This window comes from Kocuria sp. HSID16901 (assembly GCF_003989425.1).
Taxonomy (GTDB): Bacteria; Actinomycetota; Actinomycetes; order Actinomycetales; family Micrococcaceae; genus Rothia; species Rothia massiliensis.
This window is the reverse complement of sequence record NZ_RBLM01000001.1, coordinates 1-57671: the sequence shown is the minus strand read 5'-3', so window position 1 is coordinate 57671 and position 57671 is coordinate 1. Positions and strand designations below refer to the sequence as shown.

The following is a 57671-nucleotide window of genomic DNA, read 5'->3' as shown; positions in this document are numbered from 1 at the left end:
GTTCTGGCCGCCGACTTGGACCGCAACTGGGAGGTGCTCGCCGAAGCCATTCAAATGGTGATGCGTGCGGAATCCATTGCTGGCGTCGAGGGCATGGACAATCCCTACGAGCGCCTCAAGGAATTGACCCGCGGGCACCGCGTGGATCAGCAGCGGCTCATTGAGTTCGTTTCCGGGCTAGGCCTCTCCCCCGAGGCCGAAGAGCGGCTGACGAGTCTCACGCCGGCGAGCTACAACGGCATCGCCTCCCAGCTAGTCGACCACTTGCGGTAAATCACCACCGAGAATAATGACGCAGGGCATCGGCCACACCCGTGGTCGATGCCCTGCGTCGATATGTTTGCCCGCCAGAACGAGGCGGGCGCCCCTTGAGACGACGAGACCCTTAAGATTCCTTCTCGGAGGATTCCTCGGCTTGATCTCGCTCTGCCTCAGCGGCTTTCCCCGCGGGGAGATCCCCGGCTAGGGCTTGAGCTTTCTTCTCTTCCTTCGGATCCTCAAATTTGGGAGCACGGCCGTCTAATTGGACGCTGTCCGGGAAGGTCTTCGGGGCCTCACCAAAGGCCTCCTTGGTGGATTTGATGACCTGGCGGCCCAAGGCCAAGTTTGCTCCGCCGCCCACGACGGCGCCGATGCCGAAGGGCAGGGCACGTCCGAGCATGGCGCCGGACTGACGCGTCAGGAACCTCTTGATGAACATGTTGCGGATGGTTCGGGAGACGCTGAAGGTCTTGCCGTCCTCCTTGCCAAGCATCAGCCCCCACTTATTGCTGACGCCGGCGGCTCGACCCGACTGGCCCATGATCTGCTTCATGAGCACGGCGCCGTCTTCGCCGAGCATGAGGGCCATGACCATCGTGCGGGCCTTTTCGGGTTCGTCCACGTGCACACCGTAGAGCTCAGCCATCGACTGCGCGTAGATGGCGGTGCGCTCCAAATAGCCGCCGACGGCGACGAACGACAAGCCCACGGAGGTAACCGTTCCGATGCCCGGGATGAAAGCGGATGCACCGATGGCGCCGCCACCCAGGGTGACGTCTCGAAGATACAGACGCTCCAATCGATGAGCGATCTGCTCCGGAGTCTCGTCCGGATGCTTCTTGCGGATTTTCTTGAGGGCAGTGACCACCAAGGGACGCTGGGCGCGGAGCACGGAGTCCAGCGCTTTATTCAAGGCAGGCTTGGGCTGCCCGTTATCGTCGAAGGCGTTCTTCATTGCGGAATCAAAGGGGAGCTTCGGTGCCATGCCTTCATCTAACCACGGGTGACCTGGATTCTTGAGGCACTTAGCCGAGAGCGCACCGCAGCCGCGGAAGGGAAAATCAGCGATGCATCTCTCGAAGCCGTCCAACAAATTCTTGGGTCTGCGCGGGGTCGAGGACGGCTCCCGGATGGGGGCCTGCGGCTCGCCAACTCTCGGCCCGCGCGGAGGCGTCCAGCATTCCAGGTCCCGCCGCGAGGATCAGATTTCCTTCCCTCCGACCGCTGGTCATCGAGCTATCCGTCAAGACCCACGCGCCGGACTGCGCACCCAACCTCGGATCCCGCCACGTGGCCTCCGCGAGGGCCTCGGCCTGACGCGCAAAGAACGCGAGCCCGGGGTCGTCCCCAACATTCACGAGCACCACGCCGCGTTCAGAAAGCAACGGGAGAATTTCGGCGTAGAACTCCTGGCAGGCCAGGTGCTCGGGCGAATCTCGGCCGGAAAAGATGTCCAGGACTACGACGTCGAACCCTTCACCCTCCGCGAGCCCGGCGATTCGAGCGAGGTCGGGCAGGGCAGCTCGGGCGTCGTCGGTGACTCGGGCCAGCCGGGTTCCTTCCGGCAACGGCAACTCACGGGTGACCAGGCTCAGGAGTTCGCGTTCAATCTCCACGGCGACCTGCCGGGAACCCGGGCGTGTGGCTTGAATGTATCGAGGGAGGGTCAGGCCGCCCGCACCCAGGTGGGCAGCGGTGATCTGTTCCCCTTCAGGAGCAACGGTGTCCACCACGTTGGCGATGCGGCGCAGATACTCGTAGACGATGCGCTCGGGATGGTTCAGGTCCACGTGCGACTGCTCGACCCCGCCGATCTCGAGAACATACCCGCGTTCGCTGAAGCCGTCCGGGAGAATCATCGCCCCGAGCCCAGACCACGAGAGTTGGACGCTTCGCGCTCTATCCTGGCCCGTCATACGGTGAATTCTTCTTCCTCGTGGCGATAGTGGCTCTGCGGTTCAAGCTGAATCGTCGAGTGGGCGATGGAGACGTCAAAGTGCTCGGAAATGCAATTCTGAATCTCGCACAGAAGCTGCGCGCTGTGCCCGTCGTCGAAGCAACCGTCCTGAACCACCACGTGCGCCGTCAGAACGGGCAGATCCGTGGAGATCCGGCTCGCATGAAGGTCATGCACCGTCACGACGTGGGGATGACGCTCGATGTGCCGTTTAACCTCGGCAATGTCCAGGCCCGGCGGCACCGATTCGAGGAGCATGCTCACGGACTCTCGGAGAATCACGAGGGCTCGAGGAATGATCATTAGGCCAATCACGATGGCGACGACGGCGTCGGCCTGCATCCACCCGGTCAGAGCGATGATGGTCGCGGCCACCAGTACAGCGACGGATCCCAGGGCGTCGTTGATGACTTCCAAGAAGGCGGCCTTCATATTGAGGGATTTCTCCCCACCAAACAGCACCACGATGGCCGCGATATTCCCCAGGAGACCCAGCGCACCGAAGACGATCAGTTCCAGGTCGGCGACGGGTTGCGGTGTCACGAACCTTTGGATGGCTTCGACGATGACCACGATGCCGACGACGATCAACACGGTCGCCTGCACCGCGGCCGCCAATACTTCCACGCGTTTCCAACCCCACGTGCGGTGGTCGGTGGCGGGCCGCTCCATGAGGACCGCGGCCCACAGGGCCATGCCGAGCCCCGCGGCGTCCGTCAACACGTGGACCGTGTCGAAAAGCAGAGCCAATGAGCCCGTCACGGCGGCACCGATCAGTTGCACCACGAAGAGCGACAGCGAGATGCCGAAGGCAATCGACAGCCGCTTTCTGCCCGCGCCGGGGCCGTGATGGTGGTCGTGCGCATGTCCCATGGAACACCGTCCTAACACATAAGCTATTACTTATATATTAGCGTGCCCGGTGGTTCTCCGGAACCCCCAGTCAAGCCGGTTATTTCACACCGAATTGCTGGAATTCGCCCGTAGGTTCCGGGTCTTCGCGCTCGATCGAGCTGACCTCGCCTGCCGTATCACCGGAGTTCAAGGCCTCCCAGAGCGCGTCGATGCCGGATCGGGCACCTTCGGCCACGATCCACACGCGGCCGTCTGACAGGTTTTCTGCGAACCCCACGAGCGCGTTCTTTCGTGCCACGCCTCGGGTCCACCACCGAAAACCTACGCCCTGGACGCGGCCCGAGACCCACACTTCGAGCCGGGCCTCGGGCATCGCCCCGGTCGCGCCGCCGTCGCGATCATTCGAGCGGCCGCGCAGAGAATCCATCCATCCCATGACCGCCCCTTAGGCCAGCTGGTCGGTCACGGAGTCGTCACGCAAAGCTTCCGAGATGGGAGTGTCACCATCTGTGAAGGGGAACGCCTTGCGGATCGTGCCGTCGTCTTCGACGACCGCGGCCAGCACGCGTGCGACATTGGCTCGCGAGGCCTTGACGCCCTGGGGATCCGTGGTGATCGAGATGGCACCCGTGGGCTCATCCAAGGACAACGCCGTGGGGCCCACCAGGGTCCAGTCGAGGGAGGATTCGCGCAGGTGCTGATCCGCCTCGGCCTTGGACTGGGCGTACGAGTAGAAGTCGTCGTCTTCGGGCACGCCGTGGTCGAAGGAGGCTCCGAGGTAGGAAACCATGATGTAGCGCTGGACGCCGGCCTTCTCGGCACCGTCCATAGAACGGATCGCCGCGTCGCGGTCGACCTTCCAGGTGCGCTCGGGATCACCGCCGCCGACGCCCGCCGACCAAATCACGGCGTCGAAGTTGTGATCGCGGAACAACTCACCCATCTGCTCGGTCGAAAGGTCCATGACGTCCTTGACGAGCGCCTGTGCACCCGTGCTTTCGACGTCGCTGGTCTGGTCCGGATTACGAATGATCGAGGTGACCTGATGGCCCGCTTTCACGAGCAAAGGTGCCGTCAGCATCGCGATCTTGCCGTGTCCACCGATAATGCCAATGTGTGCCATGTTCGTCTCCTTCGTCATGAGATCTGCGGTCTGTGGCTATAACCATGGCACCGCTCGTTTTATGCCGAAACCCCTACACGCAATTCAGGTCACACAAGTTGGTGAGGACGGCACTCCGTCTGCTACAGTGACATTCGCGCAAAGACGCGGTCACGACAGTGTGCCGCACCAAGCGCAGGCCTCCTTAGCTCAGTCGGTAGAGCGTTTCCTTCGTAACGAAAAGGTCGCCGGTTCGATTCCGGCAGGGGGCTCCAACTACGCACGAGACCCCGGAACACTCACGTTCCGGGGTCTCGTGCGTTGTGGGGAACGGAACTTTTCCCGGCACGCCGCAGATTTGCCACAATAGGGAGAAGAAACCTAGTACCGCTGGGACAGAACACCAGGACTACACAGAGCTGAGGTTGACCGTGACCACCACCTACCACCGCAACGAACGAGCAGCGAACCTTCCTGCACGTCTTTCCCGCTCATGGCTCCTCACCTCGGCATCCAACGAGGACTCCTTCGAGCCAAATTACGAGTCCGAAGCCGACTCGATCATCCTGGACATGGAGGACGCCGTCCCCGCCGAACGCAAGGAAGAGGCTCGGGAACGCGTCGTCTCCGCCCTCAATGACGGCATGCGCGCGTGGGTCCGGATCAACGACATCACCACGGACTACTGGGAAGGCGACCTCGCGGCCCTCTCCAAGGCGAAGGGCCTCCGCGGCATCGTGTTGGCCAAGACGGAACATCCCCACCACGTCACTCGCACCGCGATGATGTCTCGGGCCGGCACGCCCGTCATCGCGCTCATTGAGTCCGCCATCGGAATCGTCAATGCCGTGGACATCGCCCGAGCGCCCGGAACTTTCCGTTTGGCCTTCGGCATGGGTGACTACCGCAAGGACACCGGCATCAGCGACGATCCGATGGCCCTGGCGTACGCACGGTCGGCGCTCGTGGTTGCCTCCCGCGTCGGCGAGCTCCCCGGACCGATCGACGGCCCCGCCAATGGCGTGGACGAGAAGGGACTGATGGACGCCTGCCGCACCACCGCGTCGATGGGCATGACCGGCAAGCTCACCCTCAATCCCGATCAAACCGAAACCATCAACCGCGGCCTCGCCCCCAGCGAAGAGGAAATCTCGTGGGCCCGCGAGATGCTCGAACGCGAAGAAGGTGGAGCGGTACCCAAGGATGGCTCCTACCTCCCCCGCTTGGCGCGTGCACGCAAGGTCTCCGAACTCGCGCAGACTTACGGAATGTGGGGACGCTAACCACGGAGCCACGGCGCGGCGTCGCGCGACGCCGTTGTCAAACGCACGAGGGGCGGGTCGGAATGTCCGACCCGCCCCTCGTGCGTTTATGGGTTCATCCGCACGGAACCCGTCCGGGCACCGTTTAGGAGAGCTTGCCGTCCCTCATGGTGACGACTTCATCCATGTGGTCCAGCAATTCCGTCTCGTGAGTGACCATCACGGTCGCGACGTTGAATTCTCGCGTCACCTCACGGAGCAGCTCGACGACCTCCAGCGAGCGCTCGTGGTCGAGGGCCGAGGTGGGCTCATCCGCGAGCAGCAGCACCGGATCCCCCATCAGCGCCCGAGCGATATTCACGCGTTGCCGCTGCCCACCGGAGAGCTGATGCGGACGGCGGTCGCCTTGTCCCTCCAGGCCCACGCGGGCCAACAGTTCGTCGGCGGCGTCGTGGCGCTTCTTGAGCTCACGACCCCGAATCCCGCGAATGTGGTCCGCCACCAGAAGCTGCTCCCGAGCGGTCAGGGAAGGAATCAGGTTCGGTTGCTGGAAGACGACGCCGATCTCCTCGCGCCGCAATCCGGCCCGATCCTTCTCCGAGGCGCCGACCGCTTCGTGACCGTTGATGCGCACGGACCCGCTCGTCGGTGAGACCAAGGCACCGGCCACCGCCAGCAAGGAGGACTTACCGGACCCGGACTCGCCCACCAGCGCGGTCATCGTCCCGCGCTCGGCACGGAAACTCACGTGGTCGAGGGCCGTGACGGTCCGCGGAGTTCCATCTGCGGTCGTTCCATCCGGATATTCCAGGGTCACGTCGGACATTTCGAGGGCGGAGCCGTCGCCACGGACTGCGGAGCGGCCTGCTACGTGTTCTGCGGTGTGCGTCGACATGTTTAGTTGCCTCCTAAGGCGATCAGCGGATCAATTTTGGCGACCTTGCGCACCGCAAGGAGCGAACCGAGCATTCCGAGGACCCAGATCCCGGCTGCGGGTAGAAGGGTGTTGGCGGCATTGAGCTGGAACGGCACTCCGTTCTGGGCGAGCCAGCCCAATCCGGCTCCCAGTCCGAGGCCAACCAGGGCACCGACCGCGAGGACGATAGCGGCCTGTCCCACGGCGTCCCGGATGAGGTACTTGCCACCGGCTCCTAGAGCCCGCAGGATCGCGATGTCCCGGGTTCGTTGGATGGTCCACACGGTCAAGAAGGAGACCGTCACCAGGGCGGAGATTCCGTAAAGGAAAGCCTGCATGGTCAGGAGCGAGCTGTGCTCCGATGAATAGGCGGGCAAACCTGAGAAGGAATCCTTGACCTTCGAGACGACCGTCTTGGACTCGTCTGCGGCGTTCTTCCAGCCGTCCTGATCCAGGTTGCCGTTGACCGCGAGAGCGGTTCCCACCACGGCGTCGTCGCCCGAGGACTGCACGTGGGCCACCTGCTGCCAGCCGGCGGTATTCATCCACGCCACGGGGCTGTGGCTGTAGTACTCGTCGGGCACCACACCTGACACCGTGAAGTCCTGCCCAGAAATGCTGACCTTCTTGCCGACGGAAGCACCTTGGTCGTCGGCGATGGACTGAGAAACGACGACGTCGTGATCGCCCACATCGGTGGTCCCGTCCACCGCCGCGCCCACCGCGTTCTTGACGATGTCCCCATTCGGAACACCCAAGACCGCGGCGCCGGCGCTACCGTCGGCCGCCAGCTGCGTCTGGGTAAAGCCGACCGGTGTCGCTTGGGAAACGCCGTCGGTGGAGGACCAGTCGTGAACCTGCTTTTCGGTGATTTGCGAGGCGGAGTAGTCGACCTTTGGATCCTCGGCGGCTCCGCTCGAGTTCCCGGCCACCGGCGCACCGAACGCGAAGCGATCCGGTCCCAAGGCCGTGAGGGCCGAAGTATTTTGTGAGGCGAGGCCGCCGGTCAGACCCGTGAGCATGACCAAAAGCAACGTGATCAGGCCGACGACCGAGCCGATCAGCGCAAACCTCCCCTTGGCGTAGAAGACGTCTCTGATTCCGACGAACATCGTGTTTCCTTCCGAGTGGATTTCGTTGGTACCCACTCTTCCGGCCCGGCCTCGCGCGCACATCGAGAGGAAGGGTGAACCTGCGATCAACCGTTCGGTTGATGCCCCCAGCACGACGCACGGCTACAGTACTGACGTGAGCACTTCGTCATCCGAGAGGCCCCGCACTGGGCAGAACCGCGTCCTGCAGTTCCTCCGTGTCGCCTTGCACGTCATGTTCGCTTTCTTGCTGATCTTCGGCCTGGCACGGTACATCTGGGGGTCCTCGGACACGCCCGACGCCGCCCCGGTCACCTGCGCCGTCGCCGCCTCAATGCTGCTGGGCGCCGTCTACCTGGTGGGGACCGTCTGGGAAAACCGGTACGCCCGGGCGTTGAGGGCGGGCCGACGCCAACCGCAAGACACCCCGCGCCGCTTCGCCCCCTGGTGGCTCGCGTGCGTGGCCCTTCTATGGCTCGCCCTATTGCTGATTTCGGGAAACTTCGTGTGGGTCGCATTCCCGCTCATGTTCCTGTTCTTGCACTTACTCAAGCCGTGGCAGGGCGTCGCCGCCGTCGTCGTGTTGTGGTTGCTCGCATCCCTTGTGCCGATCGCTCAGCTCATCCGGGCCGGCGCGGCCGACCGCATCAACGTCGGCAGTCTTCTGGGACCGTTCCTCGGCGCGGTTCTGGCGATCATCATCTTCACGGCGTACCGGGCCCTTCACGACGAAGCGTTGCACCATCGGCACGTTGCTGAGGCCCTTCGTCTGGCTCAGGCCGAATTGGCCGACAAGGAGCACCAGGCCGGCCGGCTCGAGGAGCGGGAGCGGCTCGCGCGGGAAATTCACGACACGGTAGCCCAAGGGCTTTCCTCCATCGTGCTGATGTCCCGAGCCACGTCCACATCGCTTGCCGCGCAGCGCACCGAAGAAGCCGCCGCCCGTCTGGACGCCATCGGCCAGACGGCCGCCGAAAGTCTCGAAGAGGCACGCCGGTTCGTTCGCGACCTCTCCTCCCCAGAACTCAATGAATCGGTGGTCGCGGCGCTGGGCACCATTTGTCAACGCACCGAGGAACGCGCCGCTGCCTCTGGAAAGGCGCTGCGGTGTGATCTGAGAATCGAGGGCGGCGATACCGATTCCCTGCCAGAACCCGTCAGTTCGGCGTTAGTCCGAGCGGCCCAAGGCAGCTTGGCCAATGTGCTCGAACACGCCCACGCAAGCATCGCCGTCGTGACCCTCGCGGTGTGGGACGCCGAGGTGACCCTGGACGTTTTCGACGACGGCCGCGGATTCAACCCCGAACGCGTGGCTCCGAACGAGTCCTCCCGCGGCTACGGAATCCACGGTTTACGACGCCGCCTGGAAACGTTGGGCGGAAGTCTCAGCATCGATTCATCACCCGGCGACGGCACCGTCCTCGGAGTCCGCATCCCCCTGACCTCGGCACATGCGCCGACCCCAACGACAGGAGAAGCATGAGCTCAACCGTCAAGGTCCTTCTCGTGGACGATCATCCCGTGGTTCGTGCGGGGCTTCGCGCCCTGTTGAACGGCTTCGAGGAGGTCGCCGTCGTCGCCGAGGCTGGCGACGGCGAGACAGCGTTGCGAGAAGAAGAGCGGCTCCGCGGCACGGAGGACGCCGTGGACCTGGTCGTCATGGACATTCAGATGCCGACCATGGATGGCATCACCGCGACGTCGAAGTTCAAGGAGCGCTCCGGGCCTCCCGTGCTAATCCTCACGACCTACGACACCCAGGCGGATATCGTGGCCGCGGTGCGCGCCGGGGCCCTGGGCTACCTGCTCAAAGACGCCCCGGAAGAAACCCTGAGGGAAGCCGTGGTGAACACCGCCGCGGGCAAGACGACGCTCGCTCCCGAGGTCAGCGCCGCCCTCATGGCCACGATGCACGATCCGGCCCGTTCGCTCTCCGAGCGTGAGACCGAGATCCTTCGGCTGCTGGCCACCGGGAAAAGCAACCGGGAGCTTGCCAAGCAGCTCTTCATCTCGGAGGCCACCGTCAAGACGCACTTGGTGCACATCTATGGAAAGCTCGGCGTCGAAAACCGCACCTCGGCCATCGCCAAAGCGCGAGAAAGCAAGCTGATTTAGGGGCTGAATTATCCTTGGGTTCCGTCCGCCGAACGCTGTTCGTGGAGGGCTTTGCGACGTTCGTATTCCCGCTTCAACCGTTGCCGCGGATCGGACTGCGCGCTCCCCTGGGCGGGACCCACGAAGATGAGCATGGTCCTGACCAATCGATTCTGAATTCGGAATCCCCAGGAGAAGGAATCTTTTCTGTCTTCGCGGCTCATGGCAACCTTTCAATGCTTTGTGCACAAAATGATTGTGCACAAAGCATTGTACACAACGTATTCTTAAGCTCCAGCCCAGTTTTGGGCCACGACGGGCCTACGATGGGTCCGCAGCACGACTCCAAAGGATGAGGGGACACACGATGCACGGGCAAGATCTCCCGGAAGAAGACCCCTTAGCTTTAGAAAGCCAGGTGTGCTTCGCCCTCACCTTGGCCTCGCGGAGCGTGATCGCGGCCTACCGTCCCGTGCTCGAACCGATGAACCTCACGCACCCGCAGTATTTGGTCATGCTTGCCTTGTGGGAACACTCCACGCTCTCCATCAAGGAACTCGGAAGACATCTCAGCATCGACTCGGGAACCCTCTCCCCGCTGCTGAAACGCCTCGAAGGTCACGGCTACATTTTCCGCAAACGCAGCCCCGACGACGCTCGGACCGTCAAAATCTCCCTCACGGAGAAAGGCAAAGAACTCCGCAAGGAGGCCGAGAAGGTTCCCGGCACCATGATGAAACGGTTGGGAATGGACGAGGCCGAGGTCAGGGCCCTACATGCCTCCATGATGAAAGTCATCGCCGCGGCCCAGAACCCCTCGGATCCAGGCGACGCTTAGAAGCTTCCGCTCGCGCCGCCGCCGGAGAAGCCGCCGCCACCGCCAAAAGATGAGCCGGACGTCGAAGAGTCCGAACCGGGCGACGAACCCGCTCCGCTATACATCCCGGGGCTACTCACATAGAGCGGCAACCATGCAGCGAAGCTCGGCGCGTACTGGGTCGTCACCTCGGGATCATCCTCTGGGTCGAGCTCGCGGCCCTCCCGACGGGCTTTCTCCTTGCGACGTTCCCGTTCCTCAAAGTCGGCCGGTTGGTGCCGATGGTAGGAACGGTACTTCCGAAAGGCCCGACGCTGCTCCTTCGTCACCTTTTCGCCGGGATGGGATCGCTCGTACTCGGCGATTTCACGGTCGGCGCCTTTCCTGATCTTCCGCTCCCGACGGATCGCCCACAGCACCACTACGGCTGCCATCAACACGAGGCCACCCGCGATGAACCACCCGTAGTTTCGCGCCCAAAACCCGCGATCCGAGCCCACCGCGTGGACACCGTTGGCGTCGTCGTAAATCGCGGTGGTGGTGTCCGTCAGCGCCTGGCTCGGATGGTCGTCCTTGAGGCCGGGATCGAGAATGTCATCGAGCACCGTTTGCGCGTCGTCATCCGTGAAGGTCTTCTTGAGGCCGTCGGCGACTTCAATGCGCGTGTGACGATCCTTCATGTCCACGGCGATGAGTGCGCCGTTGTCCTTGCCGTGGTCACCGACACCCCAGTGGCTGGCCGTATCTTTCGTCCAGTCTTCCCAGTCGCCGTCCACGCCGTCGACGGTCACGATGGCCACTCGCGCGCCGTCGCCGTCGTTATTGCGCCGGTCGATCAGCTCGTTGAGCTTCTTCTCTTCGTCCGAAGACAAGATATCGGCGGCGTCGGAGATATTGCCATGGCTGGGCCGATCCGGCACGGCGGTCTTCTCCCCGCCACAAGCCGACAGGACAAAGAGGGCTACACACAGTAAAAGGGCGCCCAAGAATGATCGCTTCCGAAGCATGGTGGTTCCTTCTCGGTTCGAAATACGTCGCCCTCCAAGGATAGAAGGCGTTCGTCAGGGAACCGGGAATTGCCGCGTTAAGCAGCCGTGTGACCGTCCGAATTGTGAGCCCCAGACTGCGCGGCACGGAGGATTCGAGCGGCTTCGGCCACGCGCTCCTCGACCATCACGACGCGACGCTCGACCGATTCCGCTGCGGCCGCCCCCTTCGCTCTCGCACCGTCGCATCGCATCATCGCCAGGGCCTCGGCGCATTGAGCCAAGGCATTCCCGGCCTTGGACAGCTCCCGGTGGAGGTCCGAATAGTAGCCCTCGGGCGACGCCGGAATATCCATGGTTTCGCTCGGGGCGCTTCGCTGAGCACTCGTGGCTATAGCGCGCACTTCGGGAAGGAGATCTGCGAGACGGTTGGCCGAGGGCACGAGGACATCGAGGACTTCGTCGTCGTTAAAGCGCTCCAAGATTTGGTGAAAACGGTCCAGGCCGCGGCGGAACCTGTCGTGGGCGCGGCGCCAAACTCCCTGACCCATGTCCGCACTGTCTCGACGTCCTTGCACGAAGTCTTTGAGTCCCACGAGCTGCCCCTCCTTCCGACCGTCCAGGTTAGGTATACCTCACCAGAATACAGGTATTTCGTCTTATTGACACCCTGTCACTTTAATTCTCGGCACACATGATGTGGTCATGTGCGATGCTCACTGTGTAGAGGTAAGGCGCGAGCTCCGTCACACGGCGGATCTTCAGCTCGTCGCAACCTGACGTCATACAAGAGGTTCCGGAGGAATTTTCCGACGCCGAACGGCCTTTGAACTGTCAGACTTCTCATCTCCACACCTCGAAGGGATACCCACCATGGCAGGTTTTACCACTCGCACGATTCATGCGATCGAAGAGATCGATAAGGGGGCCGTCACGCCCCCGATCTACACGGCCTCGACCTTCCTTCAGCCCACCGAAGGCGGGGAAGGCGAATATGAATATCAGCGAGGCGGCAACCCGACGCGCGACGCCGCACAGGCCACGTTGGCCTCGTTGGAAAACGCCCAGCACTCTTTCCTGTACGCGACCGGCATGGCCGCCACCGCAGCAGCCCTGGGAACCCTGCGTTCGGGCGACACCGTTCTGATGAACCTTCCCGTCTACGGCGGCAACTACCGCTTCGCGACCATCGAGTTGCCCAAGCGCGGCGTCGAACACCGTTTCCTGCAGGACCCCAATTCGCTGACCGACGAGGACTTTGACGACTCGGTCAAGGCCGTCTTCCTGGAGACCCCCGCCAATCCGACCTTGCGCGTTTCGGACATCCAGCGCATCGCCGAACTGGCTCACCGCAACGGCGCCATCGTGATCGTGGACAACACCTTCCTCACCCCGTACCTGCAGCGTCCGCTGGACCTCGGAGCGGACATCACCGTGCAGTCCGCGACCAAATACCTGGCCGGTCACGGAGACCTTCTGGGCGGCGTCGCATCCACCAACGACGATGCCCTGGCCGAGGAACTCTTCAAGGCCCAGCTCATTTCCGGCGGTATCCTCTCCCCCATCGACTCCTACCGATTGCTCCAGAACGTCAAGACGCTGGCGCTGCGTATGGACCGTCAGCAAGAGAACGCTCGCAAGATCATCGACTTCCTCGAGCAGCACCCGGCCGTCGCCGCAATTCACACACCTGGTTCCTACAACGATGCCGAGGCCGAGATTCAACGACGTCAGGCGGACGGGCCCGGCGCGGTATTTTCCATGGAGCTCGCGGAAGGCAAGGACGTTCGGGCGTTCTTGGGCCGCCTCTCGGTCTTCGGATTCGCCGTCAGCCTTGGCGGCATCGAGTCCCTGCTCTGCTTGCCGGCGAGCATGACCCAGGGCGCCTACGCCGATGAAGACCTCGCCCGATCCGGCATTGCCGAGAACCTCATCCGCGTCGCGGTGGGCATTGAAGACGCCGAGGATCTCATCGCTGACCTTCGCCAGGCCCTCGATGCCGCATAACAGCCAGAGGAGAACCACGATGACCCCACCCACCAGACGGCGGGTGCTCGGCATGGCAGGGCTCGGCGCACTCAGTTCAGTGTTGGCGGCGTGCTCTTCCGGGGAATCCTCCTCGAGCTCCGGAACCTCCGGGACCGACCTCGCGACGATTCAACGCAATGGAACCGTGCGCATCGGCATGGAAGGCACATTCCGGCCGTACGGTTACCACGACGCCTCCGGCCAGCTCGTCGGTTTCGAGAAGGAAATCGGTGACCTGATCGCTCATGATTTAGGGGTCAAGGCACAGTACGTAGAAACCCAGTGGGACTCGTTGATCGCGGGTGTCAATGCCGGACGGTACGACCTCATCATCAACAATCTCTCGGCCACCGACGAGCGCAAGGCACAATTCGATTTCTCGATTCCTTATGCCGAAAGCCAGGGAAAGGTGGGAGTCGCGAAGGATTCGCCCCTCAAGTCCACCGATGAGATCGCCGGACATTCGGCGGCCCAGACCGAGACCTCGAATTTCGGCCAGGAGATGGCGGCTGCGGGCGCCAATCTGGTGCCCGTGACCGGCTTCGACGAGGCCGCGATGTTGGTTTCTTTTGGCCGCGTGGATATGACCGGCAACGACTTCGTGACCTTCCAGGCGTTCTTCGAACAACGTCCCGACCACAATCTCCGATTGCTCGACGGCAACCTCGGCGACCCCTCGGAGGCCGCCGTGCTGATGGGAAAGGGCCAAAAGGAGCTGAAATCCGCCATCGATCGATCCTTGAAAACCCACCTGGACAACGGCGATCTGAAGAAGATCTACGAGAGGTACGTCAAAACGGACCTCACTCCCCCGACTACTACCTCGTGAGCTAGGCGCACCCATGAATGACATTCTGAATCTCTGGGCACAGTCTCTGCCCCAGCTATTGATGGCGACCATCAAAGTCACCATCCCCCTGAGCATCATCGCGTTCATCCTTGCGTTGATCGTCGCGGTCTTGGCGACGTCGATGCGCATGGGCCGCGTCGTCGTCTTGCAGTGGATCTCCCGCTTCTACGTGTGGCTCTTCCGCGGAACGCCCATCCTGGTGCAGCTGTTCATCATCTTCTACGGGCTCCCGGCCATCGGCATCACGCTCTCGGCGTGGACCTCGGCGATTATCGCGTTCACCCTCAATACGGGTGCCTACGCTGCGGAAACGCTCCGCGCCTCCGTGCAGTCCATTCCGCGCGGGCAGTTGGAGGCAGCCAAGACCCTGAATTTCACGAGCTGGCAGACCCTTCGACACGTGATCGCCCCGCAGGCCATGCGCATTGCGCTCCCGCCGTTGGGTAACGACCTAATCGACCTCGTCAAGGGCACCTCCCTCGTCATGGTCATCACGTTGTCCGATGTGTTCCAGGTAGGCCGTCAGATCGCCGCCACGAATTTCCAGCCGCTCGCGCTGTACATGGAAGTTGCGGTCATCTACTTGGTGATCTTCACGATCCTCTCCTTCATCCAGAGCCGCGTCGAAAAGGCATCCTCGCGCTACGTCAGGAGCACCAATGCTTGAGCTAAACACCGTGTCCAAGAGCTACGGGGAAAACACCGTGCTGGACGACGTCGACCTGCGCATTCGCGACGGCGAAACCACCGTGATTCTGGGCCCTTCGGGCTCCGGTAAGTCGACTCTCCTACGCATCATGGATCTGCTCGAGGTCCCCGAATCCGGTTCCCTGCGCATCAACGACGACGCCGTGACCTTCGGCGGACGCATCAGTGACGCACAGATCCGCTCCATACGCCGTCATTCGGCGATGGTTTTTCAGGGGTACAACCTGTTCCCCAACCACACTGTGCTGAAAAACGTGGCCCTCCCGCCGGTGCTCAACGGCAAACTCTCGGCGTCAGAGGCCGACGAACGCGCGCGTCAGTTATTGGACAAGGTGGGATTGGGCGAGAGATTGTCCGAGTACCCGGACAACCTCTCGGGCGGCCAGCAGCAGCGCGTGGCCATCGCCCGCGTCTTGGCCCTGGCCCCGGATTATCTGCTCTTCGATGAGCCCACCTCGGCGTTGGATCCCGAACTCGAGGCGGAGGTCATCAAGGTCCTGGTGGACCTGGCGCACGAGAACCGCTCGCTGATAGTAGTCACGCACAATATCGCCTTCGCGCAGAAGGTCGCCGACCGAGTGATATTCCTCGACGACGGGCATATCGGTTACGACGGCGCCCCCGCCGAATTCTTCGCGTCAGATAACGAGCGTATCCGCCGTTACCTGAGCACCTTCTCGGCGATCTAGACCGTTCCCGACGCACAACAAATAGGGCGTGTGCCCGCGAGTTCTCGCGGTGCACACGCCCTATTTCCGTCCGGTCACTGGCCTGTGCTGGCGTCGTCTAGCAACACCGTGCGCCGGGATGAGATTCCTGATGGTCGGTCAGCGAACGCCAATACTGCCTCTCGCTCAGGGGCGGTTCGATGCACCCAGAGCGCCGGTGATAATCCAGGTACCGTTCGTACTTGTCGGCCCCTAAAACACCCGAGGCAAACCGCGCGACGGCCGACGACCTCAAGCGTTCGATCACCCTGAGCTTCGGGTTTCGCTGTTCCTTGAAATCCGTCATGATGCTCGCCCCGCCGGAATGGCTTCGGGTGTTTCAGACTGGCCCGCCGAATACGCCGCCCACTCTTTTTCCAAGGCACGTTCGGCCTTTGAGGGGATGAGCCCCGAGGGCGCGTAGATGTGCGACTCGACGAACGGATCTTCGTGGTCCTGGCCGCGATGGCCCGAGAACGCGCGAACGGTCACGATCACCGCCGTCACGACCACGATCAGGGTCAACACCACAAACAAGATGGACAGCGACCCCTGAACGAAGGTATTCCGGACCACGGCTTCGATTTCGGCCGTCGATTTGGCGGTGCCGAATTTCTCGGCGCCCGAGTCCAAAGCGTCCTTGGCCGCGGAGTAATTCGCCCAATAGCCCACCTTCGGATTGCTGGAGAAGATCTTCTGCCACGAACCCACCACGGTCACGACGACGTCAAAGGCCAGCGGGAGCACTATGATCCACAGATACTTGAAGCGCCCCTTCCGGGCCGCAATCGCGAGGCAAACCGCCAGGCCTACCGCCGCGAGCAATTGGTTGGCGATGCCGAACAACGGGTAGAAGGTATTGATTCCGCCGAGGGGATCCGTCACGCCGAGGATGAGGATCGACCCCCAGCCGAGCACCATCACCGCGGTGGTCAGCCACGCACCGGGCCGCCAGCGAGGATCGCGGAACTTCGGCATGAAGTTACCCAAGGTATCCGAGAGCATGAACCGTGACACGCGAGTTCCGGCGTCGACGGCGGTCAGGATGAAGAGCGCCTCGAACATGATCGCGAAGTGGTACCAGAAGCTCATGAGATTCAGTGAGGGAATCATGGAGTGCATGATCCCCGCCATACCCACGGCCAAAGTGGGTGCGCCGCCGGTTCGCGAAACGATGGTGGTTTCGCCCACGCCCTGCGCCGTCGCACTGAGCTGATCCGGCGAGACGTCCACGCCCGTTAGGCCGAGGGAGTTCACGAAAGCCGCGGCACCCTCGACGGTTCCGCCGGTGGATCCGGGACCGGAATTCATGGCGAAGTAGATGCCGCGGTCCACGGTGATGGCGGCAACCAACGCCATGATGGCCACGAAAGATTCCATGCACATGCCGCCGTAGCCGATGAACCGCGCCTGACGTTCCTTCTCGACCATCTTGGGGGTGGTTCCGGAGGCGATCAGCGCGTGGAATCCGGAGAGGGCGCCGCAAGCAATCGTGACAAACAGGAACGGGAAGAGAGACCCGGAGAACACCGGTCCGTCCGAGCGGGAGGCGAATTCGCTGAAGGCCGGGACGGAGATCTCCGGGCGAACCACGATGATTCCGACGGCCAAGAGGATGATGGTGCCGACCTTCATGAAGGTCGAGAGGTAGTCCCGAGGGGCCAGCAAGAGCCAGACGGGCAGGACCGCGGCGATGAAACCGTAGATGATGACGAACCATGCCAGCGTCACGCGGTCCAGGGTGAACAGCTGCGCACCCAACTCGGATTGGCCGACCCAACCGCCGACGATGATCGCGGCCATCAGCAAGACGAAACCGATGAGCGAAATCTCCATGACCTTACCGGGCCGGATATACCGCAGGTAGACACCCATGAAGAGGGCGATCGGAATCGTCATACCGACGGAGAACACGCCCCACGGCGACTCACCGAGCGCGTTGACGACCACCAGCGCGAGGATCGCGGTAATGATGATCATGATGGCGAGCGTCGCGATGATGGCCGCATAACCGCCGACGACGCCGAGTTCCTCGCGGGCCATCTGCCCCAGTGAGCGTCCCCCGCGACGCATCGAGAAGAACAGCACCAGGTAATCCTGGACTGCCCCGGCGAGAATCACGCCGGCAATAATCCAGATGGTTCCGGGCAGGTACCCCATTTGAGCGGCGAGCACCGGCCCCACCAAGGGACCCGCCCCAGCGATCGCGGCGAAGTGGTGCCCATACAAGACCCGACGGTCTGTGGGCATGTAGTCCTTGCCGTCTTCGTTGTACTCGGCGGGGGTGGCCCGTCGGTCGTCGGGCTTCAGGAGTTTGCGCTCGATGTACTTCGAATAGAAGCGGTAGGCGATGAAATAGCTGCACACCGCCGCGAAGACGAACCAGATGCCGTTGACGGTTTCCCCGCGCACGAGCGCGACCATGACCCAGCTGAATCCGCCCACGAGCGCAATCAGGATCCAGACCAGGACCTTTTTCCACGTCCACGTGGAATGTTCTTTCTCCAGAACGTCGGGGTCAACGTGATTTGCCGGCTCCTCGACCTTGGGTCTGGTCGGGGAGCCGGCCGCGTTGGCAGGTGTGCTGCTCATCGTGAGCCTCCAATGCCTCGGTGATGTGAGTGAAAATGCGATTCAAATCATCATGACATATGAGGAGGGACACTAATTGAACTATTTCAGCTCATCACCACCACGGTCTTGCCGCGTTGCTCGGGTGAATCGAAGTATTCGTGGGCGGCAGGAACGTCGTCGAAAGCAAAGCGCTTTTCCACGGCCGGATTGATCAGCCCGTCGGTGATCAGTCGCCAGACCGTACCCGCCATCAGCCGCAAGATCTCGCCCTTTTTCTCCGAGGTGCGGGCCCGAAGAGTGGTCCCGCGAACCGTCGCCCGCTTGCTCATGAGGGCGGCCAAATCCATGTTTCCGTGGCGTCCGCCCTGCACCGCGATCACGGTCAGCAACCCATTGAGGCTGAGCGAGGCCACGTTGCTTTCAAGGTATTCGCCGCCGACGACGTCGAGAATCGCCCGAACTCCCTCGCCGTTGGTCTTTTCCTGGATGACTTCGGCAAAGTCCTGCTCGCGATAGTTAATGACCACGGCCCGGCCCAGCGTGCGCGGGGCGTTCTTGGCCGCGTTGGCCTCGTCTTGCCGGGCGAGAAGGTTCTCGACCCACTCGACCTTTTCCGCACTGCCCACGGTGGTGAACACGTGATAACCGAGGGCCCGGCACAGTTGAACGGCGTGTGCGCCGATGCCGCCGGTCCCGCCGTGAATGAGTACCGACTGTTCGCCGTCGCGCTTTTGAGGCCCATCCGGGTTGAGTCCGCCGGGGCCGAAGAGGTTCGACCACACGGTCGCCGCGACCTCGGGCAAAGCCGCGGCCTCCTCCAATTCGATATTGGCCGGCGCGGGGAGCACCTGCGCCTGGTCCACGACGACTTGCTCGGCATATCCGCCCCCAGCCAAGAGAGCCACGACCTTCTGCCCCTCCTTGAGGAACGATGTGCGAGCGGCTTCCTCACCCAGCGTGCGGATCGTCCCCGAGACTTCCAGGCCATAAATAGTGGATGCCCCTTCCGGAACGGGGTACTTCCCCTGACGCTGCATGGCGTCGGCCCGGTTCAGCCCGGCGGCGACGACGTCGATCAACACATCCTGCGGCCCCAATTCAGGGGTCGACACCTCCGAAGCCGTCAGGACCTCGGGCCCGCCGTGCTCGCTTTCAACGAATGCCTTCATGCGTCACCTTTCATCGTGAGGTCTACGCCTTAGACAAGGCATAGGACCGAGCGGTAAGATCTACAATCGTGCTCAGGGAGCATCCCCAGTCTAGGGATGTCCCCTCTGTCGAGGAAGCTTGTCCGAGCGGCCGAAGGAGCCGGTCTTGAAAACCGGTGTGCGGTAACCCCGTACCATGGGTTCAAATCCCATAGCTTCCGCCAACGTTGAGGCCCCCGGGTCCCTGATGTTTCAGGGTTCCGGGGGTCTTTTTTTGTGTTCCGGGGCGGCCAGATTCGGGGTGGGGGGGCGGCGGTTATCCGTTTTGGTGGCGTTAGCCCGTATCGGCGGTAGTGGCCCCATCCAGTGGCGGTTGCCTCGCCCCGCGGTGGCGCTTACCCGCTTCGGCGGCGGTTACCCAATTCGGAGGTGCCCACCGCTATTAGGTGACGGTTAAAGCACCACCTAATAGCGGTAGGCGCCACCAAAGCGGGGAAACCACCCCCGAACGACGACGCCCAGCCACCCACCAAACGCGGGTAAACGCCACGGTAGCCGGGCAAGCCCCACTAAAGAGCCGCTCCCCGTCAACGACCGGCGCGGGCCAACGTCACATAACCCGGGAAACCGCCCCCTGAGAGCCGCTTCCCGCCAACCAGACCGAGGACGACCAGCAACCCCCGATGGGAAACCCCCACCAGATAGCCACTTCCCGCAACTAAGCAGCCGGGAACCGCCACCCAATAGCCGGTTTCCCACCAAAGACCCCGTTTGCCCGCTCGGTTCGCGGGGCGGGGCGCCGACGTCGTCGGCAAGTTAGATCTGCTGGAGCAGACCGTTGAACCCTTCGGTCGTCGACGGGTGGGTGTAGATCGCGTCGCGCAATGCGGTGTAGGGCAACTGGTGCTTCATGGCGAGGGTCACCGTGTTGATCACTTCCTGGGCATCGATGCAGAACAACGTGGCACCCAGGATCTGTTCGGTCTTCCGGTCCACGACCACCTGCAGGAATCCACGCGCCTCGGCGACGGCCTTCGGGCGGGGCATCACGGCGATATCCGCGACCTTGGCCCGCGCGACGGCGACATCCCACCCTTCTGCTTCAGCCTTTTGACGGGCGTCCTTTTCGGAGAGGCCAACCCGGGCAAACGGCGGCGTCAAGAACGTGCAGTTGGGAACCGGCCCGCGATTCGCCAGTGAACGGCCAGTTTCCCCCTTGCCGGCCAGCAGCTGATCCTTGACGATGCGGTGGTCGTCGTAGGACACAAAGGTGAATTGCGGTCCGCCGTTGACGTCGCCCACCGCCCACACGTTTTTCGCGCTGGTGCGCAGGAAGTCGTCGACGACGACGCCGCGCGGACCCGTCTCCACGCCCGCGGCTTCCAGGCCCAAGCCCTCCGTCCGCGGCACTCGACCGATGGAGATCAGCAACGCATCGACCTCGAGAGCCTGTGCTTCGCCGTCGACGTCCAGGTTGAGCGTGAGCGGCGCCTCCGTGGACTGCGGGGCATCAACCGACGTCAGCGACGTGCCGAACAGGAACCGCACGCCATTTTGCGTCAAGACCTCTTCGATGGCTTCGGAGGCTTCTGAATCTTCGTGCGGAACCAGGCGGTCCTTACCGTTGAGAACCGTGACCTCTGAGCCGAACTTCGCGTACATATTCGCCAGTTCCAGGCCAATGAAACCGGCGCCCAGCACGGCCATCCGGCGTGGAAGCGCGTCGCGGTCGATCAATTCGGTGCTGAACAGCACGCGAGGATCCTCCACCGGGTTCTCCGGCAGGCCATCGATGGTGGGGACTCGAGGCGTGGCTCCCGTATTGATGATGACGTTCTCGCCGGTGACCTCCAGTTCGTCGGTTCCCGCAGTGACCTTGATACGACGTTCGCCCACGAATTCCGCGCGGCCGTCGATGACCACGGCCCCAGGCTTCTCGACCATGGCGAGGTTTGCGGCATTCATCTTCTTCCGGAGCGCTTTCTTCCGCTCCATGGCCGAGGAGTAGTCGTCTGGGCCGGTCGCGGATCCTGGGGCCACCGCGGAGTGAAGGTCAGCGTCGTGCAGCAAAGTTTTCGTGGGGACGCAACCAATGTTGATGCAGGTGCCTCCGTACATGGCCGGGGATTCCTCGATGAGCGCGACGCTACGGCCCGCATTCGCCAGGCCCATCGCCAAGGTCTTGCCCGCCTTCCCAAACCCAATGACGACCGTGTCAAAGTGGGTAGATTCGACCTGATCCAGAGTAGTCATGCGTTGTTCCCTTCAAACTTGGTACGGACTGCACATTCACGCAACGCTTCGAGAATCGATATGATTCCGGTCGCCGTCACTCGAGTATTGATGCCACGATGTCGTTGGAATCCGCCACGGTGCCGGAACCGAATTCCAGCGTCGCGTCGGCCTCGGCGGCAATCGCGGTGCCCCACTGCACGGAGGAAAGCTGCAGGCCTAGCACGTAGATTCCCGCGGCTTCCTCACCGGATGCTGACACGAGCCGATAGGGCGGCGGCGTCACCTCAAGCCCCTTGGAAGGCACCGGAGCGGGAGCATCCGAGAAGTGCATCTGGTGCGGACGGGCCAGTCCATCCTCGAAGAGCCGCCCAATCAACGGTGACGTGCTGACGCGGACGTCGTTGGCGGGGGCAAGCGCCTCCACCAGCCAGTCTGAATGCACCGGTTCGTCGCGCACCCACGGGGACGAGGCGATGAAGCACCCTTCCCCGTCGTCGGCGCGGAAGACGGGGTCCGGCCCGAGGAACCGCAGCACTCCGGCCCTGGCGAGAGCCGCCATCTGCTGAATGCGCAGCGCCGGCGGTCCGGAGGCGAGCCCGTCCACGAGGCTCCCAAACCTCCTTTCCAAGCCGCGCACCCAGGATTCATCCGAAATTCCCCGGTCTCGCACGGCATACTTCACGACGGCGCGCGCTTGATTCAAGGAACCGATGGCCATCTTCAACGGGCTGTCTTCCCCACGAATCGAAGCGGACACGTCACGATCCAGGAAGTGAACCAGCGCGGCCGCGTACTCTTCGTGGCTCTCGAAGCTCTCTCCTTCAAAGGGGCGAGTCAACCGCTCCGGCGTCAGAATCCGGTTGCGGGGAATGCGTTCCGAAACGAGCCGGTCCATCTGGTTCCACCAGGTGACGTGATCGACGTCGGACAGTATCTCGTCCACGCGATCCAAGAATTCGGCAGGGTCCCCCGAAATGTCGTCTGGACTCACGCGGACGAGAGTCTTGTAGTAATTCCACTGGGCGTCGCGACGGATCAGCGGCCAATAATCGACCTCAAAGTCCACGAGGCGACCCTCAGCCCGGGCCCTCTCCTGGGTTCGATCGACGTAGGCGCGCGTGAAGAATCGGTTCTCGGTGGATTTCGGGTAATAGGTTTCGAGGAGGGCTTTGGCACGGTAAGGGGTCCCGCGTCGAGAGCCGACCCACACCTTCGGCTCACGACCGCTGGGTCGATAGATGAGCCGTTCCGAATTCTCAGAGTCGGGCTCAAAGGTTCCGCCGCGGCCCTCCGTGAGTTGGGCCAAGACATCGTGGAAATTTAGTCCCATGCCGCGCACCAAGATGTTCCGGCCGGCAGGCAAGCCTTCCCAGCGGACATCGGCGGGAACGGCCGGAGGCCAATAATGCAGTCCGCGACTTTCGGCGAATTCCATGAGATCGCGCTGGTCGTCCCGGAGGCGGGCGTCGGTGTGTCCCAAGGCCAGCACCACGGAATGCGCGGCCAAGAGGACGCCGTCGCCGAGCTCCACCTGATAGGGCCTGCTGGATTCCGAGTCGGCGGTGGTGACCCGGACGGCCTCCTGGGCATAGGTGGTCAACCGAACATTGCGCGGCAGCCCGGAACGCAGCCGGGCGAAGACATCCGTCAGGTAGGTTCCGTACAACTTGCGGGAGGGGAACCCAGTTCTGGTGAGTTCCCGCACTTCGGCCAGATCTTCATCGGAGAGCCCGATGTACGGGAAGGACGGGTCGTCCGCGACGCCGCGTCGCCATGCCTCAAAGGTCAGGCCGCTGATCTCGGGGATGGGCTCGGGATAAGAACTCCCCGCCGTCTTCACCGTGGCGTCCGAAGGAATCACCGTGGGAAAGAACGACGGCGTATTCATCAAGAACAGTCGGGACTGATCGGTCCGCCAAACGTGCCCGGCACCGGGAGGGAACGGGTCCACCAGGTGGATGTCGAGGATCTTGTGGGGGTGAGATGCTGCGTGCGCCGCGATCCTCTCCACGATCGAGAGACCACGGGGACCCGCGCCAATCACCACGATTCGATGTGTTCTTCCCATGATTACCAGAGTACTGCCCCGACTCGCGGAGGGCCTTTTGACCCGGGACGCCGATTATCGCTAAGCTAATAAGGCTGTTATGCGCCGGTCCGTGTTTCGGACGCGCGAATATCAGCGAGGAGACGTGCCAGAGCGGCCGAATGGACTTCACTGCTAATGAAGGGTCGGGGTTAAACTCGACCGGGGGTTCAAATCCCCCCGTCTCCGCCAATGTGACCCCCTAGGTTTTCGGATGTCCGAGGCCCTAGGGGGTTTTTCATTCCCACCTGCCCGGCGGTCCTCTCGGGGCCCCCACGAGGCGGAAGCACTGCCGCCGAAAGAATCCTCTAAAATCGGGGAACAGGACGGCGGCGTCCCCTCAGATCCTCCACCGACGCCCGGTCCCCTTGCACTGAACCCGTGCCACTAGGCCTGGACCTGACTCCGGAGGTAGGAACACGTGACGTCACGCGTAGCCGGAATCTATTCACCCCTCCTGAGCTCGGGAGGAGGTGCCGAGGCGACCGTCCTCCGCGCCGCCCAGGCGCTCGACGGTGGAGGTCACAGGGTCATCGTCTTTTCTCCGGGCGACGTCGACCGCGAGCGCCTCGAACGCCATTTCGGGACGACCCTGGCCAGGATCCAGTTCGTTACTCTGCCCGACGAATCAGCGCGGTGGGCTTCATTGCCGGTGGCGATTCGTCAGGCCCTCCTCGACCACCGGCGCACACGTTTTCTCCGCTCTTTCCGCCTCGGGCTGTTCGTCAACGCGGCCTTCAAGAGCAATATCCCCGGCGTCGGGGCCCACAACGTCTACTACACCCATTTTCCGCACCATCTTCGTGCGGCCTCGAACCAGCGGGTGCGATCCGCGTACTTGCGGTCGGTGAATGTGGGGCGGCGACTTGCCCTCCACCCCGGGCAGTCCACTGTGATGGACACGTACGACGTCGTCCTGGCCAATTCCGAATTTACGCAACGGAATATCGCCGCACGGTGGGGGCGCGACGCCCGCGTGGTATACCCGCCGTGTGAGATTCCGGAGACCCTGAGCCAGGAACCCCGCGACAAAACCATCGTGACCCTGGGACGTTTTCAGCCCGGCTCCCCCGGTATTCCGCACAAGAGTCAAGCGACCATGATTCGCGCCTTCCGAGAGATGCCGGATCTGCACCACGCCGGGTGGCGGCTCGTCCTCGTGGGCGCGCTCGGGGACGACGACGCAAGCCAGGACTTCTTCCGCTCCCTCATCGACTGTGCCGCTGACTCCCCAGTGGAGTTTCGCCCGAATGCTTCACGCAAAGAACTCGAGTGCACGTTGAACGGCGCCTCCGTGTACTGGCACGCGCAAGGCGTGGACGGGGACCCTGTGCGGCACCCGGAAACCCAAGAGCATTTTGGGATTGCGGTGGTCGAGGCGATGGCTCACGGGCTCGTACCGCTCGTTTATGGGTCGGCCGGTCCCCATGAAATTGTTTCTCGCCTCGACCCGGCGCTTGCGTGGCAGAGCACCGAAGAACTCAAGGCCATCACACGCGACGTCATCGACGGTGGTCAACGGTTCCATTCCGCCGTCGAAACCTACCGGGCGGCGAGGTTCTTTTCGGCGGAACGCTTCGATCGCGACTTTCTCACGGCCTGCGACGTCGATCCATCGCTTCGTACGCGCCCGTGACGATTTCTCCCCACTGGCGCACGAGGTTTTCCGGGAAGAATTGGCTAGCCACCGACTGCGCCTGATGGCCCATCTCCCGGAGTTGTTCGGGGCGGCGCAGAGAATCCGCGAGGGCCTGGGCGAAGCGGTCTTCCGTCATCGGACTCACCAGAACGCCGGCCCCTTCCGGCAGCAATCCACGCACGCCAGGTGAGCAGTCGAAGGCCACCGTAGGAACACCGGCCCGACCAGCCTCGATGATGGTCATCCCGAATCCTTCGTCCCGGCACGTCACGAGGTTGACCCTGGCGGTTTCGTAAGCCGCCTCGACGTCCTCGGTGGGCCCCTCCAGAACCACGCGATGGCCAACATTGGATTCGCGGATCTGCCGTTCCAACGCCGTCCGCTCCGGGCCGTCACCGTAAATCCGGAGCTTCCAGTGGGCCAGATCCGGGGCCTCCGTCACCTGGGCGAAGACGCGAATCATCAGGTCGAAGAGCTTCTCGTCCACGTATCTCCCGAGCGCGACGGCCTCCGGGCGGTCGTGTGCCGAGGTGCGATCCGTGGGACGGATGGGGTTTCCCACAGCCCAGCTCGGGGCATCGATGATGTGCGCGAAGAGCTCGGCGTCGCCGGCGGACAGCGCGGTGAATGCATCGAGGCCCTCACCGAATTGCCCCTCGACCATCTCCCGGAGGTTCGGCTCCACGTCCAGGCTCTCGTACTGTGCGTGATGCTGACCGATGACCGGAAATTGTCGGCCCCGCAACGATATCCCCAGGCCGTCCAACGCCAACGACGCCGCCGCGTGCGTCACGACGACGACGGTCTCGGGGCCCAAAGCATCGAAATACGCCGCGGCCCGACGTGCCACGCGGTGTCGGTCCCATCGTTTCAAGGGCCATCGCGCGGCACCGGCTGCCCGCGCCGGAATGCTGTGGCCTTCCCCGCGCACCAACGGCCGGAAATGCAAATCTTCCCGTTCAAAGACGGTCGTGGTGGGGATCTTGGGGGTGCGCGTTCCCGGTTTGACCGACACGTGCTCCACGTCCAGCCCGGCTTCTTGGAGCGCCAGGCTCAGCGTCTCGGTGGAAACGGCTCCTCCGCTAAGTTCGGGAATGCGGTGGCAGACGAAGACGACGCGTCGGCACCTCTCCGGCCACGAACGCAACTCTGCGGCGACCTCGTCGGGCTGAGTCATGTCTTCAGGTCCTTTCGGAGGCGTCATGGGTTCGTGACGAAGGCGCGCAAGACGGCGTCGGCGCCATCCAGGGCGGCCCACGGCTTATCCAGGGTCAGCACGGCGAGTCCTGCGGGAGGAAACCCGGAGGAGGCGTCCATGACAGCGTCGTAATCGGATTCGCGCGATGCCAAGTGGAGCACCGACTCCTGGACTGCGGGGAAATGCGAAATGACTAGGAGGGACTGAACCGTCTCAGGGGTCCTGCCGATCACCGACAATAAGTCGCGCGTCGGAGGGTTATAGAGCCGGTTCTCCAGGCTCGCGGTCGGCGCTTTCTCCCCCAGCGCGTCGCACACCCACGTGCACGTTTGGCGCGTTCGCAATGCAGAGGACGAGGCAATCATCTCGGGCACGACGGATTGCTCGGCCATCCACTGGCCCACCTTCGGCGCGGTCGCGTGGCCGCCTCGTGTCAAGGGGCGGTCAAAATCGCTGGTCCCCCAGGGCGGCTCGGCCTCGGCATGCCTCATAATCATGAGAATCTTGGCCTGGGAACGTGGGTCGATCAGGGGGCTCATGGTCTTCAGTCTACAAACGTGGAGTCAGCACGATGCCGCTTTAACGCAACAAGCCGGCCGGCCTCACTCGTAGACCGACCGGCTGTGCGGGGCACGCTCACGGCGCGCCGACCACCATTAGATGGAATACTCTGGGGCCGCCCAGACGACGACCTCGGGGTGCTCGTAAAAACGGTAGCCCTGGCCGCGCACGGTGCGTACCGTGTTGGACAACCGGCCCAATTTGGAACGCAACCGACGAATGTGGACGTCGATCGTGCGCTCATTGGGGGTTTCGTCCGCGTCGCGCCACAACGACTCCAAGAGCTCTTCGCGCCCCGCGGTCCGGCTGGAATTCTCGACGAGGTAGTTCAACAACTCGAATTCCTTGTACGTCAGGTTCAAGACCTCGCCATCGAGGAATACCTCGCGGCGTGACAGGTCGATCAAGACGCCGGCCGGTTGATTCGGCTTGGATTCGGAGCTGGGCATGTGCCCCAATGGGGAGGCTTCGCCCTGGGTCTTGGGAGCGGTGGGATCCCCCAAAGCATCGCGAACGACGTCGAGGTCGCTCCCTTCTGCGCCGGCAGGAGCGATGGCCACGGCGGCGTAGGACTCGGCCTGCGGAACTAGGGTCTGGGCGTAAGAACGAATATCCTGCACCATCCGAACCAAGGACGTGCCGTTCTGGGCGGCGACTTCTTCGCTGAGGCCGATGTACAGCACAAAGCCACGGGCTTCGTTATCCGTGGTTACCGGTCGCACGGTGGTTCCGTTCTCGGCATGATGGGGCGTGGCGGCGGGACTCATAGTGCGCAACGAACGATAATCCGTAGGTTCTCCCACGGCACCGCGGCCGGTAACGGCGGCCTGACGCATCGCGGGATTGGTCCCGTTCGCTCGATTCCGCTGCGAGATGTGCACATACCCGGGTACGCCTGGCATAAGATCCCCGTTTCTCCACAAACTAGAACCACGGCTTCGACCGTGGTGATGGCCCGGCCGCGGCGAGTGACACGGCCGTGCGAGCCACGACCGAACCTCCGCCATAGGATCATGCGTTCATTCCGGTTGGCGCGGACCCGCCGTTCCATGCTCTCCCGATTCACAGGTTCCCGCAAGTAACAATCATGCGAAGCGTCCACATAATAAGACCAATCGTCTCAAATATGCACAGATACGGAGATTGCCTGCATATTGACACCCCGCCTGAATCGAAGAGATTCCCGACTTTCCCCCAGAATCGGGCCAGTCCGCCGGCATTCACCAGGCGAGGAAATTTCTGCAAGCACATTCACCACCCAATGTCAACATGTTCTGAACGCATATTTTTGGGGTCCCTCAGACACCCAGGACTTCCCCAGGAAACCGGGGTTTGTCAGAACAAAACTCTCGAGTACGAATTCCGGCCCAGCCGGCACCAACCCGTTTGTTCGCATAGCGCAATCACACGAAGCCCACAGAGAGCACGCAAAAGCCCCTCTGGCCAGCACCGAAGTGCGCCAGAGGGGCTCCCAAGAGTCGGCGTGCCAACTCATGGTCAGTGGTATTTGTCACACCATGCTCGGATGGGGCTAATCAACGACGCCGTACAGCCGATCGCCTGCATCGCCCAAGCCCGGCACGATGTACGCGTTCTCATCCAATTTCTCGTCGCGTGCGGCCAGAAAAACGTCCACGTTCTCCATGCCTTCCACGCCTCGCTCGAGTGCGGCAAGACCTTCCGGCGCACCCAAAATGCACAGGCACGTGATCTGATCGGCTCCGCGGTTCCGCAAGAACTTAATGGCCTCGATCAGCGTGCCGCCGGTGGCCAGCATCGGGTCCAGGACATACACCTGACGTCCGGTCAGATCGTCGGGCAACCGTTCCGCATAGGTCACGATATCCAGGGTCTTTTCATGCCGGGCCATGCCCAGAAAGCCCACCTCTGCGGTGGGAATCAGACGAGTCATGCCTTCGAGCATGCCGAGTCCGGCACGCAAAATGGGCACGACGAGCGGCCGCGGCTTGGCGATCACGGACCCCTCGGCTTGAGCCACCGGCGTCTGCACGGTCTTGGGCTCCACGCGGATCTTTCGAGTGGCCTCATAAGCCAAGAGGGTCACCAACTCATCGACCAACTGGCGAAACTGTGGTGAGGTAGTTTCACGATCCCGCAAAACGGTGATCTTGTGGGTAACCAAAGGGTGATCCAGAATCTTGACTCGCATGGCTCCCAAACTACCGCAGAGAATGTATCCATGACGCACTTTCCACAGCTCCACGACGAGTGGATGGGATTGGCCCTGGCCGAGGCCCGAAAAACGGAAGCCTCCGCAGATGTACCCATCGGCGCAATCGTCGTGGATTCGACGGGCCAGATCGTGGGGCGTGGATATAACCGCCGTGAGGCCGACGGCGACCCCGTGGCCCACGCTGAAGTCATTGCCCTTCGCGAAGCCGCCGCCCATTTGGGCCGGTGGCGCCTGGATGACTGCACGCTCGTCGTCACCCTCGAACCGTGCACGATGTGCGCCGGGGCGACCCTGCTCGCTCGCATCCCTCGCCTGGTCATGGGCGCGTGGGACGAAAAGGCAGGGGCCGTAGGCTCGGTGTTTGATGTTCTGCGCGAACGACGTCTCAACCACTGGGTCGAGGTATTTCCTGAGGTCCGGGCCGCGGAATGCGCTTCGATGCTTCGTGAGTTTTTCGCAGGCCAACGCGATCTCCAAAACACCGAGTGGAAGGGTGCAAAGAATCACAAGGCGTAGGCCCCTCCGCCACTAGAACTGACCGGTCAGTTCAACTAAGGTCGACAACGTCCTCCCATAGCCCCGTGGGCCTCCTGCACGTTCCGTCACGTGAACACTCAGTCCCTTTTGGGCGCCTTCCTCAGATGACTCATCGCTAGGAGTAACCCCGTGCTCGAAGTCTCCGACCTTCAGTCGAAGGGACGCCACGCTCCCCTGATCTATCCGACCTCCTTTACCGTCGAACTCGGCGAAATAATCCTCGTCCAAGCCAACACCCAGCTCGAACGTTCGGCACTGTCTCTCACCTTGACCGGCCGCATGAAGCCGAGCGACGGCGTCGTCTCGTGGAACGGGAACCCCGACGGCAAAGATCTGCGGAAGATCGCCGCGATCGTGGATGCCCCCGACATCAACGAGATGGAAAGCCACATGCGTGTGCGCGACTACGTCTCCGAAATGCTTTCCTATATGCCACACCCTTTCCTGCGGCGTCCAAAAGCGAGCGCCTGGCTGGAAGACAACGGGCTCGAAGACCTCGACGACCTGTGGGATGAGCAATTGACCGGTGACCAGCGCATTCGCCTTGTCACCGCCTTGGCGCGCCATGATGAACGCGCCGATCTCTTGGTGTTCGACACCCCGTCGCGCCACGCGAACCACACCTCCGCGTGGCTTCCTTCCCTGTTCGATCTGGCACGCGATGAGGAACATCCCCGAACCGTCGTGGCGGTGGTGCCCCACATCAGCGACTCTTGGCACGGCCTTCGCGCCGTCGTCGGCGAACCCACCAGATCACCCCATGTACCGACCGATCTGAGCCTCGATGAGCTCTTTGACCCCCAGCAACTTCAGGAGACGCGCGCGTGACCGCCATTCGACTCGCCCTCAGTGAACTCAAGCGCATGACCGGCGGGGTTTTCCCCAAGCTCGTGATGGTTGCGCTGGCCTGTGTCCCGTTGCTGTACGGAGGGATCTACCTCTATTCCAACTGGGACCCTTACGGCAAGGTTGACCACGTCAGCGGCGCCATCGTCATGGAAGACGCCGGCGGCAAGGGCCCCAATGGTCAGCAGATGAACACCGGACAGAGCGTCAAAGACAAGCTCCATGACTCCGGTAATTTCGACTGGCACGACGTGTCGGACCGCGACACGGCGGTGGACCAGGTGACCAAGGGCGAAACCGACTTCGCCATCGTGATTCCCAAGGACTTCACCCAACGACTCCTCTCGACGTCCAAGTTTGCTCCGGATCAGAACGGGAAACCGGGCACGGTAGATCCACAGCAGGCGGGTCTGGAAATCGTCACCAACGACGCCAATAACTACCTTCTGACGAACATCGTGGCGAAGGCCGGAACGACAATTCGCGACCAGGTGGCCTCCGAGGTCGGGGACCAAACCGCGCAGCAAATGCTGGCGAATTTCACGGACATTCACCAACAAATGTCCAAGGCAACCGACGGTTCTCAGAAGGTTTCCGACGGCGCCGTCAATCTCTCCTCGGCTGTGAACCAGCTCAAGGACGGCACGTCGTCCCTCGCGAGTGGTGCCCAACAACTCAATGAGGGCGCACATTCGCTCGTGGACGGCGAAAACCAACTTGTCGACGGCAATGCCCAAGCCGTTTCCGGAGCGAAGCAGCTCGATGACGGCGCCCAGCAGCTCAACGGCGGCGCCACGACTCTCGCCCAGGGGACCCAGGGGCTAGCCGACGGGTCCGCGCAGTTGAAGGACGGCACCTCAACCCTCGCCGGCGGCTCATCACAGCTCGCGGACGGGACATCGAAGCTGTCCGACGGCGCCGGCCAGCTCTCCCAGGGAGTCTCCTCCCTGAATCAGCAGGTTCAGGAATCGGGCATTCAGAATCTGGGCAACGATCTGACCACCATGTGTCGCGATCTCTCGTCGGTGAATACCTCAGAGCCGAGCGGCCGGCTCGGTAGCGACGTCTCCAACGCGGTGGTTTCCGAGGTCGGATCCGCGACTACGGAACAGGTCAATGCGCTGGTCAAGCAGGGTATTTTGACGCAAGACCAAGCGGACAAGGTCGTGGCCTCGGTGTCGGGGCAGGCCACCAAGGACCGCGTGGCCAACGCCGCGACGGGTCAACTCGATTCCGTCGAGAACACCGACCAAGCAGCCGCGTTGCAAAAGCTCCGGGATTCCTCGTGCGCCAGCGATGGCACCTCAACCGTCGCCGGGAAGATCTCCCAGCTCACCGGGGGCATCGCCCAGCTCAACGACGGAGCCGCAGGAGTTGCCGACGGCGCCAAGAACGCCAACGACGCCGCCCAGCAGCTTTCCTCCGGGGCCAGCACTCTCGACCAGAAGACGGGCGAACTCGCGGACGGCGCTACCAAGGTCAACGACGGCGCTCAGAGCCTGAAGTCCGGCGCCGGGACCCTCGCGGGATCCACGGGCCAGCTGGTTCAGGGCTCCCAGACCCTCTACGACAACCAGGTTTCCGCTCGCGACGGCGCGCAGAAACTTGCCGACGGCACCGACCAAGCGGTGCAGGGTTCCTCGCAAGTTGACGAGGGAGCGGGACAGATCCAGGGCGGCTCAGGACAGCTCGTGGACGGTTCGCAGAATCTGACCAAGGGGCTCCGGGACGGCACCAATAAGGTCCCCAACCTCGACGAAAAGCAACAATCCTCGCTGGCATCGGTCATGTCCGACCCCGTGACGGACGACCACAATTCTCTGGCCTCGGCCCGAAATTACGGCGAGGGCATGGGGCCGTTCTTCATCGTCTTGGCGCTCTGGATCGGTGTGCTCATGTCAGGCCAATTCTTGCGGGCCAGCAATAGTCGAGCCTTGGCTTCCGGAACGTCGAGTTTCCGCGTGGCCCTTGGCTCGTGGGGACCGTTCGCCGTCGTATCCGTGGCGCAGACGGTGGTGCTGTTCGCCGTCGTCCTCTTTGGTCTCGGATTCGAAATGACCCATCCGTGGCTGACGTTCTGGTTCCTTCTCCTGACCTCTATGACCTTCAGTGCGCTGGGACAAGGGTTGATCTCCCTGTTCGGTTCACCTGGCAAACTCATGGTGTTGATCTTGCTGATCGTTCAGCTGGTGACCTGTGGTGGCATGATGCCGTACGAGACGTTGCCGGAGCCGCTCAAGTGGCTGCATCACGTGCTTCCCATGGGATACGCACTGACCGGTGTCCGACGCCTGGCCTACGGCATCAATGAAGGATCGGTGCCTATGCTGGTACTAATCCTCGTGGGCTTCCTGATCCTCGGCGTCGCGATTAGCCTCCTCGGTTCCATCAAGAGTCGGACATGGACGCTCGCCAAGCTGCACCCGGAGGTTGAACTGTGACGACGCACCGCACGGTAGAAGATGCGCCCCCGTCGACCATCAAACGTCGACCCGGCAGGACGTCACGGACGCAGCTCAAGCTCTTTGAATCGGCCATGGTCATCATGAGCGAGAAGGGTCCCACTGCCACCACGGTCGACGAGATCGCGGCCAAGGCGGGCGTTTCCAAGGGCACGGTGTACTACAACTTCGGCTCCAAGAAGTCGATGGTGGATGGCCTGCTCCGATACGGGGTCAAGCTGGTGTTGGAATCCATCGACGACGCCGTAGAAGACGTCTCGGATCCACGGGACCGCCTCCTCCGGGCCACGATCGCGGCCCTGCGCTTTTTGGAATCGCAACCCGGGTTCGCGAGGCTCGCCGTAGCGGAAATGTGGCGCCCCAACGACGTCGCCAATTCCGAGGTCCTGTCGGAGCAGCGAGGCGTCATCATCGATCGAGTCACCGAGTTGGTCGAGGATCTGCGCCGGTCCTACGAGCTATCCCCGACGCCGGACAGCACCTCGATCGCGGTCGCCATTTTCGGCGCGACGTTTATGCTCGCCATGGACCGGGAGATGAACCATTCGACCCGGACCACGCAAGACGCCGCCCGCGCCGTGTCTAAGCTCGTCGACGGCTACATCGTGGCGTAGGCCTTGGGTGATCAAAGCAACAGGTGTGCGGCTACGATTATGAGCCCCTCAAGTTGAGGAGTCCCCGCTGAATCGGTAAAGTAACCGAAGTTGGTGACGTGTCCGAGCGGCCGAAGGTGCGACACTCGAAATGTCGTGTACGGTAACCCCGTACCGAGGGTTCAAATCCCTCCGTCACCGCCAGCTTGAAGGCCCCTACCGCCCCGGAATCCGGGTGGGTAGGGGTCTTATTTTTACCTGAACAAGGTGTACTTTCCATGCCAAGGGGAAAATTCATATTTGAGGTATGGTCTGGCAGCCACCATAGATTGACCACCTTTTCCGGGACTTCGCCGCGTCAGGGCAACCAAACCTTTACCCTCATGACGAAGCGGCACCCCCTCTTGAGGGAACCGGCCGCCCCGTTCCGCTGACCGGTGAAGTTATTAACATGTTCCGTCCCGCCGCACACGGCACGAGCCAAGATGGGTAGACTCGCATCGCAGTCCATCGCATCATCGGCCACCTCGAAATGAGGGCCGTGGAGGTTTCATGTCTGAGTTGTCGACTCCCGATATTCGTACCGTCAACGCCGAACAGGTCTTGGCCCACTTACCCATGAGGGCAGCGGTGGATGCACTGAAACAGGCACTAGCGCAAGGTTTCGATCCCTCGCGCGCCCACCCGCGCACTTCAGCGGAGTTGAACCGGGGCGAGTTCCTCATGATGCCCAGCGAGAACGGCGACTACGCCGGCGTCAAAATTCTCACGGTTGCCCCCGAGAATCCCCAGCGTGGCCTGCCAAAAATCCAGGGACAGTACCTCCTCTTCGACTCTGAAACGATGGCACCTCTGGCACTCATCGACGGCGTCGCTCTCACGGCCATCCGTACGCCCGCGGTCTCCGCTTTGGGAGTGGATATCTTGGCCGCCCCCGATGCCACCGATCTTCTGGTCTTCGGCACCGGCCCCCAGGCCGAATACCACGTTCGTGCGGTCGCCGCCGTCCGAGAAATTTCCCGGGTCGGCATCGTGGGGCGCAGCGGAAATAAAACGGATCGGCTGGTCGCGGCCCTCAACTCCGAAGGATTCAACGCCCGAGCAGCGTCAGAGGACGACGTCGCCTCCGCCGACATCATCACCTGCTGCACCTCAGCCAGCGAACCCCTCTTCGACGGGGACTCTGTGCAGGACGGCGCCGTGGTCGTCGCGATGGGTTCTCATAGCCCAGACGCCCGGGAAACTGACGATGCATTGGCCCGCCGAGCAGCCTTTTACGTCGAAGACGTCGACACCGCGATGCGTGAAGCGGGCGACGCCGTCATTGCGGTCAAACGCCATCTCATCCGTGAGAACGACCTCCGCGACCTCTCGACGATGGTTACCGAGGATCGCCGCACCACCGCTCGCCCGGCACTGTTCAAGACCGTGGGCATGGGCTGGGAAGACCTCGTGACCGCAAAGGCTCTCTTCGAAAACCTCCCTGGTTAGTTCTGACCCACCGTATTCGGTGGCTTTCACCTGACATGAAGTCCTTCCCCCTCGATCGCATCGCCCAGGGTCTCCCCGCGCGCCAGCTCATTCCCACCATGACCGGCTGGTGGCGAGATGAATCCGTGACCCGCGCCGTGGTCGAAGCACCACCGGGGTCTGGAAAGACCACCGTCATCCCACCGCTCATGGCGGAACTCGCAGCCCGTCCAGCCGGCTCAGACGGAGCACCGAAAAAGGTGCTGGTCACACAACCACGAAGGATCGCCGCGCGGTCGGCCGCGCACCGTCTTGCTCAGCTTTCGGGAACGGCCCCCGGGGAGCTCAGCGGGTACACGATCCGTGGGGAACGGAAGCATTCGGCGTCGACGCGCGTGGAGTTCGTGACCACCGGTGTTTTACTTCGCCGTTTGATCCGCAATCCCGAACTCGAGGACGTCGCGTGCATCGTGCTAGACGAGGTCCACGAGCGACACCTTGACTCTGACCTCGCCGTCGGGATGGTCACGCAACTCGCTCAGATGCGCGACGACCTTTCCGTTGTTGCCATGTCGGCGACCCTTGATGCACGGCGTTGGGCCGACTTACTCGGGTCTGAGGACCAGCCCGCCCGGATCGCTTCGGCCGAAGTGCGCACGCACGAATTGACGGAGTCGTGGGCACCGTCGTCTGAGCCCGCCCTCGACATCCGCGGCGTCACGCCCGGTTTTCTGACGCACGTTGCGGAGACGACTGCATTTCACTTGGGTTCGACCGACGGCGACCTCTTGCTCTTCCTCCCGGGGTCCCGCGAAATCGACAAGGTGACCGCTCTCCTCCGCCAACGTGTGCCCGACGACGTCGAGGTGCTCCGGCTGACGGGGCGGACTCCGTCAGCCGAGCAGCAACGCATCATGTCCGAAGCGGGGTTCGGGACGCGCCCCCGCCGGATCATCGTTTCGACCAACGTGGCCGAATCCGCGATCACGGTCCCCGGAGTGCGCCTCGTCGTCGATGCGGGGCTCGATCGCCAGCAGCGTTTCGACACCGTTCGCGGCATGAGCGGCCTCGTCACCGTGGGTGCTTCTAAAGATTCGATGGTTCAGCGCGGTGGACGCGCGGCCCGCGAGGCTCCGGGGACCGTGGTGCGATGCATGAGCCCGGCCGAATTTTCCGCCCGGCCCGCCTCCGCGCCGCCGGAAATTGCTACGAGCGATCTCACCTCCGCCGCCCTCGATCTGGCCTGTTGGGGAGCTCCGGGAGGACGCGGTTTGCGACTTCCTGATCCCCTTCCGGAGCGTGCCTATGCACGGGCCCGCAAACTGTTGCAAGCCCTCGGAGCAATGGACGACGACGAACAAGCCACGGCTACGGGTCGCCGCCTCGCCGAGGTTCCCACCGATCCTCGGCTTGCGAGGGCGCTTTTCGATGGTGCCGACATGGTCGGGGCGCGGGCCTCGGCGGAAGTCCTTGCCACCATTGGTTCGGATGATCGCGCACCGGGAGCGGATCTATGGGCATCAGTCCGCAGCTTCCAATGCTCAGGGTCCGGGTCGTGGCGGCGCGAGGTCGACAAATTGATGGATGAAGTTGAGGCCCAGCCCACCGGCGAGCGCGCCACGGAAGAATCCACCGCATGGGTGACCGCCCTCGCCTTTCCCGACCGCATCGCCCGACGACGTGGCGGAAGCGACGAATACCTCATGACCTCCGGCCATGGGGCTGCCCTGCCCCCTGGTTCGGGACTCACGGGTCAGGAATGGTTGGCCGTGGCCGAAGTTGCCCTGGTCAATGGTTCGCCCGTCATTCGTGCGGCCGCAGTACTCGACGAAGAAACTGCGATGCTGGCCGGCTCCGAAATGCTCCGCGAAGAAGAGGTTGCCACCTTCTCCGAGACACGCGGAGGAGGCAGGATCATATCGCGTACGGTTGCGGCGCTAGGGGCGATCGAACTCTCCTCGACGCCGCGGCCGCCCTCCCCAGAAGCAGGCCGTCGTGCAGTGCGGGACGCGATCAGGCGCACGGGTTTTGAACGATTCCTCGCGCCCTCCCCGGCCTTCGAATCGCTCCGGGCACGCATGGGCCTGCTCCATGCGATCTACGGCGATCCGTGGCCACGAGTCGATCTCGAGACCCTCGCATCCTCTGCAGATTCCTGGCTCGGCCAGGCACTTGACCGCATCGCAGCAGGTGCCGCACCGGCTTCTACCGATACGGTTTCGGCGCTCAGAGGGCTCCTGCCGTGGCCAGAAGCGTCCCGAATGGACGACCTCGTTCCGGAACGGCTGACAGTTCCCAGTGGTGCTTCGGTCCGTCTGAACTACCCAGCCCCTGAAGAACACGACCCGGACATCAGCCCACCCGTACTGGCCGTGAAATTACAAGAATGCTTCGGTTGGGCATCGGGACCGACGATCTGTGACGGCCGCGTACCGGTGGTGCTTCATCTACTGTCTCCGGCGCGGCGACCGCTCGCCGTCACCCAGGACCTCACCAATTTCTGGACCAACGTGTATCCACAAGTTCGCGCGGAGAACCGAGGCAGATACATCAAACATCCTTGGCCGGAAGACCCTTGGAACGCCACGGCGACGGCGAAGACCAAACGCGCTTCAGGAGGCTAGACACGCTCCGTTGAGCCGATTCGAGGTCCAGCGGTTGAGCCCGTACGGCGCAGCCGGCCACACGAGTTCACCCCTGCAACGCCAGCGCGAACGGCAACACGCCATCGGCACCGGCCCGATGGAGCTCACGACCGGCCACCGTCATAGTCCAGCGCGAGTCCACAAGATCATCCACCAAGAGCACCGGCCCCCGAAGCTCGGCCAATCCGGCGGCCAGATCCGCTCCCACTCGGAACTTTCCCCACACACTGGCTGCGCTAAATGCACTGTTTCCGCCTCGACGGTCGGTGGCGGATTCGCTCTGGGGAGCGAGCTCGAGTTGTCCCAGGTACGGCAATCGCCCGGCGGCGGATAGCCCCTGGGCCAGGGAGTCCACAAGCTGGGGTCGCGATCTCGACGGTATGGCCACGACGGCCGAGGGGCGGCGCGACCAGTCCCATTCGGCGAGAACCCCTATGCAGGCTTTTCCGACGTCTGCCGGAACCTCGCCGTCGATGGGATGGCCGGCCTCGTCCGCGGCGAAGATTTCCCGAAGCCGGTTGCCCCACCCGAGATCGGTGAGTCTAGCCAAAACACGGCCTCGTTCCACCCGCTCCGCCTCGGGGATCTTGCCCTTGTGATCGATTCCGAGCTTGGGGAGTCCGCTCGGCCACTGAGCCCGCGGCTCTATCGGAACGCCGACCTTCACAAGACCGTTTTTGGCCCGACGAGACGATTCCACGTCGATTTCGCTCGGGTACCACGGACCTGCGCAGACGTCGCACCTCCCGCAGGGTTCCGCGGTGTCGTCGTCCAGCTGGTCGGCAAGGAATTGCATGCGGCATTGGGTGCCCGCTTCGTAATCAAGCATGGCCGTTTGCTCACGACGCCGTGCCTCGGCGATGCGTTCGTACCTTTCGGCGTCATAGGCCCACTGACGACCGGTTGCTTCCCAACCGCCTTGGACGCGCTCGACGGCGTCCTCCACGGAAAGAACCTTGAGGAGTAGTTCCAAGGAGGTTCGTTTCACGTTGACGGCTGACTCTAGTGCAGCCACGGATAACGGCCGACCAGCGTTCTGAAGCGCCGCGAGAACCGCCTCAGCGTTCTCACGAGTGGGCATGGAAGCGGTGGCGAAGTACTTCCAAATCTCCGGATCCTCACGTCCAGGCAGAAGCAAGACGTCGGCACTCTCCGTTGCGCGCCCCGCGCGACCTACTTGTTGGTAATAAGCAACCGGCGACGACGGCGCTCCCAAATGGACGACGAATCCAAGATCCGGCTTGTCGAACCCCATGCCGAGGGCGCTCGTTGCGACCAATGCCTTGACGTCGTTACGCTTCAGAGCCTCCTCGGCCTCTTCGCGCTCTCCGGTATCGGTGCGACCCGTGTAAGAACGAACCACATAACCGGACTCCGCAAGAATGCGGGCTGTGTCCTCGGCGGCCGAAATGGTCAGGGCATACACGATGCCACTCCCGGGAAGGTCTTTTAGATGCTCCAATAACCAGGCGATCCGGGACGCATTGTCTGGGAGGTTCAGAACCCCCAGACGCAGGCTTGCCCGCGACAGGGGCCCACGCAACGTGAACACCCCTTGCCTCTCGGAAGCTGCACGGTCGCCGGAGGTTTCCGCGTCGCCTCGTTCTTGAGAGGGGAGCGTGACCCCAAGCTGTTCCTGAATATCGGCGACGACTCGGCTATTGGCCGTCGCCGTGGTCGCCAACACCGGAACCCTGGAGGGAAGTCGGCCAATCAGGTCTCGTATCCGGCGATAGTCCGGTCGAAAATCATGGCCCCAATCCGAAATGCAATGAGCCTCGTCAATCACCAGGAGGGAACAACTTTTCATCAGGGAGGGCATCCACTCGTCCCGGAAACGCGGATTGTTCAGACGTTCCGGGCTGACGAGCAGTACATCCAATGTTCCCGCCTCGATGTCGGCGCGAATCTCATTCCACTCGGTCGCATTCGCCGAGTTCACCGCGGCTGCGCGAACACCGGCGCGTTCGGCCGCCGCCACTTGATCACGCATGAGCGCAAGCAGTGGCGAAACGATCAGTGCTGGACCACCACCGAACTTCCGCATCAAGAGTGAAGAAATGAAGTACACGGCGGATTTGCCCCAGCCAGTTCGCTGAATCACCAAGGCACGTGCTCGTTCCTCCACGAGCGCACGAATGGATTCGAACTGTCCCGGGTGGAAACGCGCGTCGTTTCGGCCAGTCAGAGCGCGAAGGTGGGCGACAGCTTGATCGTAAAGCTCGGAATCCTGGGGTGCGATGCTCATGCCTCCATCCTGACAGAGTCAGGGTCCGGCACAGATCACCCTGTGGATATCGTGGATTCCGCTGGGTTTTGGCAAGATTTGCACAGCCCCTACCTAGGTTCCCTCCAGTAGACTGTCCTCGGCGTTCCCCTCTTCTCCGACACAAGGTAAGTGCATGTCAGTCATCGCAGTTCTCGATAGCCATCTGCCCCATCACCTTTCCATGCTCAACGCGATCCCCGCACCGACCTTGAACCTGTTGGGATTCAACCTCGAGGACATTCTTGCCAACGCGGGTCCCTGGGTGCTCGGCCTCGTCACGCTGATGGTGTTTATCGAATCCGGTGTGCTATTTCCCTTCCTCCCGGGCGACTCCCTGCTGTTCACGACGGGTCTTCTGCATCAGCAGTTGGGCCTGAACCTGTGGGTCCTTCTCGTATCGGTTTCCGTCGCCGCCGTCCTCGGCGACCAAGTCGGCTACATGCTCGGGCACTTCTTCGGTCGCCGTCTGTTTTCGGAAAGGGGCAGAATCCTCAATTACGCAAACTTGGATCGCGCCCACGCATTCTTCGACAAGTACGGCGGCAAGGCCCTCATCCTCGCTCGCTTCGTGCCCATCGTTCGCACCTACGTCCCGCTGGCCGCGGGCATCGCGAAGTACCGCTACGCCGACTTTGCAAAATGGAACATCGTCGGTGCCCTGCTGTGGTGCTTCCTCTTGACGTTTGCCGGCGTTTGGCTCGGAAACGTCACGTTTATCCGTGAGCACGTGGACATGATCGTGATCGCTCTGGTTCTCCTCTCGATCATCCCGATCGGCGTCGAAGTGGCCCGCGAGCGGAACAAGGCCAAGCGTCGGGAAGCCGAGCTGTCCGACGGACCAGCATCGAGCGAGCAGTAACTCCGACGACGACGTCCTCAGGACACCACAAAGCGGCGGCACCCTCAGCGGTGCCGCCGCTTTGTTGTTGTATTAGCCGTGTACTTGGCCCACTATCGGCCCGATACGCCACCAGGCTCGGTGAGAATCACCCGGCTCCAGAATCGTGAGATTGCACCCCGAGCGGAAGGCATCGGCCGGCGCGGTCATCGGTTCAACCGCGACGGCCCGGCGACCAGGCACTCCCTCCGGCTGGTCGTCCGTGTACACCTGAATCCAGTGAATCGCGGGACCGCACTCGAGGAAGACTCCATGTCCGCTGTTCGTGGTCAATTCACAACGGAAGCTGCCTCCTCCGGGACGAGCGATTGCCCCAAAGGCATGGTCAAACCGTTGCTGCCCCATCAGTCGCCCATCGCGAAGATCGAATTCCGTTCCGTGTACCGTGCGGACTTCCATGGGGAGGAGTCTCTCCGGATCCACCTCAAGATATTCTTCGGCGGGAATTTTCAGGCTCCATGTATCGAGGGCCTCGGGAGTCAGGCAATCTCCACCATCGGCCACCAGATACGGGTGGCCAGCGACGGCGTAGGGCGCGGGCTCGGCGCCCTCGTTGGTGGCCTCTACGGACCATTCCAAACCACCCTCAGCCAACTCATACCGGGCCTTGAGGCGCACCTCGAACGGATACCCAGGCTGCGGAACTAGGTCCAAGGACAGCGTGACGGCGTCAGAAGACTTCTCGACGACGTTCCACCGCTCCCACAGAGCGAGTCCGTGAGCCGCGTTGTGGCGTTCCGGCTCGGTCAAGGGGAGCTGGTGGGTCCGTCCCCCAAAGGTGTAGTTGCCGTCCCGGATTCGGTTCGGCCACGGAGCCAGAATTGCTCCGTTACACCCTTCTCGGGGCCCACCTGGCGGGGTGGTTCGCACCAAGGACCCCGAGGGGCCCTCCAAAGAGACCAGGCTGGCACCCACCTCGGCTATCGCCGCGGTAAACCCATGGCCGGATATCTCGTGAAGGGCCCCCTGATAGGCGCCGGGCACTAGTCCAGTTTCCCTTCGCCTTCTGCCTTCTTGATGTCGACTGCCTCGGCGCTGGCGATGATGTCCTCCTCCGGAACCGGAGCAAGCCGATCCCAGACGAAGAACAGCACGCCCGCCACGAGCATCGATGCTCCGGTCCAGAGGTTGATGTGAATGCCACCGGTCTTCGCGACGTCGTCGGCCGGGTTAATGATTCCCATCAGGGTCACCAAAACCCCGTAAATCAGGAAGAGACCACCAATGATGCGGCGTAGGTCGGTCCGTCGGGTGTACTGGATGAGATCTTTCTTCTCGCCTTCGCTCAATTGCACAAGGTCGGGAGTCTCAGAAACGTTATCGCTCATCGTATTTCTCCTAGTCAGTGCGAATTCTTAGAGGAATGGGAGGTAGAGAAGCACACAGAGGACCAACGCCGCAGTACCAAGAAGGGCCGGCGAGCGGTACCACACGGCATCGCCGACGGCCACGTCGGATTTAACGTCGACCGTACCCACACCGTAAACCAGGCCTTGAAGCTCACTCAGCGGCTTGGGCTTCGACACGAAGGTCACCAGCACCGACACCACGATCACGGCCACGAAGGAGTAAATAGCTCCGTACATGGTCTCCGCCGTCGCAGAGCCGAAGAGTGACTCGTCGTTGAGGTAAGCGATCCAGACGATCGTCGGGGCGATAATTCCGGCGATATAACCCCAGAGCCCTGCAGCGGGAGTCATGCGTTTCCACAGAAGCCCCAGAATGAATACGGCAAAGAGCGGCGCATTGAAGAACGAGAAAAGCGTCTGCATGTACGTCATGATGTTGCCGAACTGAGCCGCAAGGAAAGCCGTTCCGATGCCAATCACGACGCCGATCGCCGTGACCCATCGACCAGCCGACAGGTAGTAGCCGTCCGGCATGTTCGGCTTGATGTATTCCTGCCAGATGTCGTACGTGAACACCGTGTTGAAGCTAGACACGTTGGCGGCCATACCCGCCATGAAGGATGCCATCAAACCGGTCACGGCAACGCCCAAGACGCCGGACGGAAGGTACATCTGAATGAGCTTAGGAATCGCGTCGTTATAGGTCAGCGAACCGTCCGCGAACTGGTTACCGATCGTCGCGGCGGCAATCAGACCCGGCACGACGACGATGAACGGAATGAACAACTTGGGGAACGCACCAATCAGGGGCGTGCGTCGGGCCGCCGACATGTTCTTCGCAGAAAATGCCCGCTGCACCTCGGTGAAGTTGGTGGTCCAGTAGCCGAAGCTCAGAACGAATCCCAGGCCAAGCACGATGGCGAGCCAGTTGGCGCCGATCGGGTTCGTGACGTCGCCGATTCCGGTGCCTTGCCACGCCGACAGATGAAGCCTGCTGACGCCCTCCGTATTCATGAGGGCTTCCTTCAATCCGGACCATCCGTGCACGCGGTGCAGTCCAACGACCGTCAGCGGAACCAGGCCGGCCACGATCACAAAGAACTGCATCACTTCGTTGTAAATCGCGCCAGACAGGCCACCAAGTGTGATGTACAGCAGAACAAAGCCCGCGGAAACCACGATGGCGACCCATTGGGGCCAACCCAGCATCGCCTCGATGATGATGGCCATCGCGTAGAGGTTGATGCCCGCAATCAAGACGTTGGAGACCGCAAACGCAATCGAGTTGACCGCGTGGGCGGCCTTGCCGAAACGGCGCAGCATGAATTGCGGCACCGAGCGGACTTTAGAACCGTAGTAGAAGGGCATCATGACCAGGCCGAGGAAGACCATGGCCGGGACGGCGCCGATGATGTAGTAGTGCAAGGTCGCCATGCCGATTTCGGCACCGTTCGCGGCCATGCCCAAGATTTCTGTGGCGCCGAGGTTGGCCGAGACGAAAGCCAGGCCCGTGATCCAGGCGGGCATAGACCGACCCGACAGGAAGAAGTCCATGCTGGTTTTGACTCGTCGCTTTGCCGCGATACCGATGGCAAGCACGGTCGCGAAGTAAAGGAAAAGCATCAGGTAGTCGACCCATGAAAGGGACAACGGGATGCTACTACTGGCATCTGCAAGCAACATCGCTTGCCTCCTGGAGAGTTCGATCGCGCACACTATTGTGCGGAGATGTTCGTAATTGTTGAATTTTGCATTCAGCCTACACGCAGGAACGGGGGTGTCAACCCCCAAATCTCGGCACCATAGCGCCTAATAGGCATCGACGCATGCATGTTCATTACTGTTCGATTCGATGGCATACTAAGACCAGACTTGAACGCACAACGGCCGGAAGGAGTGACGATGCTCGCCGAAGAACGCCGAAAACTGATCGTCCGCGAAGTCCAAAAACACGGCACGGTTCATGTGCAGGTGCTGGCCGAGAACCTCAATGTTTCGCCAATGACCGTCCGTCGGGACCTAGCCGACCTTGACGAACAGGGGCTCCTCAACAGAATTCATGGTGGCGCAGAATCCACGAAGTCCACCCTTGAGCCCGCCTACGCGGACAAGATGTCCCGTAACGCCGGAATAAAAGCAGGCATAGCGCAGCGCGCCGCCGAGATGGTCTCATCCGACCAATCACTCGGGTTCTCCGCGGGCACCACGTGCACTCGACTGGCTCAAGAACTCACCAGCCGCGCGGATATCTCCAATCTGACCATCGTGACCAATTCCCTCCCCGTTGCCGAAGAATTCTTCACGGCGGAACACTCCGCCGCCGGCAACCACCCCGACAATCCTCATCACGTCTTACTCACCGGCGGGCAGCGCACACCATCGGATGCCCTGGTCGGCCCGGTCGCCGACCTTGCCTTGACCAACCTTCACGTGGACACGCTCTTCATCGGTGCTCATGGCGCGGGGATCTCAGGACTCACCACACCCAACCTCGCCGAGGCCCGCACCAACCGGGCCCTCATCGAATCGGCACGGACCGTCGTGGCCATTTTCGATCACTCCAAATGGGGCACCACTGGACTCGCCGGATTCGCCGATTGGCCGGAGGTCGACGTCGTCGTGACCGATTCCGGACTTCCCGCCGTGGCCCACGACTTTCTAGAAGACAACGTCAACAAGGTGGTCATTTCCTCATGACACAGCCGAACTCTCCCCGCATCACCCGCGGGCAACTCGCCGACGGCCGAGAAATCTTCTTCTTCGATGACACGGAGCCGTATCTCTCGGGCCACAAGACGCGGCAGATTCACGATCCGCGTCCCCTCGACGAGCGCACCATGCCACCGCATGAAGCGGCGAGCGTTCGCGTGGACCCGTTGACCGGGCACCCCGTGGCCATCGCCGCACACCGCATGAACCGCACCTTCCTACCTCCCGCTGACGAGGATCCCCTAGCCCCCGCAGGTCGCGGCACCGTTCCGTCAGAAATTCCTGAAGCCGAATACGACGTCGTCGTTTTCGAAAACCGCTTCCCCTCCCTCCAGGGCCCCCTCGAGATCTACCGGGACGAGCCGCTCTTTGAGGAGACCTCCCCCGCCGGCCGATGCGAAGTCGTGTGTTTCACCTCGGATTGGGAGGGTTCCTTTGCCGAACTGGGCCACCGCCGCGCAAGAACGGTCATCGAGGCCTGGACGCACCGCACGCGAGAACTCTCCCGCCTCGATGGGGTGGCCCAGGTTTTCCCGTTCGAAAACCGCGGCGAGGAGATTGGGGTGACGCTTCACCATCCGCACGGGCAGATTTACGCGTACCCTTACGTCACTCCGGAAACCGCCGACGTCGCACGTCAGGCCGAAGAATGGGCGGAACGCACCGGAGGCGATCTCCTAGACGATGTGCTTCAGGCGGAGCTCAAAGATGGTACGCGCATCGTGGCAGAAACCGCCTCATGGGTGGCCTATGTTCCGTTCGCGGCGAAGTGGCCCGTGGAATTTACCGTGATGCCTCGACGTGCGGCACGGGATTTCACGGAACTCACCGATACCGAGAAGGATGAGCTCACCGACCTGTATCTGGACCTCTTGGGCCGATTGAACCGCTTCTTCGACGAGGTCGACCACCTTCCCTACATCGCCGCGTGGCACCAGGTGCCCGTTCGAGGCGGCAAACACATCTCGAGAATGCGACTGCACGTGTTTTCCCTGCTCCGAGCGCCCGGGAAGCTCAAGTACCTTGCGGGTTCCGAATCGGCCATGTCCGCGTGGATCAACGACACCACGCCCGAACGCATTGCTCAACGACTCCGGGAGGTCGCGCCGTGACCAACCTTGAATGGATTGACGCACCATCCGCTCACGAGGCCACCGCCGCGATTCGCGAGGCGTTCGTCTCCGCCCACGGCTTCCAACCGTGGGGCATCTTCTCGGCACCTGGCCGGGTCAATCTGATCGGTGAGCACGTTGACTACAACGGCGGCACCGTCGTCCCGCTCGCACTTCCCCATCGCACGTACGTCGCCGTCTCGCCGCGCGCCGATGGCGTCGTCCGGGCCGCCTCCGCCCAAGAAAACGGGGGTGCAGAGTCGGTGTCCCTATCCCAGCTCACCCCGGGGAGCCTCTCGGGTTGGCTAACCTATGTCGCGGGGGTTCCGTGGGCCATGAGCCAGGCGGGCCTCGCCGGTGGTGACGACGGTCAGATCGCCCCGGGGGCAGAGATACTCGTGGATTCTGCGGTTCCGCTCGGTGCCGGGCTCTCCTCTTCAGCCGCGCTCGAATGCTCGGTTGCTTTGGCCGTGGACTCCCTGTGCACGCGAGACCACCCAGAACGCGATCTCCTCGCGGCCACAGATGAGGGGCGTGGACGACTCGCAGCGGCTTGTATCCGCGCTGAAAACGAGATCGCCGGGGCTAACACGGGCGGAATGGACCAGTCCATCTCGCTACGAGCCCATGAAGGCTCGGTGTTGACCATTGATTGCCGTGATTTCTCGTCCCGCCCTATTTCCATCGATATCGCCGGGGCCGGCCTGGCCCTCCTCGTGATCGACACCCGGGCCCCTCACCGCTTGGCCGACGGTCAATATGCCCACCGACGCTCAGGTTGCGACGCGGCGGCGAAAGCCCTGGACGTGCCGACCCTGCGCGATGTGCTCCCCGAGGACATCACGGAGGCGGATCTCAGCACGGCATTCGAGACCTGGGAGAACACTCTCCGCCGAGGCGAAGTCGTCATCCCCGAAGGTCACGACGCCGACTCCTTGACCGGGCTCGTGCGGCATGTATGGACTGAGGTGTTCCGCGTCGAACAGTGCAAGACGCTATTCTCCTCGAACGTTGCGGCCGAAAATCCGGCCTGGTTGCGCTTGGGAGAGCTCCTGGACGCCTCGCACGCTTCCCTACGGGACGACTACCAGGTCAGTTGCCCCGAGTTGGACCTCGCCGTCGATGCCGCGCGTGAAGCTGGAGCCTTGGGTGCCCGCATGACCGGTGGCGGCTTCGGAGGCTCGGCCATCGCCTTGGTACGGGCCGAAGATGTCGCTGCAGTGGCATCCGCCGTCGACCAACAATTCCGTGCCGCCGGGTTTAATCGCCCAGCATTTTTGGAAGCGGTGCCATCAGAGGCAGCCCGCCGAGACGTCTGACCCATCACGCACACGAGGACGCCGCGCTCCCCACCTCAGGGGTAGGGGCGCGGCGTCGTCGTTCATGGACCAGCCGGCAGGGTGTACAGCTGGCTGGCGTCATGTGTTTTCTGTGGGTTTTAGTCCCCTTCGTATGCGCAAATGGCGTCAACCTTGGCAGCCGACGACGAGTTTGGGTCGAATTCCAGGTCCAGCCAGGCATCGACCAACGTGCGGGCGAGCTCCAAGCCAATCACGCGCTCCCCCATGCACAGGACCTGCGCGTTATTGGACAGCACCGACCGCTGCACCGAATAGATATCGTGAGCGGTCACGGCGCGGATCCCCTTGACCTTATTGGCCGAAATCGCGACGCCCAGGCCCGTGCCGCAGATCAGCAAGGCCCGGTCGGCCTCGCCGGCAATAACTTTTTCGCCGGCCGCAGTCGCCACGTTGGGGTAGTACGTCGAATCGTCCGTTCCCGTGACGCCGACGTCGAGAACCTCATCGACGCGGTCATCGGCTAGGAGGTCCGCTTTCAAAGCTTCTTTGTAGTTGTATCCGGCGTTGTCCCCGCCAACCACGATCTTCAGTCCCATAGTGTGCTCCTCTCGACATCCGGCATAACCGCCAGCCACGCCCCATTATTTCGATTGGGGTCGCCCGATGCACTCTCTGCACGGAATTTCTCGCCGCGCCGCATGATGTGGACCGTTCTCGCTAGGATCGACGAGAACCCTCCCTGCGAAAGGACGATCCCTCCGTGACCGAATACCCCGCCTTTGCCGAGCCCGTTGACATTCGTTGGTCCGACCAAGACTTGATGGGCCACGTCAATAATGCCCGCATCCTGACCCTCGTCGAGGAATCCCGCATTTTGTGGCTGCGTTCCCTCAACGGTTGGGTCAGGGAAATCAACCCGACGGTCGTGGCTCGCACGGAAATCAATTACCGCAAACCGGTCCTCTACGGCCCCGAATTGGTCATTGAACTCGGCGTAGGGCGAATCGGCAGCTCGTCATATTCGATCACTTTCCGAGGTGTCCAGGAGGAATCCGTCGTGTTCGACGGCGTCAACGTCTTGGTCGGCGTCGATCCTGAGAAGCTCGCTCCCCGCCAACTCTCGGCAACCGAAGTTGAAATTTTGGAACGCTTCGGAACCTTCGACCCGGAACACCCGACCGATCTCTCACTGCCGCCCGTTTCTCGATAGTCGGAGGCGATTCCCGAAACCTCTTTGTGTCGTGTATCACTAGCGCGTATGCTGTGGCGCAATATCTCCACGGCGAGTACGCCAACGACAACGATGAGGCACGCATGCTCCAAGGACGGCCGGCCACTACCGGCGATGACTACCCGCTCAACATGACGTCGCTGTTCCGCTATGCGGCACGAACCTTTCCCGATAACACCGTCACCTACCGTGACTTTGAGGGCACGTGGCACCGGTCGTCCTATCGAGAAGAATTCACGCGAATCGCCCGCATGGCCCATGCCCTGACGAGGATCGGCGTCGAGCCAGGAGACACCGTGGGCGTGCTCGACTGGAACTCACAGCGCCACCTCGAGTTGTATTTCGCGGTGCCTGCCCTCGCGGCGACAATGTTGCAGCTCAACCTCCGACTCGCGACGGAAGACCTCGGATATGTCATCGACCATTCCGAGGCCACGTGGGTGTGCGTCGATGAATCCTTGTTGCCCATGGCTGAAGCCCATCGGGACCAGGCAAAGATCAAGGGCTGGATCGTCATGTCGGATCGCCCGTCGAACGAGATCGAGACAAGTCTTCCCAACGTCGCCTTCCTTGAGGACCTCATGAACGACGAGTCGGAGGAAGACATCTTCGAGCGGATCGACGAGAAAACGGCTGCCTACGCCGGATACACCACAGGAACCACAGGGCGCCCCAAGGGCATCTTGTATTCCCACCGAGCCATGTATCTCCATTCTTTGGGCGTGGTCTCCTCCATGACGATGACGTATAACTCGACGGTCATGCTCGTGACCCCGATGTTCCACGTGATGTGTTGGGGCTTCCCTCAAGCTGCGGTGGCGGCTGGAGCCCGGATCGTTCTCCCCGGACGCTGGCAGGCACAGGATATTGCCGTATTGGGTGACGCTCTAGCACGGGAAGCGGTGACCGTTACCAATGCGGCGCCGTCTATTTTGACGCCCCTGCTCGAGTACTTTCGCTCCTTGCCCGAACCGCCCCGGTTGGACGGTCTCAGCATCATCTGCGGCGCCAGCGAGCCACCGCTGTCTTTGATGCGAGGCTTCAAAGAAGTGGTCGGCGCGGACGTCGTGCACGCATACGGAGCTTCGGAGACCTCTCCCCTGGTCTCGACGAACCGGGAGTTGCCGCCCGCCCTTCAGCAGCTAGGAGAGGATGAGGCCTGGGACGTCAAACGGTCACAGGGCCTTCCCATGCTGGGCGCCGAAGTCAAGATTGTCGATCTCGAAGGTCGGCCTCAACCGCACGACGGCGAATCGGCCGGCGAGTTGCTGGTTCGGGGCCCGTGGATCACGACGTCGTACGTCAACCGGCCGGATACGCAAGACTGTTTCGATGATGGATGGTGGCGTTCAGGCGACGTCGGCGTGATCGACGCTCGCGGCTATATCAAGCTCACGGATCGCCTCAAGGACGTCATCAAGTCCGGCGGGGAGTGGATTTCCTCGATCGATATGGAAAACACCATCGTGGATCATCCCGATATCGCCGAGGCGGCCGTGATTGGCGTGCCCGACGAGACCTGGGACGAACGCCCCGTGGCCTATGTGGTCCCCCGCCCTGGAACGAATGTCACAGAGGCCAGCGTGTATGACCTCCTCGGGGCGCGATTCGCCAAGTGGCAGCTGCCCGAGCAAGTGATCATTGCCAACGAGCTCCCGCGCACTTCGGTCGGGAAGCTCAATAAGCGGCAGATGAGGGCGGACTTCGCCGCAGGCAAAGAGAACTGAGACTTCTTTGACGTGATTCCGAGCTTGCGTCGCGGCCCTCCTCAGGCCCTCCACAGGGTCGGTTCCTAGTATCGGAAGTACCTCATAGGTGCGAGTGATTGATGGAAGGACGGCCCCCGATATTCGGGGGCCGTCCTTTCGTGTATGGAGTTGTGGGTCGAAACTACGTGGTCGAAGTCCCTGCGACGTCGACGGCGCCGGTCCGTGCCTCCGCCTCGGAGACAGTTTCCCCACCGAGGGGAACGCCCTTCCTGGCTCCGCCGGCAAGATCCATGACAACGCCAATGACGGCGGCCACTACCGTGGGAACAAACCAACCGAGATCCTGCGCGTGCCCAGGCGACCACCCAATCAACGTCGTGATGAGATCCGTGCCCACGTTGAGTGAGCTGAGGGTCATGAGCGCGGCCCACAAGGTCGCCACCGTCAAAGCCAAGATGTAGGACCAGTGAAGGCGACGGCGGATCAGCGGTTCAATGAGAGTCAGCAAGATGAGCGTGATCGCCGGCGGGTACAGGAATCCCACGATGGGCCCCGCGATGGCAAGCACCGTCTCGAGTCCCGTCGTGGAGACCGCGAAGGAAATGAGGCAGAAGATCACCAACCATGCACGGTAGGAAACCTTGGGAACCAATTTATTGAAGTATTCCGAGGTTGCCCCGAGCAGGCCCACTGCGGTGGACAAGCATGCCAGGAGAACGATCAGACCGAACACTACGGTTCCCGGCGTCCCCATCGTTTGAGAGGCGGCGTCGGCCAACAACGCCGCGCCGTCCTGATATCCGGCGCCGTTGGGGATGAAGTTTCCGATGTATCCCAGCCCCAGGTAGATCAGGCCGAGGAATGCACCGGCGATGATGGCCGAAAGCCCAACACCGCGCACGAGCTTCGGGCCCGCTGGGAGACCCTTATGACGCAGTGCGGATACGACGAGAATTCCGAACGCGAGAGCTGCGATGGAGTCCATCGTCAGATATCCGTTCACGAAGCCGGCGGGACCAGCATGAGTCGCGTAGTCACCCGAAGCTTGTCCCGTGTGATGGTCGATCGTGAAGATGCCGAGAATGATCAAGACGGCCAGCAGGATTAACAGCGCCGGCGTCAAGTACTTGCCCAGCTTGTCGACGAGACCATTAGGGTCCAAGCACATCAGGAAAGCGACGATAAAGAATACGGCGGAGAACCCGGCCGCTGCACCTGTGGATTCCCAACCGAAAACTGGGGTTACGGCCGAAGAGAAGCTCACGGTGGCCGTACGTGGCAATGCGTAGAACGCGCCGATGGACAGATACGCCAAGATCGGGAAGATGAGCCCGAAGATCCGGCCGCCTCGTCGGGCTAGGTCTTGCACGTCGTTGCCGGTAATCGCCACGGCAATCACCGCGAGGACGGGAAGCAAGACGCCCGTACTAATGAAGCCAATAATGGCCGGCACAAAGTGTTCACCGGATTCAACGCCTACGATCGGCGGAATAATGAGATTTCCCGCCCCGAAAAACATTGAAAACAGCATCATTGCCGCGATGGCAATGACCCACCCGGACTTACTCTTTGGTTCTTGCGCTGTATGCGCCATGTGGTCTGGCATTCCTTTGCGTGCTCGTGATGATGGGCTGGGTTGCACCCCTTGCCCCCAGAGGGGACAAGGAATAAGGCTACCCGCGCACCGCCCACGGTGAGAATAGAGAACCGTGCCTATCTCGACTTCTGAACACCGGCTACAGCGTCCGGACATGGGTTTACGGTCCTATGAGGACTACCGTGGAAGCAAGATCTCTTCCTGCGAGGAAAGGTAAATCACATGAACCGCATTGCCATTACTGGAGCCACGGGTTCCATCGGCCAACTCATTGTCGCCGAAGCCGAGAAGAAAGATCTTCAGGTCGTCTCCCTGAGCCGGTCCACCGGTATCGATTTGTTGACTGGCGCTGGTCTCGAGGAGGCTTTAGCCAATGTCGACGCCGTCATCGACGCATCGCAAGTCGGCGATCCGACCTCCGATGACCCTGTGACGCCGATTCTTACCGGTGCGCGTCACCTCATCGATGCGGCGAAGTCCGCCGACGTCGGGAGATTGGTCATGCTGTCCATCAACGGAGTGCAAGACAAAGGTCTCCAGCAATTTCCGTTCTACGACGCCCGCGCGCAGCAGGAAAAACTGGTCGCCGACTCAGGTCTCACCACCACGATCGTGCGTAGCTCGCAGTGGTTTGAGTTTGCATTGAATCCGGCGGCGGTTACGGAGAACGACGAGAATGTCGTCGTTCAAGACTGGAACATCCAGCCGGCCGCCGCTTCTAGCATCGCCAGATATCTTGTCGAGGCCGCCCTGGGAGAACATGGCGACGGCGTCGTGACGGTGTGCGGACCGGATGCCATGCGGCTCCCCGCCCTCACCGAGGCCGTGCTGGCTCATCGGGACGATGCGCGACCCGTTGACATTCAGGATCCTCCCTTGGCCGGCCTGGGCGACGGGACGCTACTGGCTCCGGAGGGTTCGGATCTCGTGGGGCCGACCCTGGATCAGTGGCTCAATACTTCGCACTGACCAGGACGATTACCGGCCGACGGGATGCACATGGAGCTGATTCGATGAATTCTTTCTGGTGCATACAAGGCTTCATTCAGTGCCCGCACAGGGTCGCGACCTAGAGTCGTAACTACCTCATAGGTGCGAGTGATTGATGTGAAACGGCCCCCGGTGTACACCGGGGGCCGTTTCGCGTCGCCAGGTGCATTCGACGGCCTAGCCGAAGAATCCACCCTTACGCTTCCGACCACCACGTGAGGTTCCGAAGAGTCCGCGAACGAGTTCACGGCCAAGCTGGGACGCTACGTTGGTGCCCACACGCATCATGGCGTCGTTACGCTTTCTGCGTTCCCGCTCTTCATCCTTTTCCCGCTGAGCCTCAGAACGTTCCCGTTCCTGAGCCTCACGCTCGTCATCGCTCGGCTGCTTCTTTGAGGCGGGAGCTTCGGATGCTTGTTCCTGGTCGTCGCTGTCGCCTTCCTTCTGCTCGGTCAATTTCTCGAATGCCGAGTAGGAATCCACAACCTTCGAATATTTCGGCGCAAGCTCGCTCCCTTGAACCACCTTCTCCAGGGTGGATGGGGAAGCCGGTGCCATGCGGGACTGCGGGGCATACATACGCGTCCAAGCCACCGGGGACGGAGCGCCGGTATCCGTCATCACCGTCACCACGGCTTCACCGATGCCAGCGGAGGTCAGAAGCTCCTCGAGATCGTATGCGGACTTGGGGAACGTTGAGACGGTAGCTTTAAGGGCCTTGGCGTCCTCTGGCGTAAAGGCGCGCAGGGCGTGCTGGACGCGGTTGGCCAGCTGACCGAGGACGTCTCCGGGGACATCTTTGGGCGTTTGCGTGATGAAGAAGATTCCGACGCCCTTGGACCGGATGAGCCGCACCGTCTGAGTCACCGACTCGAGGAAGGCCTTCGACGCACCGTTGAACAACAGGTGTGCTTCGTCCAGGAAAAATACGAGCTTCGGTTTGTCGACGTCGCCCACTTCAGGAAGGTGTTCGAAGAGATCCGCGAGAAGCCACATGAGGAATGTCGAAAAGAGCTGCGGCTTCGACTGGAGGTTAGATAGCTCGAGCGCCGAGATGATGCCGCGTCCGTCCTGCGCCGTACGGAGAATTTCTTGGGTGTCGAACTGCGGCTCGCCGAAGAATTTGTCCATGCCGTCTGCCTCGAGGCCGACCAATTTGCGCAAGATGACGCCAGCGGTCGCTTTCGAGAGCCCTCCAAGCTCCGACAAGGCCTCTTTGCCTTCTGCGGAGGTCAAGAACTGAATCACGGCCCGCAGATCCGCGAGGTTATAAAGCTCCAGCTCATGTTGGTCGGCGTAGTGGAAAATCAACTGGAGACTCGACTCCTGCGTCTCGTTGAGTTCCATGACGCGGGACAAGAGGATCGGCCCAAAAGACTGAATCGTGGAGCGGATCGGCACGCCGGTGCCTTCGCCACCGAGCGTATAGAACTCCGTGGGGAAGGACTGCCCCTTCCACTCCTGGCCGATGGCCTGACTCCGCTTTTCCAACTTTTCGTTGCCTTCGCCAGCTTCGGCGAGCCCGGAGAGGTCTCCTTTGACGTCGGCGAGAAACACCGGGACGCCCTGGGCAGATAGTTGCTCGGCCATGGATTGAAGGGTTTTGGTCTTGCCCGTGCCGGTAGCACCCGCAACGAGTCCATGCCGGTTCATCATCGACATCGGGAGGCTCACGGGAACCTCGGGATGAGGTTCCCCTTCACTCATCGCGGCGCCAAGACGCACCACGTCCCCGTCGAACTTGTATCCGTTCGCAATCTTTTCGAGCTGTTCGTCTGTAGCCATGACAGACACGTTACCGACCAGAACCTCCATCGAGGCGTCGTCTTACCTTAAATGTGGAAAACCATTGAGTACCTCGGAATCTGGGTCCGACAAGAGACGGCGCGCTGAATCCCAGATATTCTGGCGTGATGCAGGCACCTGCCCGCGATAATCCGACGCACCGTGGAGGCCCACCGTGAAAAAGATTCCCGATGTCTTCCTCGTATGCCTGTGCGTTTTTATGGTCGCCGTGGTTGCTGAGTTCATCATGGCCAGCATTGGCGGCGTCAATCCGTGGCTCCTCGTAGCCATCGTGGTGCTGTCGATCCCCGCAGCCATGGCGGCCGTTTGGTGGAGAAATCACAGGGACAACTAAGCAAAACCCTTCTCAGTTCAACGCATATTCACCTTAGAGTTGGACCATAGAGCCACCATTCGGGGATATTCCCCGTGCTCTGTCCAGAAGGAGCCCAGCATGTCCCTCCAATTGAATCCCTATCTAACCTTCACGGGTGACGCTCGCGCCGCGCTGAACTTCTACCACGAAACGCTTGGCGGCGATCTCACCGTTTCGACCTTTGCCGATTTCCAGGCTCCCGTGGACGAGAAAGACGCGGACAAGGTGATGCATGGTCAGTTGGCAACGCCCCACGGCCTTCTCATCTTGGCTTCCGACGGCGGAATTATGGACGCTGTCCCCCGCCAGATCGGTAATCCGCAGGTCGAGGTTGCCCTTCTCGGTAGTGCACAAACGGACGAGCAGGAAGCACGCGGTTGGTTCGAAGGCCTCTCGCAGGGCGGAGAAGTCACCATGCCGTTAGAAAAGGCTCCGTGGGGCGATGTTTTCGGCTCGTTTACCGACAAATTCGGCGTCCGCTGGATGATCAATCTCGAGGCCCCCAAGGCCTGAACGATGACGATCTGACATGAGATGGGGCGGCGTCGAGCCAAGAAGTGCGACGCCGCCCGGCCTTGGATCATCGGAAAAATTCGTCGCCCGTAACAAGAACGGCGATAGGAGGGGTGAATCCCCAAGGCATCGGCGATCGGTCCACCGCAACAACCCGCTCGCTAACCCCACGTCATGCGAGAAGTACGGCTTACCTGCCGATGCATACGAGGCTACTCCTGGCCCGTGACGACAACTCGGAGAGCTTGCGGTCCACCCACGGCCTGTGCGCCACATCACCCATAATCAGAAGCGAATCCTTCACATGGAGAGAGTCGCCAGCAGAAAATCGTTGTGACGAACATCAAATTTTGGGGCGGGCTGCTTCACCTCATACGCCGACAACAGCCCGGGCACTCGATCACGAAAAGAATGCTTCCCGCTCGGAACGCCTCCGGCTCGCAGCCTCTGGAACTCCGGTTTCCGCAGGCCGGCCCCGCCTTGCTTCCGACGCCGTCACGCCGATGGCGGCATAGATCAGCAGTGCAACGACGCCGCCTAACGCAACCAGACTCGTCACCATCAGTATCGACATGAGACCAACTAAAGCCATCTTCTAAACCTCCTCTTAGTGTGTCTGCTTGTCACGCTAGCTCTCGTGGCCTGCTCCGAGCAGTAGAGATGGGTCTACTTCCCCACCGGGGCACCATGAAGTTGCCTCTCTTCCAGGGGAATGGCGGGAAACTCGTCGGTGCCAGAACATAAAAAACCGGCCCCGACCAGTGTTTCCACTAGTCGGGGCCGGTTTCATGGGCGGAGGATGGGGGATTTGAACTGCCACGGGCAAACATGCATCGTAGAGCGTCATTCGACGTTCTGAGGCTTGAAATCAAGGGGCTTCAGCTATGCGAACTACATCCAGATACCTAGAAAATCAGCCCGATACGTCGGCGGCGTTGCAAGGATTGTTGCAACAACTTGTCCCCGTTGATGCGGCTTTCACGTGATGAACGGCGGGAGCTTGTGGGGGAGTTGTCCAATGCGGGCATGTCCACGCGGGCTATCGCTCCCGTTGTCGGTGCCCATTTCGACACTGTGGCTCGTGACGTAAAAGCAGGTGTCGTAAATACGACACCTGAACCGCGGGAGACGTTCGAGGATCACTCAGGCGGTGTCAACCCCGACGAGGCCGTCGACGAGCGGCCCTACGGAAAGCCCCCTCGGTACTCCCAAACGAAACTGCACAAGCGCCTCATAGCTTTTGGAACGTTGCAGGCCTATCAAAACCCCGCACGAGAACCAACACTCCTGAGGATCACGCCAATTGCGCCCTTCTGCGCCCGATTTGATCGGTCCAAATTGACTTGCGCCAGTAATTCTCCTTGCCAAAATATTTCAACTTCCACGGAATATGGCCATTCGTCCCACTCTGTCAGACGAGCCGGCATAAAGCTCGCAATATCTCCGATCACGATATTTAAACGACTATCCGAGAACCTGTAGGAAGCTAGAGAAGTACGAGCATTCGTCCTATCAATAGAAATCGCTTCAGCTAGCATGAAACCCGAGTCAGAAAAAATGAACGCCCGGAACCTATCATCCTCTGATAACACGAAAGCACCCTTGGCTTCCGAATCTCTTAGAATAGGCATAACAGCTTCCGCGCACCGACCCGCGCAGTACTTGCGAACCTCATCAAAATGTAGCGATGCAGACTCACTCGAAGCGGATATTAGATATTGACTAACTCGGTCGAAATCATCTTGAAGTTCTGTGTTTCCCATACCATTCCTCACTAGAACAATGAACGCATGAACAGCGCCAAAGTGAAGTCTATCACTCCGGCGTCACACGCCAATCCCTCGGGCGATACGCGTCTCAAACCGCATAATCATGCAGAAAAACTCACGTCACACACGTGAGACACGGTAGAAAACCTTCTGGGCGGATCTTCGTAAACCCGTAGGGGTGAAGTAGGGGGCCGGGAGGGGTAACCCCCTGGGTATTTATGCATGTGCCGAATGTTTATGC

Annotated in this window: 53 protein-coding genes and 4 tRNA genes (1 of these 57 running past the window's edge); 29 read left to right on the top strand and 28 right to left on the bottom strand. The window is 61.9% G+C overall.

The genetic code is table 11. The features are described from left to right. A protein-coding gene (gene purB / locus D8M21_RS00285) for an adenylosuccinate lyase (protein ID WP_048683877.1) crosses the window boundary here: on the top strand, window positions 1-273 show its 3' portion. 1179 nt of this gene lie to the left of the window's left edge; the window shows 273 of its 1452 coding nt (coding positions 1180-1452); its start codon lies beyond the left edge, outside the window; it ends in the stop codon at window positions 271-273. 112 nt (window positions 274-385) lie between these two features. Here the strand turns inward: purB and D8M21_RS00280 are convergent, their stop codons facing one another. The 5 genes from D8M21_RS00280 to D8M21_RS00260 form a co-directional block, all read right to left on the bottom strand. Next, a complete protein-coding gene (locus D8M21_RS00280) occupies window positions 386-1246 on the bottom strand; it encodes a di- and tripeptidase (RefSeq protein ID WP_085529125.1) in 861 nt (286 codons plus the stop codon). Window positions 1247-1322: 76 nt separating this feature from the next. Further along, the gene (locus tag D8M21_RS00275; RefSeq protein WP_048683879.1) at window positions 1323-2177 is read right to left on the bottom strand and encodes a spermidine synthase; all 855 of its coding nucleotides are present in this window, start codon (window positions 2175-2177) and stop codon (window positions 1323-1325) included. Further along, a complete protein-coding gene (locus D8M21_RS00270; protein ID WP_048683883.1) occupies window positions 2174-3091 on the bottom strand; it encodes a cation diffusion facilitator family transporter in 918 nt (305 codons plus the stop codon). Before D8M21_RS00270 ends, D8M21_RS00275 begins: the two co-directional genes overlap by 4 nt. A gap of 79 nt (window positions 3092-3170) precedes the next feature. Continuing rightward, window positions 3171-3509, bottom strand: a complete 339-nt coding sequence (locus D8M21_RS00265; protein ID WP_321174134.1) for an acylphosphatase — start codon at window positions 3507-3509, stop codon at window positions 3171-3173. A gap of 9 nt (window positions 3510-3518) precedes the next feature. Then, on the bottom strand, window positions 3519-4196 hold the full coding sequence (locus D8M21_RS00260; protein ID WP_048683886.1) for an SDR family oxidoreductase: 678 nt from the start codon (window positions 4194-4196) through the stop codon (window positions 3519-3521). 178 nt (window positions 4197-4374) lie between these two features. Here D8M21_RS00260 and D8M21_RS00255 point away from each other — a divergent pair. Together D8M21_RS00255 and D8M21_RS00250 are read left to right on the top strand one after the other, a co-directional pair. Then, window positions 4375-4450: transfer RNA gene (locus D8M21_RS00255), tRNA-Thr, on the top strand. Between the two features lie 156 nt (window positions 4451-4606). Further along, window positions 4607-5458 (top strand): HpcH/HpaI aldolase/citrate lyase family protein, encoded by an 852-nt coding sequence (locus D8M21_RS00250; RefSeq protein ID WP_048683889.1) that lies wholly within the window; start codon window positions 4607-4609, stop codon window positions 5456-5458. A gap of 124 nt (window positions 5459-5582) precedes the next feature. On the opposite strand, the gene D8M21_RS00245 is transcribed toward D8M21_RS00250, so the two are convergent. Beyond that, window positions 5583-6332 (bottom strand): ABC transporter ATP-binding protein, encoded by a 750-nt coding sequence (locus tag D8M21_RS00245; protein WP_082156921.1) that lies wholly within the window; start codon window positions 6330-6332, stop codon window positions 5583-5585. Between the two features lie 2 nt (window positions 6333-6334). Further along, window positions 6335-7465, bottom strand: a complete 1131-nt coding sequence (locus D8M21_RS00240; protein ID WP_048683892.1) for an ABC transporter permease — start codon at window positions 7463-7465, stop codon at window positions 6335-6337. A 136-nt stretch (window positions 7466-7601) separates the two neighbouring features. Here D8M21_RS00240 and D8M21_RS00235 point away from each other — a divergent pair, with 136 nt between their 5' ends. Together D8M21_RS00235 and D8M21_RS00230 are read left to right on the top strand one after the other, a co-directional pair. Further along, the gene (locus D8M21_RS00235) at window positions 7602-8927 is read left to right on the top strand and encodes a sensor histidine kinase (RefSeq protein WP_048684131.1); all 1326 of its coding nucleotides are present in this window, start codon (window positions 7602-7604) and stop codon (window positions 8925-8927) included. Then, window positions 8924-9559, top strand: a complete 636-nt coding sequence (locus tag D8M21_RS00230) for a response regulator (protein ID WP_048683895.1) — start codon at window positions 8924-8926, stop codon at window positions 9557-9559. The genes D8M21_RS00235 and D8M21_RS00230 overlap by 4 nt, the downstream gene beginning before the upstream one ends. An 8-nt stretch (window positions 9560-9567) precedes the next feature. On the opposite strand, the gene D8M21_RS00225 is transcribed toward D8M21_RS00230, so the two are convergent. Further along, window positions 9568-9762 (bottom strand): hypothetical protein, encoded by a 195-nt coding sequence (locus tag D8M21_RS00225; protein WP_048683898.1) that lies wholly within the window; start codon window positions 9760-9762, stop codon window positions 9568-9570. 128 nt (window positions 9763-9890) lie between these two features. Between D8M21_RS00225 and D8M21_RS00220 the strand changes: the two genes are divergently transcribed. Next, window positions 9891-10376 carry a MarR family winged helix-turn-helix transcriptional regulator gene (locus D8M21_RS00220; RefSeq protein ID WP_238650866.1) on the top strand — a complete coding sequence of 162 codons (486 nt, stop codon included), beginning with the start codon at window positions 9891-9893 and terminating at the stop codon, window positions 10374-10376. Here D8M21_RS00220 and D8M21_RS00215 read toward each other — a convergent pair. Further along, window positions 10373-11362: a TPM domain-containing protein gene (locus tag D8M21_RS00215; protein ID WP_048683904.1), complete on the bottom strand. Its 990-nt coding sequence runs from the start codon at window positions 11360-11362 to the stop codon at window positions 10373-10375. The genes D8M21_RS00220 and D8M21_RS00215 overlap by 4 nt on opposite strands. Before the next feature lie 77 nt (window positions 11363-11439). After that, window positions 11440-11937 carry a hypothetical protein gene (locus D8M21_RS00210; protein ID WP_048683906.1) on the bottom strand — a complete coding sequence of 166 codons (498 nt, stop codon included), beginning with the start codon at window positions 11935-11937 and terminating at the stop codon, window positions 11440-11442. Window positions 11938-12214: 277 nt separating this feature from the next. On the opposite strand from D8M21_RS00210, the gene D8M21_RS00205 reads away from it, so the two are divergent. From D8M21_RS00205 to D8M21_RS00190, 4 genes are read left to right on the top strand one after another with little or no spacing between them, the layout of a single operon-like run. After that, window positions 12215-13348 (top strand): trans-sulfuration enzyme family protein, encoded by a 1134-nt coding sequence (locus D8M21_RS00205; protein ID WP_048683913.1) that lies wholly within the window; start codon window positions 12215-12217, stop codon window positions 13346-13348. 19 nt (window positions 13349-13367) lie between these two features. After that, the gene (locus D8M21_RS00200) at window positions 13368-14198 is read left to right on the top strand and encodes a transporter substrate-binding domain-containing protein (protein ID WP_048683915.1); all 831 of its coding nucleotides are present in this window, start codon (window positions 13368-13370) and stop codon (window positions 14196-14198) included. A 13-nt stretch (window positions 14199-14211) separates the two neighbouring features. Further along, on the top strand, window positions 14212-14886 hold the full coding sequence (locus D8M21_RS00195; RefSeq protein ID WP_048683917.1) for an amino acid ABC transporter permease: 675 nt from the start codon (window positions 14212-14214) through the stop codon (window positions 14884-14886). Further along, window positions 14879-15616, top strand: coding sequence for an amino acid ABC transporter ATP-binding protein (locus D8M21_RS00190; protein ID WP_048683921.1), 738 nt, complete (start codon window positions 14879-14881; stop codon window positions 15614-15616). Before D8M21_RS00195 ends, D8M21_RS00190 begins: the two co-directional genes overlap by 8 nt. Window positions 15617-15713: 97 nt before the next feature. Here D8M21_RS00190 and D8M21_RS00185 read toward each other — a convergent pair whose 3' ends face one another. The 3 genes from D8M21_RS00185 to D8M21_RS00175 form a co-directional block, all read right to left on the bottom strand. After that, window positions 15714-15941: a CstA-like transporter-associated (seleno)protein gene (locus tag D8M21_RS00185; protein WP_126855556.1), complete on the bottom strand. Its 228-nt coding sequence runs from the start codon at window positions 15939-15941 to the stop codon at window positions 15714-15716. Then, on the bottom strand, window positions 15938-18226 hold the full coding sequence (locus D8M21_RS00180; protein WP_048683923.1) for a carbon starvation CstA family protein: 2289 nt from the start codon (window positions 18224-18226) through the stop codon (window positions 15938-15940). The genes D8M21_RS00185 and D8M21_RS00180 overlap by 4 nt, the downstream gene beginning before the upstream one ends. Window positions 18227-18312: 86 nt before the next feature. Next, entirely contained in the window at window positions 18313-19377 is a 1065-nt protein-coding gene (locus D8M21_RS00175) for an NAD(P)H-quinone oxidoreductase (protein ID WP_048683925.1), read from the bottom strand. A gap of 112 nt (window positions 19378-19489) precedes the next feature. Between D8M21_RS00175 and D8M21_RS00170 the strand changes: the two genes are divergently transcribed. Then, window positions 19490-19580, top strand: a tRNA-Ser gene (locus D8M21_RS00170). 592 nt (window positions 19581-20172) lie between these two features. Here D8M21_RS00170 and D8M21_RS00165 read toward each other — a convergent pair. Next, window positions 20173-21609, bottom strand: a complete 1437-nt coding sequence (locus tag D8M21_RS00165) for an FAD-dependent oxidoreductase (protein ID WP_048683927.1) — start codon at window positions 21607-21609, stop codon at window positions 20173-20175. 76 nt (window positions 21610-21685) lie between these two features. Further along, window positions 21686-23659, bottom strand: coding sequence for an FAD/NAD(P)-binding protein (locus tag D8M21_RS00160; protein ID WP_048683930.1), 1974 nt, complete (start codon window positions 23657-23659; stop codon window positions 21686-21688). A gap of 118 nt (window positions 23660-23777) precedes the next feature. Here D8M21_RS00160 and D8M21_RS00155 point away from each other — a divergent pair. Further along, a tRNA-Ser gene (locus D8M21_RS00155) sits at window positions 23778-23869 on the top strand. Window positions 23870-24098: 229 nt separating this feature from the next. Further along, complete coding sequence (locus D8M21_RS00150; protein ID WP_048683934.1) at window positions 24099-25313, top strand: glycosyltransferase; 1215 nt, start codon at window positions 24099-24101, stop codon at window positions 25311-25313. Here D8M21_RS00150 and D8M21_RS00145 read toward each other — a convergent pair. The 4 genes from D8M21_RS00145 to upp form a co-directional block, all read right to left on the bottom strand. After that, entirely contained in the window at window positions 25270-26493 is a 1224-nt protein-coding gene (locus D8M21_RS00145) for a glycosyltransferase (RefSeq protein WP_161970362.1), read from the bottom strand. The genes D8M21_RS00150 and D8M21_RS00145 overlap by 44 nt on opposite strands. A 23-nt stretch (window positions 26494-26516) precedes the next feature. Next, the gene (locus D8M21_RS00140) at window positions 26517-27053 is read right to left on the bottom strand and encodes a SixA phosphatase family protein (protein ID WP_048683939.1); all 537 of its coding nucleotides are present in this window, start codon (window positions 27051-27053) and stop codon (window positions 26517-26519) included. A gap of 117 nt (window positions 27054-27170) precedes the next feature. Then, window positions 27171-27977: a winged helix-turn-helix domain-containing protein gene (locus D8M21_RS00135; RefSeq protein ID WP_048683942.1), complete on the bottom strand. Its 807-nt coding sequence runs from the start codon at window positions 27975-27977 to the stop codon at window positions 27171-27173. Window positions 27978-28606: 629 nt separating this feature from the next. Continuing rightward, window positions 28607-29245, bottom strand: coding sequence for a uracil phosphoribosyltransferase (upp, locus tag D8M21_RS00130; RefSeq protein WP_048684138.1), 639 nt, complete (start codon window positions 29243-29245; stop codon window positions 28607-28609). A 30-nt stretch (window positions 29246-29275) separates the two neighbouring features. Here upp and tadA point away from each other — a divergent pair, with 30 nt between their 5' ends. The 7 genes from tadA to hrpB all read left to right on the top strand — a co-directional run bounded on the left by tadA (window position 29276) and on the right by hrpB (window position 37801). Then, window positions 29276-29785: a tRNA adenosine(34) deaminase TadA gene (gene tadA / locus D8M21_RS00125; protein WP_048683945.1), complete on the top strand. Its 510-nt coding sequence runs from the start codon at window positions 29276-29278 to the stop codon at window positions 29783-29785. Between the two features lie 150 nt (window positions 29786-29935). Then, window positions 29936-30634, top strand: coding sequence for a hypothetical protein (locus D8M21_RS00120; RefSeq protein ID WP_053090051.1), 699 nt, complete (start codon window positions 29936-29938; stop codon window positions 30632-30634). Further along, a complete protein-coding gene (locus D8M21_RS00115; protein ID WP_048683949.1) occupies window positions 30631-33093 on the top strand; it encodes a YhgE/Pip domain-containing protein in 2463 nt (820 codons plus the stop codon). Before D8M21_RS00120 ends, D8M21_RS00115 begins: the two co-directional genes overlap by 4 nt. Beyond that, on the top strand, window positions 33090-33728 hold the full coding sequence (locus D8M21_RS00110; protein WP_238650864.1) for a TetR/AcrR family transcriptional regulator: 639 nt from the start codon (window positions 33090-33092) through the stop codon (window positions 33726-33728). Before D8M21_RS00115 ends, D8M21_RS00110 begins: the two co-directional genes overlap by 4 nt. A gap of 92 nt (window positions 33729-33820) precedes the next feature. Further along, window positions 33821-33911: transfer RNA gene (locus tag D8M21_RS00105), tRNA-Ser, on the top strand. A 348-nt stretch (window positions 33912-34259) separates the two neighbouring features. Beyond that, on the top strand, window positions 34260-35198 hold the full coding sequence (locus D8M21_RS00100; RefSeq protein WP_053090052.1) for an ornithine cyclodeaminase family protein: 939 nt from the start codon (window positions 34260-34262) through the stop codon (window positions 35196-35198). A gap of 35 nt (window positions 35199-35233) precedes the next feature. Further along, entirely contained in the window at window positions 35234-37801 is a 2568-nt protein-coding gene (hrpB, locus tag D8M21_RS00095) for an ATP-dependent helicase HrpB (RefSeq protein WP_126855553.1), read from the top strand. Window positions 37802-37868: 67 nt separating this feature from the next. On the opposite strand, the gene D8M21_RS00090 is transcribed toward hrpB, so the two are convergent. Further along, window positions 37869-40070, bottom strand: coding sequence for a RecQ family ATP-dependent DNA helicase (locus tag D8M21_RS00090; RefSeq protein WP_048683951.1), 2202 nt, complete (start codon window positions 40068-40070; stop codon window positions 37869-37871). Window positions 40071-40224: 154 nt separating this feature from the next. Here D8M21_RS00090 and D8M21_RS00085 point away from each other — a divergent pair, with 154 nt between their 5' ends. Continuing rightward, entirely contained in the window at window positions 40225-40950 is a 726-nt protein-coding gene (locus D8M21_RS00085) for a VTT domain-containing protein (protein WP_238650862.1), read from the top strand. 72 nt (window positions 40951-41022) lie between these two features. On the opposite strand, the gene D8M21_RS00080 is transcribed toward D8M21_RS00085, so the two are convergent. From D8M21_RS00080 to D8M21_RS00070, 3 genes are read right to left on the bottom strand one after another with little or no spacing between them, the layout of a single operon-like run. Continuing rightward, window positions 41023-41973, bottom strand: a complete 951-nt coding sequence (locus D8M21_RS00080) for an aldose 1-epimerase family protein (protein WP_048683954.1) — start codon at window positions 41971-41973, stop codon at window positions 41023-41025. Then, window positions 41973-42317 (bottom strand): hypothetical protein, encoded by a 345-nt coding sequence (locus D8M21_RS00075; RefSeq protein WP_065424340.1) that lies wholly within the window; start codon window positions 42315-42317, stop codon window positions 41973-41975. Before D8M21_RS00075 ends, D8M21_RS00080 begins: the two co-directional genes overlap by 1 nt. Window positions 42318-42344: 27 nt before the next feature. Continuing rightward, a complete protein-coding gene (locus tag D8M21_RS00070; RefSeq protein WP_126855549.1) occupies window positions 42345-44021 on the bottom strand; it encodes a sodium:solute symporter family protein in 1677 nt (558 codons plus the stop codon). A 219-nt stretch (window positions 44022-44240) separates the two neighbouring features. On the opposite strand from D8M21_RS00070, the gene D8M21_RS00065 reads away from it, so the two are divergent. Genes D8M21_RS00065 through galK form a run of 3 tightly spaced genes read left to right on the top strand, consistent with a single transcriptional unit; the run spans window position 44241 to window position 47478 of the window. Further along, window positions 44241-45035, top strand: coding sequence for a DeoR/GlpR family DNA-binding transcription regulator (locus D8M21_RS00065; protein ID WP_048683960.1), 795 nt, complete (start codon window positions 44241-44243; stop codon window positions 45033-45035). Beyond that, a complete protein-coding gene (gene galT / locus D8M21_RS00060; protein ID WP_126855546.1) occupies window positions 45032-46159 on the top strand; it encodes a galactose-1-phosphate uridylyltransferase in 1128 nt (375 codons plus the stop codon). The genes D8M21_RS00065 and galT overlap by 4 nt, the downstream gene beginning before the upstream one ends. Then, window positions 46156-47478, top strand: coding sequence for a galactokinase (galK, locus tag D8M21_RS00055; protein ID WP_238650860.1), 1323 nt, complete (start codon window positions 46156-46158; stop codon window positions 47476-47478). Before galT ends, galK begins: the two co-directional genes overlap by 4 nt. 119 nt (window positions 47479-47597) lie before the next feature. Here the strand turns inward: galK and D8M21_RS00050 are convergent, their stop codons facing one another. Beyond that, window positions 47598-48056 (bottom strand): ribose-5-phosphate isomerase, encoded by a 459-nt coding sequence (locus tag D8M21_RS00050; RefSeq protein WP_048683969.1) that lies wholly within the window; start codon window positions 48054-48056, stop codon window positions 47598-47600. 164 nt (window positions 48057-48220) lie between these two features. Here D8M21_RS00050 and D8M21_RS00045 point away from each other — a divergent pair, with 164 nt between their 5' ends. Beyond that, a complete protein-coding gene (locus D8M21_RS00045) occupies window positions 48221-48670 on the top strand; it encodes an acyl-CoA thioesterase (RefSeq protein ID WP_048683971.1) in 450 nt (149 codons plus the stop codon). A 53-nt stretch (window positions 48671-48723) separates the two neighbouring features. Then, complete coding sequence (locus tag D8M21_RS00040) at window positions 48724-50418, top strand: long-chain-fatty-acid--CoA ligase (protein WP_238650858.1); 1695 nt, start codon at window positions 48724-48726, stop codon at window positions 50416-50418. A gap of 163 nt (window positions 50419-50581) precedes the next feature. Here D8M21_RS00040 and brnQ read toward each other — a convergent pair whose 3' ends face one another. After that, entirely contained in the window at window positions 50582-51994 is a 1413-nt protein-coding gene (brnQ, locus tag D8M21_RS00035; RefSeq protein ID WP_048683974.1) for a branched-chain amino acid transport system II carrier protein, read from the bottom strand. Between the two features lie 225 nt (window positions 51995-52219). Here brnQ and D8M21_RS00030 point away from each other — a divergent pair, with 225 nt between their 5' ends. Further along, window positions 52220-52966: an SDR family oxidoreductase gene (locus D8M21_RS00030; protein ID WP_048683978.1), complete on the top strand. Its 747-nt coding sequence runs from the start codon at window positions 52220-52222 to the stop codon at window positions 52964-52966. A gap of 198 nt (window positions 52967-53164) precedes the next feature. Here the strand turns inward: D8M21_RS00030 and D8M21_RS00025 are convergent, their stop codons facing one another. Beyond that, window positions 53165-54772, bottom strand: a complete 1608-nt coding sequence (locus D8M21_RS00025; protein ID WP_048684162.1) for a helicase HerA-like domain-containing protein — start codon at window positions 54770-54772, stop codon at window positions 53165-53167. A 175-nt stretch (window positions 54773-54947) separates the two neighbouring features. Between D8M21_RS00025 and D8M21_RS00020 the strand changes: the two genes are divergently transcribed. Next, complete coding sequence (locus D8M21_RS00020; protein ID WP_048683981.1) at window positions 54948-55127, top strand: hypothetical protein; 180 nt, start codon at window positions 54948-54950, stop codon at window positions 55125-55127. Window positions 55128-55226: 99 nt separating this feature from the next. Continuing rightward, entirely contained in the window at window positions 55227-55661 is a 435-nt protein-coding gene (locus D8M21_RS00015) for a VOC family protein (protein ID WP_048683985.1), read from the top strand. Window positions 55662-56061: 400 nt separating this feature from the next. Here D8M21_RS00015 and D8M21_RS00010 read toward each other — a convergent pair whose 3' ends face one another. Both D8M21_RS00010 and D8M21_RS00005 read right to left on the bottom strand, forming a co-directional pair. Then, a complete protein-coding gene (locus tag D8M21_RS00010; RefSeq protein WP_048683988.1) occupies window positions 56062-56253 on the bottom strand; it encodes a hypothetical protein in 192 nt (63 codons plus the stop codon). Between the two features lie 667 nt (window positions 56254-56920). Then, a complete protein-coding gene (locus D8M21_RS00005; RefSeq protein WP_126855544.1) occupies window positions 56921-57424 on the bottom strand; it encodes a hypothetical protein in 504 nt (167 codons plus the stop codon). Between the last annotated feature and the right edge of the window lie 247 nt (window positions 57425-57671).

Bases quoted from the DNA above. Each gene is read 5' to 3' on its own strand.
- D8M21_RS00225 (WP_048683898.1), bottom strand. From the start codon at position 9,762: ATGAGCCGCGAAGACAGAAAAGATTCCTTCTCCTGGGGATTCCGAATT.
- D8M21_RS00220 (WP_238650866.1), top strand. From the start codon at position 9,891: ATGAGGGGACACACGATGCACGGGCAAGATCTCCCGGAAGAAGACCCC.
- D8M21_RS00190 (WP_048683921.1), top strand. From the start codon at position 14,879: ATGCTTGAGCTAAACACCGTGTCCAAGAGCTACGGGGAAAACACCGTG.
- D8M21_RS00010 (WP_048683988.1), bottom strand. From the start codon at position 56,253: ATGGCTTTAGTTGGTCTCATGTCGATACTGATGGTGACGAGTCTGGTT.
- D8M21_RS00205 (WP_048683913.1), top strand. From the start codon at position 12,215: ATGGCAGGTTTTACCACTCGCACGATTCATGCGATCGAAGAGATCGAT.
- D8M21_RS00145 (WP_161970362.1), bottom strand. From the start codon at position 26,493: ATGACTCAGCCCGACGAGGTCGCCGCAGAGTTGCGTTCGTGGCCGGAG.
- D8M21_RS00245 (WP_082156921.1), bottom strand. From the start codon at position 6,332: ATGTCGACGCACACCGCAGAACACGTAGCAGGCCGCTCCGCAGTCCGT.
- D8M21_RS00175 (WP_048683925.1), bottom strand. From the start codon at position 19,377: ATGAAGGCATTCGTTGAAAGCGAGCACGGCGGGCCCGAGGTCCTGACG.
- D8M21_RS00100 (WP_053090052.1), top strand. From the start codon at position 34,260: ATGTCTGAGTTGTCGACTCCCGATATTCGTACCGTCAACGCCGAACAG.
- galT (WP_126855546.1), top strand. From the start codon at position 45,032: ATGACACAGCCGAACTCTCCCCGCATCACCCGCGGGCAACTCGCCGAC.
- D8M21_RS00005 (WP_126855544.1), bottom strand. From the start codon at position 57,424: ATGGGAAACACAGAACTTCAAGATGATTTCGACCGAGTTAGTCAATAT.
- tadA (WP_048683945.1), top strand. From the start codon at position 29,276: ATGACGCACTTTCCACAGCTCCACGACGAGTGGATGGGATTGGCCCTG.
- D8M21_RS00240 (WP_048683892.1), bottom strand. From the start codon at position 7,465: ATGTTCGTCGGAATCAGAGACGTCTTCTACGCCAAGGGGAGGTTTGCG.
- D8M21_RS00025 (WP_048684162.1), bottom strand. From the start codon at position 54,772: ATGGCTACAGACGAACAGCTCGAAAAGATTGCGAACGGATACAAGTTC.
- D8M21_RS00070 (WP_126855549.1), bottom strand. From the start codon at position 44,021: ATGTTGCTTGCAGATGCCAGTAGTAGCATCCCGTTGTCCCTTTCATGG.
- D8M21_RS00135 (WP_048683942.1), bottom strand. From the start codon at position 27,977: ATGCCAGGCGTACCCGGGTATGTGCACATCTCGCAGCGGAATCGAGCG.
- D8M21_RS00195 (WP_048683917.1), top strand. From the start codon at position 14,212: ATGAATGACATTCTGAATCTCTGGGCACAGTCTCTGCCCCAGCTATTG.
- D8M21_RS00165 (WP_048683927.1), bottom strand. From the start codon at position 21,609: ATGACTACTCTGGATCAGGTCGAATCTACCCACTTTGACACGGTCGTC.
- D8M21_RS00215 (WP_048683904.1), bottom strand. From the start codon at position 11,362: ATGCTTCGGAAGCGATCATTCTTGGGCGCCCTTTTACTGTGTGTAGCC.
- D8M21_RS00030 (WP_048683978.1), top strand. From the start codon at position 52,220: ATGAACCGCATTGCCATTACTGGAGCCACGGGTTCCATCGGCCAACTC.
- D8M21_RS00090 (WP_048683951.1), bottom strand. From the start codon at position 40,070: ATGAGCATCGCACCCCAGGATTCCGAGCTTTACGATCAAGCTGTCGCC.
- D8M21_RS00270 (WP_048683883.1), bottom strand. From the start codon at position 3,091: ATGGGACATGCGCACGACCACCATCACGGCCCCGGCGCGGGCAGAAAG.
- D8M21_RS00185 (WP_126855556.1), bottom strand. From the start codon at position 15,941: ATGACGGATTTCAAGGAACAGCGAAACCCGAAGCTCAGGGTGATCGAA.
- D8M21_RS00015 (WP_048683985.1), top strand. From the start codon at position 55,227: ATGTCCCTCCAATTGAATCCCTATCTAACCTTCACGGGTGACGCTCGC.
- D8M21_RS00230 (WP_048683895.1), top strand. From the start codon at position 8,924: ATGAGCTCAACCGTCAAGGTCCTTCTCGTGGACGATCATCCCGTGGTT.
- D8M21_RS00160 (WP_048683930.1), bottom strand. From the start codon at position 23,659: ATGGGAAGAACACATCGAATCGTGGTGATTGGCGCGGGTCCCCGTGGT.
- D8M21_RS00065 (WP_048683960.1), top strand. From the start codon at position 44,241: ATGCTCGCCGAAGAACGCCGAAAACTGATCGTCCGCGAAGTCCAAAAA.
- D8M21_RS00265 (WP_321174134.1), bottom strand. From the start codon at position 3,509: ATGGGATGGATGGATTCTCTGCGCGGCCGCTCGAATGATCGCGACGGC.
- hrpB (WP_126855553.1), top strand. From the start codon at position 35,234: ATGAAGTCCTTCCCCCTCGATCGCATCGCCCAGGGTCTCCCCGCGCGC.
- D8M21_RS00050 (WP_048683969.1), bottom strand. From the start codon at position 48,056: ATGGGACTGAAGATCGTGGTTGGCGGGGACAACGCCGGATACAACTAC.
- D8M21_RS00280 (WP_085529125.1), bottom strand. From the start codon at position 1,246: ATGGCACCGAAGCTCCCCTTTGATTCCGCAATGAAGAACGCCTTCGAC.
- D8M21_RS00075 (WP_065424340.1), bottom strand. From the start codon at position 42,317: ATGAGCGATAACGTTTCTGAGACTCCCGACCTTGTGCAATTGAGCGAA.
- D8M21_RS00085 (WP_238650862.1), top strand. From the start codon at position 40,225: ATGTCAGTCATCGCAGTTCTCGATAGCCATCTGCCCCATCACCTTTCC.
- D8M21_RS00260 (WP_048683886.1), bottom strand. From the start codon at position 4,196: ATGGCACACATTGGCATTATCGGTGGACACGGCAAGATCGCGATGCTG.
- D8M21_RS00140 (WP_048683939.1), bottom strand. From the start codon at position 27,053: ATGAGCCCCCTGATCGACCCACGTTCCCAGGCCAAGATTCTCATGATT.
- D8M21_RS00275 (WP_048683879.1), bottom strand. From the start codon at position 2,177: ATGACGGGCCAGGATAGAGCGCGAAGCGTCCAACTCTCGTGGTCTGGG.
- upp (WP_048684138.1), bottom strand. From the start codon at position 29,245: ATGCGAGTCAAGATTCTGGATCACCCTTTGGTTACCCACAAGATCACC.
- D8M21_RS00180 (WP_048683923.1), bottom strand. From the start codon at position 18,226: ATGAGCAGCACACCTGCCAACGCGGCCGGCTCCCCGACCAGACCCAAG.
- D8M21_RS00200 (WP_048683915.1), top strand. From the start codon at position 13,368: ATGACCCCACCCACCAGACGGCGGGTGCTCGGCATGGCAGGGCTCGGC.
- brnQ (WP_048683974.1), bottom strand. From the start codon at position 51,994: ATGGCGCATACAGCGCAAGAACCAAAGAGTAAGTCCGGGTGGGTCATT.